General features: G+C 56.4%; 55 protein-coding genes and 2 tRNA genes (2 of these 57 running past the window's edge). 30 read left to right on the top strand and 27 right to left on the bottom strand.

Annotated features, from left to right (window positions below; genetic code table 11):
* The 5 genes from gpmI to QF010_RS15615 all read left to right on the top strand — a co-directional run.
* Positions 1-814, top strand: partial view of a 2,3-bisphosphoglycerate-independent phosphoglycerate mutase gene (gpmI, locus tag QF010_RS15635; RefSeq protein WP_429533464.1) — the 3' portion only. It extends 716 nt beyond the left edge of the window; 814 of the gene's 1530 nt are visible here — the last part of the coding sequence; its start codon lies off the left edge, out of view; its stop codon occupies positions 812-814.
* A gap of 229 nt (positions 815-1043) precedes the next feature.
* Positions 1044-2342 carry a murein hydrolase activator EnvC family protein gene (locus tag QF010_RS15630; RefSeq protein WP_033058278.1) on the top strand — a complete coding sequence of 433 codons (1299 nt, stop codon included), beginning with the start codon at positions 1044-1046 and terminating at the stop codon, positions 2340-2342.
* Positions 2343-2373: 31 nt separating this feature from the next.
* Entirely contained in the window at positions 2374-3693 is a 1320-nt protein-coding gene (locus QF010_RS15625; RefSeq protein ID WP_033058280.1) for a S41 family peptidase, read from the top strand.
* Position 3694: 1 nt separating this feature from the next.
* Entirely contained in the window at positions 3695-4486 is a 792-nt protein-coding gene (locus QF010_RS15620; RefSeq protein ID WP_429511350.1) for a divergent polysaccharide deacetylase family protein, read from the top strand.
* Positions 4487-4590: 104 nt separating this feature from the next.
* Positions 4591-5820: a trypsin-like serine peptidase gene (locus QF010_RS15615; protein ID WP_429533463.1), complete on the top strand. Its 1230-nt coding sequence runs from the start codon at positions 4591-4593 to the stop codon at positions 5818-5820.
* Positions 5821-5823: 3 nt separating this feature from the next.
* Here the strand turns inward: QF010_RS15615 and QF010_RS15610 are convergent, their stop codons facing one another.
* The 7 genes from QF010_RS15610 to QF010_RS15580 all read right to left on the bottom strand — a co-directional run bounded on the left by QF010_RS15610 (position 5824) and on the right by QF010_RS15580 (position 11634).
* Positions 5824-6579: a substrate-binding periplasmic protein gene (locus QF010_RS15610; protein WP_429511352.1), complete on the bottom strand. Its 756-nt coding sequence runs from the start codon at positions 6577-6579 to the stop codon at positions 5824-5826.
* Positions 6580-6657: 78 nt separating this feature from the next.
* Complete coding sequence (gene hisF / locus QF010_RS15605; protein ID WP_007972752.1) at positions 6658-7428, bottom strand: imidazole glycerol phosphate synthase subunit HisF; 771 nt, start codon at positions 7426-7428, stop codon at positions 6658-6660.
* A 9-nt stretch (positions 7429-7437) separates the two neighbouring features.
* On the bottom strand, positions 7438-8175 hold the full coding sequence (gene hisA / locus QF010_RS15600; RefSeq protein WP_033058290.1) for a 1-(5-phosphoribosyl)-5-[(5-phosphoribosylamino)methylideneamino]imidazole-4-carboxamide isomerase: 738 nt from the start codon (positions 8173-8175) through the stop codon (positions 7438-7440).
* Between the two features lie 42 nt (positions 8176-8217).
* Positions 8218-8475, bottom strand: coding sequence for a DUF2164 domain-containing protein (locus QF010_RS15595; protein ID WP_008024930.1), 258 nt, complete (start codon positions 8473-8475; stop codon positions 8218-8220).
* Positions 8476-9114 carry an imidazole glycerol phosphate synthase subunit HisH gene (gene hisH, locus QF010_RS15590; RefSeq protein ID WP_033058292.1) on the bottom strand — a complete coding sequence of 213 codons (639 nt, stop codon included), beginning with the start codon at positions 9112-9114 and terminating at the stop codon, positions 8476-8478. It lies immediately after the preceding gene.
* Positions 9114-9707 carry an imidazoleglycerol-phosphate dehydratase HisB gene (gene hisB, locus QF010_RS15585; RefSeq protein ID WP_003218037.1) on the bottom strand — a complete coding sequence of 198 codons (594 nt, stop codon included), beginning with the start codon at positions 9705-9707 and terminating at the stop codon, positions 9114-9116. The genes hisH and hisB overlap by 1 nt, the downstream gene beginning before the upstream one ends.
* 262 nt (positions 9708-9969) lie before the next feature.
* Complete coding sequence (locus QF010_RS15580) at positions 9970-11634, bottom strand: OFA family MFS transporter (RefSeq protein WP_033058296.1); 1665 nt, start codon at positions 11632-11634, stop codon at positions 9970-9972.
* 221 nt (positions 11635-11855) lie between these two features.
* Between QF010_RS15580 and QF010_RS15575 the strand changes: the two genes are divergently transcribed.
* The 5 genes from QF010_RS15575 to QF010_RS15555 all read left to right on the top strand — a co-directional run bounded on the left by QF010_RS15575 (position 11856) and on the right by QF010_RS15555 (position 16076).
* The gene (locus tag QF010_RS15575) at positions 11856-12260 is read left to right on the top strand and encodes an acetyl-CoA sensor PanZ family protein (RefSeq protein ID WP_429533462.1); all 405 of its coding nucleotides are present in this window, start codon (positions 11856-11858) and stop codon (positions 12258-12260) included.
* A gap of 78 nt (positions 12261-12338) precedes the next feature.
* Positions 12339-14564, top strand: a complete 2226-nt coding sequence (locus tag QF010_RS15570) for an AsmA family protein (protein ID WP_429533461.1) — start codon at positions 12339-12341, stop codon at positions 14562-14564.
* Entirely contained in the window at positions 14561-15628 is a 1068-nt protein-coding gene (mutY, locus tag QF010_RS15565) for an A/G-specific adenine glycosylase (RefSeq protein WP_033058302.1), read from the top strand. Before QF010_RS15570 ends, mutY begins: the two co-directional genes overlap by 4 nt.
* Positions 15625-15897: an oxidative damage protection protein gene (locus QF010_RS15560; protein ID WP_008149405.1), complete on the top strand. Its 273-nt coding sequence runs from the start codon at positions 15625-15627 to the stop codon at positions 15895-15897. Before mutY ends, QF010_RS15560 begins: the two co-directional genes overlap by 4 nt.
* A 103-nt stretch (positions 15898-16000) precedes the next feature.
* A tRNA-Phe gene (locus QF010_RS15555) sits at positions 16001-16076 on the top strand.
* Positions 16077-16156: 80 nt separating this feature from the next.
* On the opposite strand, the gene QF010_RS15550 is transcribed toward QF010_RS15555, so the two are convergent.
* Positions 16157-16606, bottom strand: coding sequence for a hypothetical protein (locus QF010_RS15550; protein WP_033058304.1), 450 nt, complete (start codon positions 16604-16606; stop codon positions 16157-16159).
* Between the two features lie 261 nt (positions 16607-16867).
* Between QF010_RS15550 and QF010_RS15545 the strand changes: the two genes are divergently transcribed.
* The 4 genes from QF010_RS15545 (at position 16868) to QF010_RS15530 (ending at position 19883) form a co-directional block, all read left to right on the top strand.
* Positions 16868-17926, top strand: a complete 1059-nt coding sequence (locus QF010_RS15545) for a PDDEXK nuclease domain-containing protein (RefSeq protein WP_429533460.1) — start codon at positions 16868-16870, stop codon at positions 17924-17926.
* A 69-nt stretch (positions 17927-17995) separates the two neighbouring features.
* Positions 17996-18970 (top strand): alpha/beta hydrolase family protein, encoded by a 975-nt coding sequence (locus QF010_RS15540; RefSeq protein ID WP_033058306.1) that lies wholly within the window; start codon positions 17996-17998, stop codon positions 18968-18970.
* Between the two features lie 37 nt (positions 18971-19007).
* On the top strand, positions 19008-19424 hold the full coding sequence (locus QF010_RS15535; protein ID WP_033058308.1) for a hypothetical protein: 417 nt from the start codon (positions 19008-19010) through the stop codon (positions 19422-19424).
* Between the two features lie 6 nt (positions 19425-19430).
* Positions 19431-19883: a hypothetical protein gene (locus QF010_RS15530; protein WP_046045548.1), complete on the top strand. Its 453-nt coding sequence runs from the start codon at positions 19431-19433 to the stop codon at positions 19881-19883.
* Between the two features lie 72 nt (positions 19884-19955).
* On the opposite strand, the gene gabP is transcribed toward QF010_RS15530, so the two are convergent.
* Positions 19956-21347, bottom strand: a complete 1392-nt coding sequence (gene gabP, locus QF010_RS15525; protein WP_056745505.1) for a GABA permease — start codon at positions 21345-21347, stop codon at positions 19956-19958.
* A 562-nt stretch (positions 21348-21909) separates the two neighbouring features.
* On the opposite strand from gabP, the gene QF010_RS15520 reads away from it, so the two are divergent.
* The 11 genes from QF010_RS15520 (at position 21910) to QF010_RS15470 (ending at position 33371) form a co-directional block, all read left to right on the top strand.
* Entirely contained in the window at positions 21910-22683 is a 774-nt protein-coding gene (locus QF010_RS15520) for an ABC transporter ATP-binding protein (RefSeq protein ID WP_315866636.1), read from the top strand.
* A 13-nt stretch (positions 22684-22696) separates the two neighbouring features.
* Positions 22697-23443, top strand: coding sequence for an ABC transporter substrate-binding protein (locus QF010_RS15515; RefSeq protein WP_429511358.1), 747 nt, complete (start codon positions 22697-22699; stop codon positions 23441-23443).
* Between the two features lie 78 nt (positions 23444-23521).
* Positions 23522-24217, top strand: coding sequence for an ABC transporter permease (locus tag QF010_RS15510; RefSeq protein WP_033058321.1), 696 nt, complete (start codon positions 23522-23524; stop codon positions 24215-24217).
* Positions 24214-24903, top strand: a complete 690-nt coding sequence (locus QF010_RS15505) for an ABC transporter permease (RefSeq protein ID WP_033058324.1) — start codon at positions 24214-24216, stop codon at positions 24901-24903. The genes QF010_RS15510 and QF010_RS15505 overlap by 4 nt, the downstream gene beginning before the upstream one ends.
* Positions 24884-26113: a methyltransferase gene (locus tag QF010_RS15500; RefSeq protein ID WP_429533459.1), complete on the top strand. Its 1230-nt coding sequence runs from the start codon at positions 24884-24886 to the stop codon at positions 26111-26113. Before QF010_RS15505 ends, QF010_RS15500 begins: the two co-directional genes overlap by 20 nt.
* 297 nt (positions 26114-26410) lie before the next feature.
* Positions 26411-27652 (top strand): nucleoside deaminase, encoded by a 1242-nt coding sequence (locus QF010_RS15495; RefSeq protein WP_429533458.1) that lies wholly within the window; start codon positions 26411-26413, stop codon positions 27650-27652.
* A 129-nt stretch (positions 27653-27781) separates the two neighbouring features.
* A tRNA-Thr gene (locus QF010_RS15490) sits at positions 27782-27857 on the top strand.
* A gap of 164 nt (positions 27858-28021) precedes the next feature.
* Positions 28022-29350, top strand: coding sequence for a tyrosine-type recombinase/integrase (locus tag QF010_RS15485; RefSeq protein WP_429533457.1), 1329 nt, complete (start codon positions 28022-28024; stop codon positions 29348-29350).
* A gap of 902 nt (positions 29351-30252) precedes the next feature.
* Entirely contained in the window at positions 30253-31233 is a 981-nt protein-coding gene (locus tag QF010_RS15480) for an integrase domain-containing protein (protein WP_429533456.1), read from the top strand.
* Positions 31230-31505, top strand: coding sequence for a hypothetical protein (locus tag QF010_RS15475; RefSeq protein ID WP_429533455.1), 276 nt, complete (start codon positions 31230-31232; stop codon positions 31503-31505). Before QF010_RS15480 ends, QF010_RS15475 begins: the two co-directional genes overlap by 4 nt.
* 483 nt (positions 31506-31988) lie before the next feature.
* Positions 31989-33371, top strand: coding sequence for an FRG domain-containing protein (locus QF010_RS15470; RefSeq protein ID WP_429533454.1), 1383 nt, complete (start codon positions 31989-31991; stop codon positions 33369-33371).
* A gap of 129 nt (positions 33372-33500) precedes the next feature.
* Here the strand turns inward: QF010_RS15470 and QF010_RS15465 are convergent, their stop codons facing one another.
* The 8 genes from QF010_RS15465 to QF010_RS15430 form a co-directional block, all read right to left on the bottom strand.
* Positions 33501-34106 (bottom strand): hypothetical protein, encoded by a 606-nt coding sequence (locus QF010_RS15465; RefSeq protein ID WP_429533453.1) that lies wholly within the window; start codon positions 34104-34106, stop codon positions 33501-33503.
* Between the two features lie 72 nt (positions 34107-34178).
* Positions 34179-36164, bottom strand: a complete 1986-nt coding sequence (locus QF010_RS15460) for an ATP-binding protein (RefSeq protein ID WP_429533452.1) — start codon at positions 36162-36164, stop codon at positions 34179-34181.
* 104 nt (positions 36165-36268) lie between these two features.
* Positions 36269-38065, bottom strand: coding sequence for a hypothetical protein (locus QF010_RS15455; protein WP_429533451.1), 1797 nt, complete (start codon positions 38063-38065; stop codon positions 36269-36271).
* A gap of 425 nt (positions 38066-38490) precedes the next feature.
* A complete protein-coding gene (locus QF010_RS15450; protein WP_429511361.1) occupies positions 38491-38658 on the bottom strand; it encodes a hypothetical protein in 168 nt (55 codons plus the stop codon).
* Between the two features lie 121 nt (positions 38659-38779).
* Positions 38780-39178, bottom strand: a complete 399-nt coding sequence (locus tag QF010_RS15445) for a carboxymuconolactone decarboxylase family protein (protein WP_429533450.1) — start codon at positions 39176-39178, stop codon at positions 38780-38782.
* 186 nt (positions 39179-39364) lie between these two features.
* A complete protein-coding gene (locus QF010_RS15440; protein ID WP_429511363.1) occupies positions 39365-40075 on the bottom strand; it encodes an SDR family NAD(P)-dependent oxidoreductase in 711 nt (236 codons plus the stop codon).
* A 43-nt stretch (positions 40076-40118) separates the two neighbouring features.
* A complete protein-coding gene (locus tag QF010_RS15435; RefSeq protein WP_429533449.1) occupies positions 40119-40775 on the bottom strand; it encodes a DsbA family oxidoreductase in 657 nt (218 codons plus the stop codon).
* Positions 40772-40993, bottom strand: coding sequence for a tautomerase family protein (locus QF010_RS15430; RefSeq protein ID WP_033058337.1), 222 nt, complete (start codon positions 40991-40993; stop codon positions 40772-40774). The genes QF010_RS15435 and QF010_RS15430 overlap by 4 nt, the downstream gene beginning before the upstream one ends.
* A 353-nt stretch (positions 40994-41346) precedes the next feature.
* On the opposite strand from QF010_RS15430, the gene QF010_RS15425 reads away from it, so the two are divergent.
* Positions 41347-42504, top strand: a complete 1158-nt coding sequence (locus tag QF010_RS15425; RefSeq protein ID WP_033058339.1) for an AAA family ATPase — start codon at positions 41347-41349, stop codon at positions 42502-42504.
* Between the two features lie 86 nt (positions 42505-42590).
* On the opposite strand, the gene QF010_RS15420 is transcribed toward QF010_RS15425, so the two are convergent.
* Positions 42591-42779, bottom strand: a complete 189-nt coding sequence (locus QF010_RS15420) for a hypothetical protein (protein WP_033058341.1) — start codon at positions 42777-42779, stop codon at positions 42591-42593.
* 65 nt (positions 42780-42844) lie between these two features.
* Here QF010_RS15420 and QF010_RS15415 point away from each other — a divergent pair, with 65 nt between their 5' ends.
* Positions 42845-43021 carry a DUF3077 domain-containing protein gene (locus tag QF010_RS15415; RefSeq protein WP_429533473.1) on the top strand — a complete coding sequence of 59 codons (177 nt, stop codon included), beginning with the start codon at positions 42845-42847 and terminating at the stop codon, positions 43019-43021.
* A gap of 292 nt (positions 43022-43313) precedes the next feature.
* Here the strand turns inward: QF010_RS15415 and QF010_RS15410 are convergent, their stop codons facing one another.
* From QF010_RS15410 to QF010_RS15390, 5 genes are all read right to left on the bottom strand, one after another.
* Positions 43314-43991, bottom strand: a complete 678-nt coding sequence (locus QF010_RS15410; RefSeq protein WP_033058344.1) for an RES family NAD+ phosphorylase — start codon at positions 43989-43991, stop codon at positions 43314-43316.
* Positions 43991-44401, bottom strand: a complete 411-nt coding sequence (locus tag QF010_RS15405; protein ID WP_033058347.1) for an MbcA/ParS/Xre antitoxin family protein — start codon at positions 44399-44401, stop codon at positions 43991-43993. Before QF010_RS15405 ends, QF010_RS15410 begins: the two co-directional genes overlap by 1 nt.
* A 76-nt stretch (positions 44402-44477) precedes the next feature.
* Positions 44478-44765, bottom strand: coding sequence for a type II toxin-antitoxin system RelB/DinJ family antitoxin (locus tag QF010_RS15400; protein ID WP_429533448.1), 288 nt, complete (start codon positions 44763-44765; stop codon positions 44478-44480).
* Positions 44766-44986: 221 nt separating this feature from the next.
* Entirely contained in the window at positions 44987-46270 is a 1284-nt protein-coding gene (locus QF010_RS15395; RefSeq protein WP_033058353.1) for an OprD family porin, read from the bottom strand.
* 252 nt (positions 46271-46522) lie between these two features.
* On the bottom strand, positions 46523-47194 hold the full coding sequence (locus QF010_RS15390) for a DsbA family protein (RefSeq protein ID WP_429533447.1): 672 nt from the start codon (positions 47192-47194) through the stop codon (positions 46523-46525).
* A gap of 254 nt (positions 47195-47448) precedes the next feature.
* Here QF010_RS15390 and QF010_RS15385 point away from each other — a divergent pair, with 254 nt between their 5' ends.
* The gene (locus tag QF010_RS15385; protein WP_429533446.1) at positions 47449-49542 is read left to right on the top strand and encodes a TonB-dependent receptor; all 2094 of its coding nucleotides are present in this window, start codon (positions 47449-47451) and stop codon (positions 49540-49542) included.
* A gap of 228 nt (positions 49543-49770) precedes the next feature.
* On the opposite strand, the gene QF010_RS15380 is transcribed toward QF010_RS15385, so the two are convergent.
* From QF010_RS15380 to QF010_RS15365, 4 genes are all read right to left on the bottom strand, one after another.
* Positions 49771-49983, bottom strand: coding sequence for a hypothetical protein (locus tag QF010_RS15380; RefSeq protein WP_033058360.1), 213 nt, complete (start codon positions 49981-49983; stop codon positions 49771-49773).
* A gap of 245 nt (positions 49984-50228) precedes the next feature.
* Complete coding sequence (aguA, locus tag QF010_RS15375; protein ID WP_033058363.1) at positions 50229-51335, bottom strand: agmatine deiminase; 1107 nt, start codon at positions 51333-51335, stop codon at positions 50229-50231.
* Between the two features lie 5 nt (positions 51336-51340).
* The gene (gene aguB, locus QF010_RS15370; RefSeq protein ID WP_429533445.1) at positions 51341-52219 is read right to left on the bottom strand and encodes an N-carbamoylputrescine amidase; all 879 of its coding nucleotides are present in this window, start codon (positions 52217-52219) and stop codon (positions 51341-51343) included.
* Positions 52220-52522: 303 nt separating this feature from the next.
* Complete coding sequence (locus QF010_RS15365; protein WP_429533444.1) at positions 52523-55435, bottom strand: aminotransferase; 2913 nt, start codon at positions 55433-55435, stop codon at positions 52523-52525.
* A gap of 194 nt (positions 55436-55629) precedes the next feature.
* Here QF010_RS15365 and rfbC point away from each other — a divergent pair, with 194 nt between their 5' ends.
* Both rfbC and QF010_RS15355 read left to right on the top strand, forming a co-directional pair.
* Positions 55630-56175, top strand: a complete 546-nt coding sequence (gene rfbC / locus QF010_RS15360) for a dTDP-4-dehydrorhamnose 3,5-epimerase (RefSeq protein ID WP_429533443.1) — start codon at positions 55630-55632, stop codon at positions 56173-56175.
* Between the two features lie 106 nt (positions 56176-56281).
* A protein-coding gene (locus QF010_RS15355; RefSeq protein ID WP_033058374.1) for a sensor histidine kinase crosses the window boundary here: on the top strand, positions 56282-56945 show its start. Its footprint extends 1145 nt past the window's final position; 664 of the gene's 1809 nt are visible here — the first part of the coding sequence; the start codon lies at positions 56282-56284; its stop codon lies beyond the right edge, outside the window.

The raw sequence follows: 56945 nt of genomic DNA, 5'->3' as shown, positions 1-56945 counted from the left end.
CTCCATCGGCGAGCCGGTGAAAGTCGAAGACGGCGACGCCGTGGTGTTCATGAACTTCCGCGCCGACCGCGCCCGCGAACTGACCCGCGTGTTCGTCGAAGACGATTTCAAGGAGTTCGAACGTGCCCGCCAGCCAAAACTGGCCGGCTTCGTCATGCTGACCCAATACGCCGCCAGCATTCCTGCGCCATCGGCCTTCGCCGCAGGCAGCCTGGACAACGTGCTGGGCGACTACCTGGCGAAAAACGGCAAAACCCAGCTGCGCATCGCTGAAACCGAGAAGTATGCCCACGTCACCTTCTTCTTCTCCGGCGGCCGCGAAGAACCGTTCCCGGGCGAAGAACGCATCCTGATCCCGTCGCCAAAAGTCGCCACTTATGACTTGCAGCCCGAGATGAGCGCCCCGGAAGTCACCGACCGCATCGTCGACGCCATTGAAAACCAGCGTTACGACGTGATCGTGGTCAACTACGCCAACGGCGACATGGTCGGCCACAGCGGCGTGTTCGACGCGGCCGTCAAAGCCGTTGAGTGCCTCGACCTGTGTGTCGGCCGCATCGTCGATGCGTTGGAAAAAGTCGGCGGCGAAGCGCTGATCACTGCCGACCACGGCAACGTCGAGCAGATGTCCGACGCATCCACCGGCCAGGCGCATACCGCCCACACCACCGAACCGGTACCGTTCATCTATGTCGGCAAGCGTGACTTCAAGGTTCGCGACGGCGGCGTGCTGGCGGATGTGGCACCGACCATGCTGATGTTGATGGGCCTGGAAAAACCGGCGGAGATGACCGGAACTTCGATACTGGTGTAATCCGACCTTTCAAACACCGCAAACCCCTGTAGGAGCGAGCCTGCTCGCGATAGCAATCTAACGCTCAATATCGATGTGAATGTTAGGACGCCATCGCGAGCAGGCTCGCTCCTACAGTGGGTTTGTGTGGTTTTTGGGGCCGGTTATCACACAGCCCCAATTGGGCGTTTTTTTTGCAGCGCTTGGCGGGCATACTAGGATGTCTTTTTCCCTGGTGTCGCCCGCCTCTATGCTTCGCGTCCTGATAGCCCTTGCTCTGACATGCCTGCTCCAACCGGCCTTTGCTGACGAGCGCGCGCAAACCCAACAACAGTTGGACGCCACGCGTCAGGACATTGCCGAGCTGAAAAAACTGCTGGGCAAGCTCCAGGAAGAAAAAACCGGGGTGCAGAAAGACCTCAAAGGCACCGAGACCGAGATGGGCAAGCTCGAGAAGCAGGTCGAAGCCCTGCAAAAAGAGCTGAAGAAAAGCGAATCCGAGCTGCAGCGACTCGATACCGAGAAAAAAAAACTCCAGAGCGCGCGCATTGAACAGCAGCGACTGATCGCCATTCAGGCCCGCGCGGCCTATCAGAACGGCCGTCAGGAGTACTTGAAGCTGCTGCTCAACCAGCAGAACCCGGAAAAATTCGCCCGCACCCTCACCTATTACGACTACCTGAGCCAGGCCCGCCTGGAGCAGCTGAAGAATTTCAACGAAACCCTGCGCCAACTGGCCAATGTCGAAAAAGACATCGCCATGCAACAGGCGCAATTGCTGGTGCAGAAAAGCAGCCTCGACAGCCAGCGCGACGAACTCGACAAAGTCCGCAAGGAGCGTCAGCAAGTCCTGGCCAAGCTCAGCGACGACGTGAAAGCCCGCGATCAGAAGCTGGCAGCCCGCGAGCAGGATCAGGCAGACCTGTCTAAAGTCCTTAAAACCATTGAAGAAACCCTGGCCCGTCAGGCCCGTGAGGCAGAAGAAGCGCGGCAAAAAGCGCTGATCGCCCAGCAGGAAGCCGAAAAAAAGCGTTTACGTGAGGCTCAGGCTGCTGCAGATGCAGACACCACTGACGCCCCACGCAAACCCATTAAATCGACACCCGGCGCACTGGTTTCAAGTTCAGGCGAGACCTTTGGCGGCCCCTTTGCTTCAAGCCGGGGAAAACTTCCCTGGCCCGTTGATGGTCGACTGCTGGCACGCTTCGGCGAAACCCGTGGCGACGACGCCCGCACCAAGTGGGACGGCGTGATGATCAGCGCCTCCGCCGGCAGCCAGGTGCACGCCGTGCATGGCGGTCGCGTGGTGTTCGCCGACTGGTTGCGTGGCGCCGGGCTGCTGGTGATTCTCGACCACGGCAACGGTTTTTTGAGTCTTTATGGTCACAACCAGACGCTGCTCAAGTCTGCGGGTGACGTGGTAAAAGCCGGTGAGTCCATCTCCACTGTCGGCAACAGTGGCGGGCAGGACACGCCAGCGCTGTATTTCGCTATTCGTCAGCAGGGTCACCCGAGTGATCCAGCGCAATGGTGTCGCGCGCAAGGATAAGCACGCGACCTAATTCAGGAGTTCGTTCGACATGCTGCATCTGTCCCGCCTTACCTCGCTGGCCCTGACGATCGCCCTGGTGATCGGCGCGCCTCTGGCGTTCGCCGCTCAACCGGCCCCGGCCGTCGCGCCTGCGGGCACTGCTGCGACCACCAAGGCGCCATTGCCTCTGGAAGAGTTGCGCACCTTTGCCGAGGTCATGGATCGGATCAAGGCAGCCTATGTCGAACCGGTGGACGACAAGACCCTGCTGGAAAACGCCATCAAGGGCATGCTCAGCAACCTCGACCCGCACTCCGCCTACCTGGGCCCGGAAGACTTCGCTGAGTTGCAGGAAAGCACCAGCGGCGAATTCGGCGGCCTGGGCATCGAAGTGGGCGCCGAAGACGGTTTCATCAAGGTGGTTTCGCCAATCGATGACACCCCGGCCTCCAAGGCGGGCATTCAGGCCGGCGACTTCATCGTCAAGATCAACGGCCAGCCGACCCGCGGCCAGAGCATGACGGAAGCCGTGGACAAGATGCGCGGCAAGATCGGCCAGAAAATCACCCTGACCCTGGTGCGCGACGGCGGTACACCGTTTGACGTGACCCTGGCCCGCGCCATCATTCAAGTGAAGAGCGTGAAGAGCCAGTTGCTGGAATCCGGCTACGGCTACATCCGCATCACCCAGTTCCAGGTCAAGACCGGCGACGAAGTCTCCAAGGCCCTGGCCAAGCTGCGCAAGGACAACGGCAAGAAGCTCAAAGGCATCATCCTCGACCTGCGTAATAACCCGGGCGGTGTGCTGCAAGCGGCGGTGGAAGTGGTCGACCACTTCATCACCAAGGGCCTGATCGTTTACACCAAGGGCCGTATCGCCAACTCCGAACTGCGCTTCTCCGCCACCGGCAAGGACGAAAGCGAAGCCGTGCCAATGGTCGCGCTGATCAACGGCGGCAGCGCCTCGGCCTCGGAAATTGTCGCCGGCGCCTTGCAGGATCAGAAACGCGCGGTGGTCATGGGCACCACCAGTTTCGGCAAAGGCTCGGTACAAACCGTGCTGCCGCTGAACAACGACCGCGCACTGAAGATCACCACGGCGCTGTATTACACGCCGAACGGCCGCTCGATCCAGGCACAGGGCATCGTTCCGGACATCGAAGTGCGCAAGGCCAAGATCACCAACGAGCAGGACGGCGAGTACTTCAAGGAAGCCGATCTGCAAGGTCACCTGGGCAATGGCAACGGCGGCGCCGACAAACCGACCAGCTCCAGCGGCAAAGCCAAGGCGATGCCGCAGGATGATGATTACCAATTGGCCCAGGCCTTGAGCCTGCTCAAAGGGTTGAGCATCACCTCCGGCCGCTGAGATGCGCCTGCGGTTCATCCTCGGCTTGCTGTGCTGTCTGGCGGGTGTTGCTCACGCAGCGCCCGTCGCGACGGCACCTCAAAAGGCCTATCTAAGCCTGATCATCGATGACCTGGGGCAGAACCTGCCCCGGGATCGCCGCGTGCTGGCCCTGCCCGGCCCGGTCACCACGGCAATCATGCCCGATACCCCCCACGCCACCGAATTCGCCCGCGAAGCTCATCGCGCCGGCAAGATTGTCATCCTGCACATGCCCATGGACCCGGCCACCGGCCCGTTTGCCTGGCACCCCGACTTGCCCATCGAAGAGCTCGAGAAACGCCTGAACGCGGCACTCAAGGTCGTGCCCTACACCGCCGGCATCAACAACCACATGGGCAGCCGCATGACCGTTCAGCAACCGGCCATGGCCTGGCTGATGGCGGAGTTGCAGCGCCGACACAAGCTCTTCGTCGACAGCCGCACCAGTGCGCAAACCGTGGCGGCCGCCGAGGCGCAGAAGATTGGTTTGGCGAGCGTTTCGCGGGATGTGTTCCTGGATGACGAGCCCACTGAAGCCGCGATCTTTACTCAGCTACAGACGGCGATCAGCCTGGCGCGCAAACAGGGTTCTGCAGTGATGATCGGGCATCCGTATCCGCAGACATTGGCGGTACTTGAACGTGAACTACCCAAGCTCAAGGCTCAGGGCATTGACTGGATCGACATCAAACAGATGATCAGCGTGCGCGGCAATCGTGCAACGGCAGCGCACGGCAAGGATGGCCAGTACCGCCTCCCGACCGCCCGGTAATTGCTCGCAGCCCACTCCATTTCGCGATAACTATTTATACCTGCCGGTACACCGCCGCGTGCCACGATAGCGCTCACCCTGAATTTCATCACCAAGGAATGGACATGAAATACATGAGCTTCTTTTGCTTCGCAGGCCTGATTGGCCTGCTGGCTATTTCCGCAGCGCAGGCTCGCGATCTGGGCGAAGGCGCCGTCAACGACTCACCCTCAAGGGCACTGCAAAACAGCGAACATTCTTATGAAATCTGGAGCGGCGTGGGACTACTCAGTCTCCAATCAGGCTTGACCTGCAGCGCCGTTCTACTGGATACGCGAAACAGGCAAGGCCGAGCCACTGGCCCTGCCTACCTGCTCACCAGCGGTCATTGCGTGTTGTTTCAGTACGGTTCGGCGCGGACCAATCTGCCTTTTAAAGCCAGCGTCACCTTCCACTACTTTCATGACATGCCACAGCGTAAGCGCCGATACGCCATCCGGACTGCCCGATGGAGCAGTCTGGTCGGGACCGATCTTGCAGTACTGGAGGTCGACGCAACATTGGCGTCGCTGATACAGGCCGGGGTCAACCCGCTCAAGCTGGCGTCCCATCAAACCAACGAGAGTCAAGACGCGCTTAACATTGGCGCGCCGAGCGGCTTTACCGAACAAGGGCTTCGACTGAGTGCCTGCGCTGAACAAACCGCCGGAACATTCATCGATCACCCCGGAGTGTTCCCTTTGGCCATGAAAAACAGCTGCGACCTTCACGGTGGCAACTCTGGTAGCCCAATGCTGAACCGTCGCACCAATGAAATCACCGGCATCGTCAGTAAAGTCGTGACCTCGCGCAATACCCCAGCGCCGCCTGGTTGTGAGCACTCGACGTCTTGCAAGGCTGCCCGTTTCAACTACAGCTACCCGGCCAACTTCCTGCACACGTGCTTTATTGACGGTGTCTTCACCAGCGACGGGGCGGACTGTTCGTTGAAGCCAGTCGAGCTGACTATCACGGAGCCCTGGAAGCTCAAGTCATACATTCATAGAACGCAAAACGCGGATGAGCAGGTCGTATTGCCTACGTGGGATTTCAGGTTCTCCCTCGAGGCACCCTTCTATCGCTACAAAACGGTCCATAACGCCAGGGACTGCAAAGCTTCCGACAATTACAGCGCCGCCATCAGCACTGAAGATGCTTACATCAATACTGAAGTCGGGCCACAAAGCGGCGCACATGCACTGTGCATTATCGGCGTCGCCTCAGGGGGAGCGCAGCTGACAAGGGCGATGCTGAATAACGTGTTTACCAGTGCCGTGTACTTGAGCGCGGCTCCGGCTCAGGTTGTATCGAAGTGATGGTTACAGATACTTCGACATGATGTCGTCCACCACGCCTTCCTTGCGCAGTTGATCCAGCGCTGCCTGAAGCTTCGCGACGACGTCATCCGGCACGTCCTTGTTCAATGCCAGATACAACTCGGCGCTGTTGAAGCGCAGCACGGTCTTGAGCCCGGTCACCCCGTCCTGGCGAGCCAGGTAACGTCCGGCCGGATCACCCGTGGCCCACAGGTCGATCTGGCCGTTGACCAGCTTCTTCGCGTTGTCCTGATCCCGCAGCACGACTATCGGCTTCAATCCCTGCTTGGCCAACGTCTCGGCAATCGCATCGCCTTTATAGGCACCAATCTTGTATTTGCGCGCCTGCTCCAGCGACTCAAGGCTGATCTTGCTATCGGCCTTGGCCAGCATGATCCAGTCATCCGGCCCGATCGGGCCAACCCACTTGAACAGGTTCTCGCGGTCCGGCAACCGTGCCATCACAAATACGCCGTAACCGGGCTTTTCCAGGGCGAGTTTGTAGATTCGCTCCCAAGGAAAACGCAATGTCAGGCTGTAGGTGATTTCGGCGCGTTTAAACATCTCGCGGACGATGTCCACCGCGATGCCATTGATGTTCTCGTCCTGAGCGAAGTTCTTGCCGTTCTTCGCCATGTTGTACGGAGGGAAATTTTCAGTCAGCAACACCAGGCCGGTGTCGGGAATTTGTGCGGCATGTGCTCCGTTGACGAGCAATAGAGAAGCACCGGCGAGGGCAAGAAGAAGGCGTCTAAGCATGTCTGGCTACCGAAATCCATGGCGTACCCAAGAGTGCCTTGAGCCCGCCATGATGTCCACTGGCCTGTATCGGTTTGTTTAGCGCATCACGATGCCGCGATGGGCCATGTAGGCCTTGGCTTCCTGCACGGTGTATTCGCCGAAGTGGAAAATACTCGCCGCCAATACGGCGCTGGCGTGGCCTTCGATAATGCCGTCAGCCAAATGCTGCAGGTTGCCGACGCCGCCGGAGGCGATCACCGGGATACCCAGTGCGTCGCTGATGGCGCGGGTAACGCCCAGGTCGAAGCCGTTTTTCATGCCGTCCTGGTCCATGCTGGTCAACAGGATTTCGCCCGCACCGAGACCTTCCATCTTCTTCGCCCATTCAACGGCGTCGAGACCAGTAGGCTTGCGACCGCCATGGGTGAAGATTTCCCAGCGCGGGGTTTCGCCCGGACCGGAAACCTTCTTGGCGTCGATGGCAACCACGATGCACTGCGAACCGAAATGCTGAGCCGCTTCGCCGACGAATTCCGGGTTGAACACCGCAGCGGTGTTGATCGAAACCTTGTCCGCGCCGGCATTCAGCAGGTTGCGAATGTCCTGCACGGTACGCACGCCGCCGCCCACGGTCAGCGGGATGAACACCTGGCTGGCCATGCGCTCGACGGTATGCAACGTGGTGTCGCGGCCGTCAACGCTGGCGGTGATGTCGAGAAAAGTAATCTCGTCGGCACCCTGCTCGTCGTAACGACGGGCGATTTCCACCGGGTCGCCGGCATCACGGATGTTCTCGAACTTGACGCCCTTGACCACCCGGCCGTTATCCACGTCCAGGCAAGGGATGATGCGTTTGGCCAGCGCCATGGTCAGTCCTCAGCCTTTGTACGAATCGCAGAAAGCTTGCGCTTCAGCGACATCGAGAGTGCCTTCGTAGATCGCCCGACCGGTGATCGCGCCGATGATGCCTGGCGCTTTCGCGTCGAGCAGCGACTTGATGTCACCGAGGTTGTGGATGCCACCGGAGGCGATCACCGGGATCTTCGTCGCGGCGGCCAGCGCAGCGGTGAACGGTACGTTGCAGCCCTGCATCATGCCGTCTTTGGCGATGTCGGTATAAACGATCGCGGACACGCCATCGGCTTCAAACTGCTTGGCCAGGTCGATCACCTGAATGGTGCTGATTTCAGCCCAGCCGTCAGTGGCGACAAAACCGTCCTTGGCATCCAGACCGACGATCACTTTGCCCGGGAACGCGCGGCAGGCTTCGGCGACGAAGGCCGGATCTTTCACGGCTTTGGTGCCGATGATCACGTAGCTCACGCCGGCCTTCACGTAGTGTTCGATGGTTTCCAGGGAACGGATACCGCCGCCGATCTGGATCGGCAGGTTCGGGTAGCGCTTGGCGATGGCGGTGACCACTTCGCCGTTGACCGGCTGGCCTTCGAAGGCGCCGTTCAGGTCGACCAGATGCAGACGACGGCAACCGCCCTCCACCCACTTGGCAGCCATGCTCACCGGGTCATCGGAGAACACCGTGGAATCTTCCATGCGGCCCTGGCGCAGACGAACACAGGCACCGTCTTTAAGATCGATAGCGGGAATAATCAGCATCTGGCAAACCTTCAAATTCGATTGTTCAGCTTCGCTCGAAAATCAGTTTTTCTCGAGCGCCCACAGGTCGCTTTCGATGCTTTCGAACCTCTCTTTGAGGTGCGTCTGCACATCGAAAATCGCCCTGTTGTAATAGTGCGGCGCAATTTCACGGGTAAACAGCTCAAGGATTTCAGCCGCTTCGAACGAACCCAGGTCCAGTTCGAAGCGGTCTTCCATAAAGCGCTTGATCTTGTGATTGGCCTCGTTTTCCTGTTCGGGAGTGAGGGTCAGGATCGGCGGCTTCTTCTTGACGGCCATTTACCAGCGACCATCCCACGCGGCGAAGTTCTGCAGCAATTGCAGGCCATGGGTATGGCTTTTCTCCGGGTGGAACTGCACGGCGAAACGCGAGCCATCGGCCAGCGCCGCAGCGAAATCGACACCGTAGTGACCGCCGCCCACCACTTGCCGCGGGTTGCCGGCAGCGATGTAGTAGCTGTGCACGAAGTAAAAACGCGCCAGGTCCGGAATGTTGTGCCACAGCGGATGACTCACCGTCTGCTTCACTTCGTTCCAGCCCATGTGCGGGACTTTCAGGTGTTCGCCATCTTCATGCAGGTCTTTGCCGAAGAACTTCACCGCGCCCGGAAACAGGCCGATGCAGTCCACGCCATCGTTCTCTTCACTGCTGTCGAGCAAGGCTTGCATGCCGACGCAGATGCCGAGAAACGGACGGTCCTGGCTGACTTCACGCACCAACGAATCGAAGCCCAGACGACGGATCTCCGCCATGCAATCGCGAATCGCGCCGACGCCGGGGAATACCACCCGGTCGGCTTCGCGAATCACATCGGCATCGCTGGTGATCAAGACCTTGCCGGCACCCACGTGCTCGAGGGCCTTGGCCACCGAGTGCAGGTTGCCCATGCCGTAATCGATAACCGCGACCGTCTGCATTACAGAACGCCTTTGGTCGACGGCATCTGACCGGCCATGCGGTCATCCAGCTCTACCGCCATGCGCAGTGCGCGGCCGAAAGCCTTGAACACGGTTTCGATCTGGTGGTGGGTGTTGGTGCCACGCAGGTTGTCGATGTGCAGGCTGACGAGGGCGTGGTTGACGAAGCCCTGGAAGAATTCCTGGAACAGGTCAACGTCGAAGCCGCCGACGGTGGCGCGGGTATAGGGAACATGCATCTGCAGGCCAGGACGACCGGAGAAGTCGATCACCACGCGCGACAGCGCTTCATCGAGCGGCACGTAGGCATGGCCGTAGCGACGGATGCCTTTCTTGTCGCCGATGGCTTTGGCGAAGGCCTGACCCAGGGTGATACCGACGTCTTCCACCGTGTGGTGGTCGTCGATATGCAGGTCGCCCTTGCTGACAATATCCAGGTCGATCAGCCCGTGACGGGCGATCTGGTCCAGCATGTGCTCAAGAAAAGGAACACCGATATCAAATCGGGCCTTTCCGGTGCCATCCAGGTTGATCGAGGCTTTGATCTGGGTTTCCAGAGTGTCGCGCTCGACTGACGCCTTACGTTCGGCCATCACCAGCTCCGCAAAATCATTGGGCGAAAAAGGCAACCATTATAGGGGCGCGGGCGCCAAACAGAAACACGGGAGGTGATATGACTGACGGATAGAACCCCCGGCTGTCGCGGGTAGACATGTCCATACAAGCTTTTTCAGACACCCCAAAACAACTGTAGGAGTGAGCCTGCTCGCGATGAGGGCTCCACAGTCAACATTTCTGTCGACTGTCAGACCCTCATCGCGAGCAGGCTCACTCCTACAGAGGTACTGCGTTTACTTAGTGAAAGAGGACTGCAGTCTTCTGCAAGGTCACCCAAACACCCCACGCCAACGGAATACCCACCACCAGCCACGCAGCCACTGCCAAAGGCTTGGTGCCCGCATCCGCTTTCCACTCCAATACGGTGCTGCTGTCAGCGCCCTTGTCATGGCCCAGCGCCTGTTCGGCGGCCAGTTCAGCGTCGGTCATGAAATATTTGTCAGCCACCGGACGCACCAGCAGGTTGCAGATGAAACCCAACACCAGCAGGCCCGCGAGGATGTACAAGGTGATGTCGTAAGCCGCGGCGCGTTCAACGCCGATGCTCAGCTGATACTCACGCAGGTAGTTCACCAACACCGGACCCAACACGCCCGCCGCTGCCCAAGCGGTCAGCAGACGACCGTGGATCGCGCCGACCATTTGCGTACCGAACAGGTCCGCGAGATAGGCAGGAACAGTCGCAAAACCGCCGCCGTACATCGACAGGATGATGCAGAAGGCCGCCACGAACAGCGCAACGTTGCCCAGGTGACCGAGGTTCGGGATCAACGCGTACAGCGCAAAACCAAGCGCGAAGAACACGAAATAAGTGTTTTTACGGCCCAGGTAATCCGAGAACGAGGCCCAGAAGAAACGACCACCGATGTTGAACAGACTAAGCAAACCGGTGAAACCGGCAGCAATCGCCGCGATCGAGGCCAGTTGCCCAGCGTCCAGTTGACCAAACGTCTGGTCAGTGCCCAGCAATTTACCGGCAAATACTTCCTGCAACAGCGGTGAAGCCATGCCGAGGATGCCGATACCCGCCGAAACGTTCAGGCACAGCACCAGCCACACCAGACGGAATTGCGGGGTTTTCCACGCCACGTTCACGTGGACGTGACGGTGGGTGATCATCGCGTTGGACGCTTTCTTCGCCGGTGCGGTCCAGCCTTCAGGCTTCCAGCCGGTTGGCGGAACGCGGTAGGACAGTGCGCCACCAATCATGAACACGAAGTAGATCGCGGCCATCACCAGGAAGCTCTGCCAAACGCCAACGCTGGTTGGCGAAGCGAAGTGGCCCATCAAGGCTGCGGCCAGCGGAGCACCGACCATCGCGCCACCGCCGAAACCCATGATCGCCATGCCGGTCGCCATGCCGCGCTTGTCCGGGAACCACTTGATCAGGGTCGAGACCGGCGAGATGTAACCCAGACCCAGGCCGATACCGCCAATGACCCCGGAGCCGATCCACATCAGCCATATCTGGTGGGTATAAACCCCCAACGCTGAAATCAGCAGACCACCACACCAGCACAGTGCCGATACAACGCCAGCCTTGCGTGGCCCGGCGTGTTCCAGCCAGCCACCCCAGATGGCGGCCGAGCAACCGAGGAAAATGAAGAACAGGGTGTAGATCCAGCCGAGCATCGAAATCGGCCAGTCACATTGGGACGAGAAGACTTGCGAGATGAAGCTCATGTCCGGCGCGCAGGCCACTGCCTTGGTCACGCCCAAGGCTTTGGACAGTGGCAACCAGAACACCGAAAAGCCGTAGGCCATGCCGATACAGAGGTGGATGGCCAAGGCGGCCGGTGGTACCAGCCAACGGTTGAAACCGGGCTTGGCGATGATGCGCTCCTTGGACAGGAACGCGGGCTGGTCGGCTTTGAGGCCGTCCGCCGTGATGCTCGTGGTCATTGTGTATCCCCCAATTATAAGAATGGTTCGTCAGCGCTCCTCACCCCCAGCCTTTTATGCGCACGCATGACTGTTTTCGAGGTGAAGCTCCATGTTGGTGCGACATCACGTCGCAGAAGGACGGACGAACCGGCAGAGGTTACCATCTGTACGTGACAGAAAAATCAAAGTGCTATCACCTTTTGTATGTCATCAGTTCTCGTACCACTGAAGGAGCCCTCATGCCGATCATTGTCGAGCCGCTAAACGAAGCCACTTATCAGGATCAGCTAGATCTGCAGAAGATCTACCGCGATGCGCCGGACTGGCTGTTTGCCCCGTTTGCCGCAGATTTTCAGCTGATCGAAGCCTGCCTGCTGGACGGCTCGCTGATCGCTGGCCGCTTCAACGATCGGCTTTTGGGCGCGGCACGTCTGCAACGGCACTCGGATGTCTGGCATCTGTCCCAACTATGTGTACGAAAAATTACCCGGCGCCGTGGCGTGGCCGAGCGCCTGGTGAATGAAGCGCAGAAAATGGCGTCGCAATCGGGCGCGACATTGCGCTTGCTGGCGCCTGCCGGGCATCTGGAGGTACAAGCGCTGGCGGCCAAACTGAAAATGCCGCTGGATGAGTTGCCGACGTGATCGCTGACCGGTCGTCCGCTGCGGAGCGCTATACTCCCCGGCTAAATTTCGAATTCGACTAACTACAAGGACTCGCCCATGAAAGCGTTCGGCAAAATCCTGGGTCTGGTACTTCTCGGGCTGTTGCTGATCATTGTGGCGCTGGGCTTTGCCCTGACCCACCTCTTTGATCCCAACGACTATAAAGACGAGATTCGCCAGATAGCCCGCGACAAGGCCCACATCGAGCTGACGCTCAATGGCGATATCGGCTGGAGCCTGTTCCCGTGGCTGGGCCTGGAATTGCACGAAGCCACCGTCGCGACCCTGGCCAAGCCCACCGAGCCGTTCGCTGATTTGCAGATGCTCGGCCTGTCGGTCCGTGTGTTGCCGCTGCTGCGCCGTGAAGTGCAGATGAGCGATGTGCGCGTCGAAGGCCTGAACCTGCGCCTGACTCGCGACAAGGACGGCCACGGCAACTGGCAAGACATCGGCAAGGTACCGGCGCCGGCCACCCCGACTACGCCGCCCGCGACCACTGGCGAACCAGCGACCGAGACCACCGCCCAAGCGGAAAAACCGGCCCAGCCGATTCGCCTGGACATCGACAGCCTGACCGTCAACAACGCCCGCGTTGAATACAGCGACGAGAAAACCGGCAAGCAATTCAGCGCCGAAAGCATCCAGCTGAGTACCGGCCCGGTGCATGACTCCACGAACATCCCGGTCAAACTCACCGCGTTCCTGGGCACCAACCAGCCGGTCTTGCGTGTCCGTACCGAGCTCAACGGCGAGCTGCGTTTCGAGCGCGCACTGCAGCGCTACAAACTCGAAGACATGAAGCTCTCGGGCGAAGTCGCTGGCGATCCGCTGCAAGGCAAAACCATGACCTTCGCCGCCCAAGGCCAATTGCTGCTCGATAAAGCGGCGAACGTCGCCGAATGGACTGGCATCAAGATCTCCGCCAACCAACTGCGCGCATTGGGTGAACTGAAGGTCAACGACCTCGACAAAACCCCGCAAATCAGCGGCGGCCTGTCGATCGCCCAGTTCGATCTGGCGAAATTCGTCGACAGCATCGGCCAGAAGCTTCCGGCAATGGCGGAAGGCAGCCTGAGCAAAGTCGAGTTGGTCAGCCGCCTGGCTGGCACGCCGACCAGCGTGGTGCTCGACAACATCAACCTGAAAGTCGATGACAGCACCTTCAGTGGCCGCATCGCCGTCGAGGACTTCGCCAAACAATCGCTGCGGGCGACCCTCAAGGCCGACACCTTCAACGTCGACCGTTACCTGCCGCCAAAATCTGCCGAAGCCAACAGCGCGACGCAGGTGCGTAAGGCGGAAGTGGCCAGCACCGAAGCCGATGCCCTGGCCGGTCCGGGCAGCACGCCGCTGCCGCAAGCACCGACCAAAGACGCGTGGAGCAACGAGCGCCTGCTGCCGGTGGAACGCCTGAGCAAACTCGACGTGGACGCTGACCTGACCTTCGGCCAACTGACCCTCGATAAATTGCCGATCCAGAACGCTGCGCTCAAAGCCACAGGCCAGGGCGGTCTGCTGACACTCGAAAGCCTTCGCGGCGACCTGTACGACGGCAACTTCGACGCCAAAGGTACGCTCGACGTGCGCCAGGAGGTGCCAGCGCTGAGCATGCAGACGAGCATCATCAAAGTACCGGTGGAAAAAATCCTCGAGAGCCAAGGTAAAAATCCACCGGTCAAAGGCCTGGTGACGGTCAACAGCAACCTGACCAGTAGCGGCAACAGCCAGAAAGCGCTGATCGAAACCCTCAACGGCAACGCCAGTTTCGTCATCAACAACGGCGTGCTGCTCAATGCCAACCTCGAACAACAGCTGTGCAAAGGCATCGCCACCCTGAACCGTAAATCCCTCAGCGGCGAGCCACGGGGCAAGGACACACCGTTCCAGGAGCTCAAGGGCAACCTGACCTTCCGTAACGGCGTGGCCAGCAACCCGGACATGAAAGTGCGCATCCCGGGCATGACCGTCAACGGCGACGGCGATGTCGATCTTCGGGTGCTGGGCATGGACTACCGCGTGGGCGTTATCGTCGAAGGCGACAAGAGCGACATGCCGGACCCGGCCTGCCAGGTCGGCGAAAAGTACGTCGGCATCGAGTGGCCACTGCGCTGCCGTGGCCCGCTGGAACTGGGCGCCAAGGCTTGCCGCCTCGATAACGAACGCATGGGCCAGGTCGCGAGCAAACTGGCCGGCGAACGGATCGGCGAAAAAATCGACGAGAAGCTTGGCGACAAGGTCAGCCCTGAACTGAAAAACGCTTTGAAGGGGCTGTTCAAACGATGAGAGCCGAGCAGTTTTCATCGGCGGTACTGGACTGGTACGACCGCCACGGCCGCCACGACTTGCCCTGGCAACAGGGCATCACCCCGTATCGGGTGTGGGTCTCGGAAATCATGTTGCAGCAGACCCAGGTCAGCACGGTGCTGAACTACTTCGACCGCTTCATGGCCTCGTTGCCGACGGTCGAAGCCCTGGCCGCCGCGCCGGAAGACGAAGTCCTGCACCTGTGGACCGGCCTGGGTTACTACACCCGTGCGCGCAATTTGCAGAAGACCGCGAAGATTGTTGTCGAGCAGTACGGTGGCGAGTTTCCCCGCGATGTGGAAAAGCTGGTTGAACTGCCGGGCATCGGCCTGTCCACAGCCGGCGCCATCGCCAGCCTGAGCATGGGCCTGCGGGCGCCGATCCTCGACGGCAACGTCAAACGGGTGCTGGCGCGCTTTACCGCGCAAGAGGGTTATCCGGGCGAGCCAAAGGTCGCCAAACAGCTCTGGGCGAACGCTGAGCGCTTTACGCCGCATGATCGGGTCAACGCCTACACCCAGGCGATGATGGATCTGGGCGCGACGCTTTGCACCCGTAGCAAGCCGAGCTGCCTGCTCTGCCCGCTCGAAAAGGGCTGCGAAGCGCACATGCTCGGCCTGGAGACACGCTACCCGATCCCAAAACCGCGCAAAGCCGTGCCACAGAAGCGCACGCTGATGCCGATGCTCGCCAACGGTGACGGCGCGATTCTGCTTTACCGTCGCCCTTCCACGGGCTTGTGGGGCGGTTTATGGAGCCTGCCGGAACTCGATGACCTCGACGACCTGCAACATCTGGCTTCGCAGCATTCGCTGGAGCTTGGCAGCCAACAGGCGCTGCCGAGCCTGGTACACACCTTCAGTCATTTTCAGTTGTCCATCGAACCCTGGCTGGTTCAGGTCCAGGAGGCCGGCCATCACGTGGCCGAGGCCGACTGGCTCTGGTATAACCTCGCCACCCCGCCGCGCCTGGGCCTTGCCGCCCCGGTCAAAACCTTGCTCGAGCGCGCGGCCGCCGTATTGAACGCAGGAGAGTCGTCATGACCCGCACCATCATGTGCCGCAAGTACAAAGAAGAATTGCCCGCCCTGGAGCGCGCTCCATTTCCAGGCGCAAAAGGTCAGGACATTTTTGACCATGTCTCGGCCAAAGCCTGGGCAGACTGGCAAAAGCACCAGACTCTGCTGATCAACGAAAAACGCCTGAACATGATGAACGCCGAAGACCGCAAATATCTTCAGGGCGAGATGGACAAGTTCTTTTCCGGCGAGGAATACGCCAAGGCTGACGGCTACGTTCCGCCGGCTGAATAATCCCGCTTTTTCGAGGGTCGGAACGTAAGCGACGGTAATAATTAAAATTTTTTTGAAAACTTTCTTGACGACCCCCTGAAAAACCAGTTTAATGCGCCCCGTTGCCCAGATAGCTCAGTCGGTAGAGCAGGGGATTGAAAATCCCCGTGTCGGCGGTTCGATTCCGTCTCTGGGCACCAAATACCGAAAACCCTGAATCGCAAGATTCAGGGTTTTTTTATGCCTGCGATTTGATTGATGACGTTTTTCGCAGTCGTCGCTAGTTCTCAGTCCCCCAGTGGAAGACCAGGTTACGAGCGGCGCCGCTGCCTACCTCCGCCATATCACGCCGCACTTCACCTCTATGCGTGGCGACAACGGTGTACTTGCCGGGAGGCAGCTGAACGTAGACCAGCGGACCAGCCTCACTCAGCGTCAGCACGGGCTGCCCTTGGGCTTTCTGAATGATTACATCCACGTCGGGAATGTATTCGCTCGCAGGCCCGGTGGAGAAGGTCATGTGCAGGTTGTACCCAGTGGTTTGCTGGATGGCCTTTGACTCATCCTCGCCAACACCGCCGGACAAGTAAGCGATCCCGTTTTGCTCTTGCCTCTGGACTTGCACACCTGAGCTGTCGATGGGCTCCAGGCTGGCGGCCGGTGAAATGGCTGGAAACATCAACACGCCGACTGCGGCGATGGGCAACATGAGTGAATGGACGTACTTCATGATGGCGACTCCCGGGCTCAACAGAGCCCTACCGTTACTCCTTTTAGATTTCTCGCTGAATGCTCAAGTTTTAGATTGATTAGTACTTGGATTCACTGCGAATAGGACTACACGTTGTATTCCTCAAGCGCGGATTGCCGTCGGCGTGATCCTGCAAAACCAGTTGGATTTTCCTTCCGGCTTACCAGCCGCGCCCGGCATCGCTGACCAACCTCCCCCTGCAATCCTCTTCTGCCTGTTCATCCAACCGCGGAAGACTTCATGAGCGCACTCAAACCCGATAACACTCAAGACCCACAACTCGCCTCGCTACTGGGCAATCTTGGCGAATTGATCCGCGAAGCGCGTCAGAAGGTATTACGAGCGGTCGATACTGTTCAGGTGCAAACCTGCTGGCAGATCGGACGGCATATTGTGGAGTTCGAGCAGGAAGGCGCTCGGCGGGCGGGATATGGGAAGCAGTTGCTGGCGACGCTGGCGACGAGTCTGACAACTGAGTTTGGCAAAGGCTTTGACATCTCCAACCTTCGCTACATGCGCCTGTTCTATCAAGCATTTCCAATTCGTGACGCACTGCGTCACGAATTGAGCTGGACGCACTACCGCAGGTTACTGCGCGTTGAAAACGACCACGCTCGCCACTGGTACATGAACGAATCAGCCCTACAGAACTGGTCAAGTCGCGCCCTCGAGCGCCAGATCAATACCCTCTATTACGAACGCTTGCTGGCGAGCCGCGACCGGACTGCCGTCAAACAGGAAGCCGCCACCAACATCCAGCAAATGAACGCCAGCCCCCGGGATTTCATCCGGGACCCAGTGCTACTGGAGTTTCTCGGCTTGCCCAATGCGGGCTTGATCCAGGAAAGTGAACTTGAACAAGCATTGATCAATCAACTCCAGGGCTTCCTGCTCGAACTGGGCAAAGGCTTCGCCTTCATCGCTTGCCAGCAACGCATCAGTACCGAGAGCAAAGACTTTTACATCGATTTGGTGTTCTACAACTACCTGCTCAAGTGCTTCGTCATCTTCGACCTCAAGCGCGGCGTACTGACCCACCAGGATGTCGGCCAGATGGACATGTACGTGCGCATGTACGACGACCTCAAGCGCGGACCGGAGGATGGCCCCACCGTCGGCCTCATTCTCTGCGCGCAAAAAGATGAATCAGTGGTGCGCTATTCAGTACTGCAAGGCAACGAACAACTGTTCGCCAGCACATACAGACTGGTACTGCCGAGCGAGGAGGAACTTCGCACAGAACTGGATCGGGAGTGGGCGGTGCTTGAGGAGCGGTTACTCAAGCAAAGGCCCCGATAGGCACGGGTGGATTGTTCATAAACGGCGCGAAGACTATGGTGACTGGCTAACCGCAAAGGTTGAAAGCCGATGAATTTGCAGAACATGCCCTCACTGGCCCCGACGCAACTTGAATTGCCGTTACCCACCGGCACACCTGGTGATTCTTTCAAGGAACCCGCCGCCGACGGTTTCATCCTTGGCGGCTTCACCTGGCGGCATGCGCATCAAGACTCGACCCGTCCTGTGGTGATCATCAACGCCGCCACCTCAGTCCGCTGTCGCCACTACTCGCGCTTCGCCGATTACCTGTACGCCAATGGCTTCGACGTGATCACTTACGACTACCGTGGCATCGGCGAATCGCGACCCGCGTCGCTGAAAGGGCTTCGGGCTTCATGGTCAGATTGGGGCGCGCTGGACTTTGAGGCGATGCTCAAGCGCGCTCAGCGTGAATTTCCCGGACAACCCATCGATGTTGTCGGCCACAGCTTTGGAGGCTGTGCAGCGGGCCTGGGAGCTTCCGGGCATATGATTCGACGTCTGGTGACCGTCGGTGCGCAATTCGCTTACTGGCGCGATTACGCGCCCGCCCATCGCTGGCGGATGTTCGGCAAGTGGCATCTGCTGATGCCGTTGATGACATTGCTTTGCGGCTACTTCCCCGGCAAACGTCTCGGCTGGCTAGAGGACACCCCCGCCGGTGTGGTTCGCGACTGGAGCATGCCCACCGCGCACTACGAGAAACGCCCCAGCGGTCGCGTCCTTCACGCAAAAACCGGGCGACTGCCCTTCTCATCCGTCACCGCACAAAACCTGGCCATCAGCATCAGCGACGATCCTTACGGCACAATTCCGGCCATCGAACGGCTGCTGGGTTACTTCACCAACAGCACGAACGCCCACTTGCGAATCGCCCCCGAAGACATCGGCGAACAAGAAGTCGGACATTTCGCCTTTTTTCGTAGCCCATACCAAGCCACACTATGGCCCATTGCATTGTCCTGGTTGCAGACCGGCAAACTGGCCCCCGACACACCCGGGCGGCTAGTGCCACGTAACTGACTGATGCGCCCACTCAACGGAATACGGAACGACGCCCATGGCATCCGCCAACAAGCAGAACAAACGCGCCACACGCGCCAAAGCCAAGGCCAAGCAGAACCGCACCCAACGGGCTGCCGCGCCGGTCGAGCTGGACCCGAACGACGATCGCATCGACTTCGAATCGGTAGACCTGACTGAACTGTTCAAAGAAATGATCGACGCGCAAAAGATCAGCCAACAAGCGATGTGCGCAGCGTTTCTTGAACACCCGCTGCTCGCGCTGGTGCTGGAGCAGGAAGGTGAAGAAACAGCGACGGACTTCATCCTTGCGGCACTGATCGAGTATCGCCAGTGGTCCGCCGAAGTGGACGAAGCGGCCGCCCTGGCGTGGATCGAATCCCCAGCCTTCCAGGCTGACTACGTGGCGGCGTCCGACGCCATCGCGACCCAAACACAACCGAAAGCAAACTGAGTCCCCATGGCATCCCTGAACAAGCAACAGAAACGCGCCAAACGCGCCAAGATCAAAGCCAAGCAAATCAACATCCACGGCCGAAAACCCGCCGCGCTGGACGATGACCTGGGCGAAATCGGCGAGCCGATCCCGGAATACACCCTGGCGATGTTCAGCAAAATGCGCGACGCAGAAGCCACCAGCCGTAACGATATGCTGCTGACCCTGCTGTCGAACCTCGCCGGCATCATCAGCGACCATCCAGAACTGCTGGACATGGAAAACGCCGACAACGAAGCCATGGCCGCCACTCACCTGGCCGCCGATATGCTGATCGATTACCGCATGTGGGCCGACGGCATGGACCGCGACACCGCCCAGGCCTGGCTGACGGATCCGCAGTTCATCACCGACTTCGGCACGGCGCTCGACAGCTATCGCGAGTCGCTGGACGCACAGGAAGAAAAGGCTGAGTAAACACTCGCCTCAGAAACAAAAACGGCCGCTTGTCATCACTGACAGCGGCCGTTTTGCGTTATACGGTGCGAATCAGTTCAGCACCACCGCACCCATCTTCTGCAGCTTGCGACGACGAGCCACAAACAAACCGGCAGCCACCACCAGCAAACTCAGCAGGCCGGTCGCGAGGATCTCCACGCGATGCGCTTCCTGGAACAGCATGATGGTCAGGGCCGCAACGATGAATATGATCACCGCATAGGTCAGGGCCGGGAACAGCCACATGCTGAAAGCGATTTTCTCGCCACGCGCCATGCGCTGCTTGCGCATACGCAGTTGCGAAATCGCGATCACCAGGTACACCAGCAGCGCGATAGCGCCGGAGCTGGCCAGCAGGAATTCGAACACGGCGGCCGGGGCCACGTAGTTGGCGAAAACCGCGATGAACGCAGCACCGGTGGACAACATGACGGCCCAGTACGGCGTGCCGCTCTTGTTGGTGCGCTGGGAAACGGCCGGTGCATCACCGCGTTTGCCCAGGGAGAACATCATGCGCGATGCAGTGTAGAGCGCCGAGTTCAGGCAGCTGGTCACAGCAACCAATACAACGATGTCGACGATCAGCTTGGCATTCGGGATGCCCATGCGTTCAAGCACAGTCTGGTAAGAACCAACGCTGGCGAGGATCGGGTCGTTCCAAGGCACCAAGGCCACAACGATGAAGATCGATACGAGGTAGAACAAGCCAATCCGCCAGATCACCGAGTTGGTGGCCTTGGAGATTTGCTGGCCAGGGTTCTTCGATTCCGCGGCCGCGATGGTCACGATCTCGGTGCCCATGAAGGAAAACATGGTGGTCAGGATCGCGCCCAACACTGCGCCCATGCCGTTTGGCAGGAAGCCCTGGGTGTCGAACAAGTGCGAAACGCCGCTGACCTGACTGTTCGGCAGGAAGCCGAAGATCGCCAGAATGCCGAGGCCAATGAAACCGATGATCGCCACGACTTTGACCAGAGCGAACCAGAATTCGAATTCACCGTAGTTCTTCACGCTGAACAGGTTCGTCACCGTCAGCAGCAAGGTGATGATCAAGGTGAAGGCCCAGATCGCCACATTCGGGAACCAGGCGTGCAGGATGGTCGCGGCGGCGTTGGCTTCCAGCGGAATCACCAACACCCAGAACCACCAGTAGAGCCAGCCGATGGTGAAACCGGCCCAGTGACCGATCGCGCGATCGGCATACGTCGAAAAGGAGCCGGTGTCCGGCGAAGCCACGGCCATTTCGCCGAGCATGCGCATCACCAGCACCACCAGCATACCGGCGGCAGCGTAGGCCAACAGCACGGCCGGGCCTGCAGCGGCGATAGCGTGGCCAGAGCCGACGAACAGGCCGGCACCGATAACCCCGGCGATCGACAACATGGTCACATGACGCGGTTTGAGCCCCTGTTCGAGGCCATTGGAGCTTGGGGTACTGCTCATTGAAACTACCTTTGTAAGGAAAAGCGATTACGTCCACCCGGCGTGGTGTTCCTTCTCGTAAAAAGAAACCAACGGGGCGTTCCGTATTCTGCACGCAATAATTGCGCCAAAATGTTACAGAACGCCCAAGCATGGGGCTCTCCGCCGGACCGGACAGTCATCGCAAGTCATTGAGATTAATGGCAATTCGCCAGAGCGTTACCCTGCGACCCACTTTGAGAACAAAACAGCGCACCAGAAACACACCCGAAAATAGTCAGACGCACAATAAAAGTGCGGCTCAGGAACGTTTGGCCGGTTAGCGCTTCCAACCCCCCGCCAAAGCTGGCAACATCGCGCCCTTTTTTGGGACCGCCCCGCCCTTTTTATCAACAGGCAGGGTTCAAACGCCCGTTCGGTTGATAGCAGCGCGACAGTCTGCTGTATCGATGCGACAACCTGCCACAGGCCACCCGTTTACCGCCCGTAGCGCTGTTGGCTGCCATTCAGACGCTATGCTAGCTTGGCCGCCTCGCCAGGAAGGCCGCCAACAGCAGGAGCGAAATACTTATGAGGAACGCACATGGCTGAGGCCACGCCCGCGCTTGAAATCCGCAACTTGCACAAACGCTACGGACAGCTTGAGGTGCTCAAAGGCATCTCGCTGACCGCCCGCGACGGCGACGTGATCTCGATCCTGGGTTCTTCCGGTTCCGGCAAGTCCACCTTCCTTCGTTGCATCAACCTGTTGGAAAACCCGCATCAGGGCCAGATCCTGGTGGCCGGCGAAGAACTCAAGCTCAAAGCCGCCAAGAACGGCGAACTGGTCGCAGCCGACGGCAAGCAGATCAATCGCCTGCGCAGCGAGATTGGTTTTGTATTTCAAAACTTTAATCTGTGGCCGCACATGAGCGTGCTCGACAACATCATCGAAGCCCCGCGCCGCGTGCTCGGTCAGAGCAAAGCGGAAGCCATCGACGTCGCCGAAGCCTTGCTGGCCAAGGTCGGTATTGCTGACAAGCGCCACGCCTACCCGGCGCAACTGTCCGGCGGTCAACAACAACGCGCGGCCATTGCTCGCACGCTGGCCATGCAGCCCAAGGTGATCCTGTTCGACGAACCCACCTCCGCCCTTGACCCGGAAATGGTCCAGGAAGTACTTAATGTCATCCGCGCATTGGCCGAAGAAGGCCGCACCATGCTGCTGGTCACCCATGAAATGGGTTTCGCCCGTCAGGTGTCCAGCGAGGTGGTGTTCCTCCACCAGGGCCTGGTAGAAGAGCAAGGATCGCCACAGCAGGTGTTCGAAAACCCGCTTTCGGCGCGCTGCAAACAATTCATGTCCAGCAACCGCTAACGGAGCTACCCGCATGCAGAACTACAAAAAAATCTTCCTGGCTGCTGCCGTCACCCTGGCCTTCAGCGCCGGTGCTGCCGCCGAGACCTTGAAGATGGGCATCGAAGCGGCCTACCCGCCGTTCAACAACAAAGATGCCAGTGGCAATGTCGTCGGCTTCGACAAAGAAATCGGCGACGCCCTGTGCGCCAAGATGAAAGTCGAATGCACCGTGGTCACGTCTGACTGGGACGGCATCATTCCGGCCCTGAACGCCAAGAAATTCGATTTCCTGATCTCCTCGATGTCGATCACCGACGAGCGCAAGCAAGCGGTGGACTTCACCGACCCGTACTACTCCAACAAGCTGCAATTCATCGCGCCGAAAAACGTCGACTTCAAAACCGACAAGGACTCCCTGCAAGGCAAAGTGATCGGTGCACAACGTGCGACCCTCGCTGGCACCTGGCTGGAAGACAACATGGAAGGCGTTGAAGTCAAACTCTACGACACCCAGGAAAACGCTTACCTGGACCTGACCTCCGGTCGTCTGGACGGCATCCTGGCGGACAAGTACGTCAACTATGAGTGGCTGAAAAGCGACGCTGGCCGTTCCTATGAGTTCAAAGGCGACCCGGTGGAAGAAAGCGACAAGATCGGTATCGCTGTACGTAAAGGCGATGAGATTCGTGTGAAGCTGAACACCGCGCTGAAAGAAATCGTCGCTGATGGCACCTACAAAAAGATCAACGACAAGTACTTCCCGTTCAGCATCTATTGATTCTGACCTGCCGGGCCGGCGCCGTTATCTGACGGCGCCAGTCCCTGGCATTGCCTGCCGCGATTTGAAAAGAAATCCATGACTATCGATCTCTACGGATTCGGCCCGGCGCTCGCCGCTGGCGCGCTGATGACTGTGAAACTGGCACTCTCGGCCTTGTGCCTGGGCCTGGTGCTCGGTCTGCTCGGCGCCTTGGCCAAGACTTCCCCGTACAAGCCGCTGCAATGGCTTGGCGGCACTTATTCGACACTGGTTCGCGGCATCCCGGAATTGCTCTGGGTACTGTTGATCTACTTCGGCACGGTCAACTTGATGCGTGCCCTGGGCGAGTTCTTCGGCAACCCCGACCTCGAACTCAATGCGTTCGCCGCCGGCGTGATTGCGCTGGGGTTGTGCTTCGGTGCCTACGCCACTGAAGTATTTCGCGGCGCGATTCTGGCGATTCCCAAAGGACACCGCGAAGCGGGTGTGGCGTTGGGCCTGTCGAAATTCCGTATCTTCACCAAACTGATCATGCCGCAGATGTGGCGCATAGCCCTGCCCGGCCTGGGTAACTTGTTCATGATCCTGATGAAAGACACCGCGCTGGTATCAGTCATCGGCCTGGAAGAAATCATGCGTCACGCGCAAATCGGCGTAACCGTATCCAAGCAGCCGTTCACCTTTTATATGGTGGCCGCGTTCATGTACCTGGGCCTGACCGTTCTCGCCATGAGCGGCATGCACTTGATGGAAAAACGCGCCGCTCGCGGCTTCGCGAGGAGCACCCAATGAACTGGGAAGTCATCATCAAATGGCTGCCGAAACTGGCCCAAGGTGCAACGCTGACCCTGGAACTGGTGGCCATCGCCGTGATCGCCGGTTTGCTGCTGGCGATTCCGCTGGGCATCGCGCGTTCGTCGCGCCTGTGGTGGGTGCGGGCATTTCCCTACGGCTATATCTTCTTTTTCCGTGGCACACCGCTGCTGGTTCAGCTGTTCCTGGTCTACTACGGCCTGGCGCAGTTCGATGCGATCCGTAACAGCTCGATGTGGCCGTACCTGCGCGATCCGTTCTGGTGCGCCACAGCGACCATGACGTTGCACACCGCGGCCTACATCGCCGAGATCCTGCGCGGCGCGATCCAGGCGATTCCTCCGGGCGAGATCGAAGCGGCGCGCGCCCTGGGCATGTCCCGGGCCAAAGCGCTGGTCTACATCATCCTGCCCCGTGCCGCCCGCATCGGTCTGCCGGCCTACAGCAACGAAGTCATCCTGATGCTCAAGGCCAGCGCCCTGGCCAGCACCGTGACCCTGCTGGAACTGACCGGCATGGCCCGCACCATCATTGCCCGGACCTACCTGCCGGTGGAGATCTTCTTCGCGGCGGGCATGTTCTATCTGCTAATGGCTTACGTGCTGGTTCGCGGCTTCAAGCTGCTGGAGCGCTGGCTGCGCGTCGATGCCTGCCAGGGACGTTGATTCCTGCGTGCTGACGGGCGAGGCCTTACTCGCCCGTTTCACAGCGCTGGATGCTTTTCTGACAAAGCACCAGACGCTGTGGAAGCCTCGGCCGTTTACTCATCTGCAGCTTCCTTGGGAAGCGTCCTACCCCGAGTTGGCGACCTGGCTACGCGGGCGATCGCTGGAGGACGCGGAACACGCTCATAACAACCCAGCTCTTTTGGATGCGCCGGAGCCGTTTGCCTCATTAGCGGCCATGTCCCTTGAGTTGAGCGCGGTGGATGAGTTGCCAGCGCATACGCTTGAAACGGCCGGTCATCGACTGAATGTCGATGTGCCGGGGCGCAAGTGGCAACAGATCGAAGCCTTCGCCAGTCGCTTGCAGTTTGCTGATGCGCCGAGCCATTGGCTGGACTGGTGCTCGGGCAAAGGACACTTGGGACGACGTCTGCTGCAAACCGGGCAACAACTGACCTGCCTGGAATACGACCCGGCGCTGGTCGCCAGCGGTCAGGCACTCAGCCAGCGTCATCAATTGCACGCACTGCATGTCGAGCAAGATGTACTCGCTGCGGATACTGCCTTTTTCCTGAAGGCTGACCACACGCCGGTAGCGCTGCATGCCTGCGGTGATCTGCATGTGCGACTGATCCAGCTCGCCAGTGCGTCTGGCTGCAAACAACTGGCCATCGCGCCTTGCTGCTATAACCGGATCAGTCTGAGCGTGTATCAGTCGCTTTCCTCGTCGGCCAGGCGCTCCGACCTACAGCTGTCCCTCGATGATCTTTCGCTACCGATGAGCGAAACCGTCACCGCTGGCGCTCGCGTCCGACGTCAGCGTGACACCTCCATGGCCCGACGCCTGGCCTTCGACCTGCTGCAGCGGCAACTGCGCGGCATTGACGAATACCTGCCCACCCCTTCCCTCCCCAGTGCCTGGCTGGATAAATCCTTCGCTGATTACTGCCATCATTTGGCCGCGCTTAAAGAGTTATCCACAATCAGCCCGCAGGATTGGCCAGCACTTGAAGCCGCTGGTTGGCAGCGATTGGCCGAAGTGCGCAATCTCGAGCTACTGCGCGGACTTTTCCGACGCCCGCTGGAGCTGTGGCTGGTACTCGATCGAGCCCTTTTCCTATTCGAGCAAGGGTTTGCGGTTCGCCTCGGCACCTTCTGCGAAACCCCACTGACACCGCGTAATTTCCTGATCCTGGCTGAGCGCCCTTAAAGCACCTCAGCCTGTGGATAACTCTGGGGATGAAATTATCGTGGATCCAATATATACGGCTGTTTCGGGACTGAAACACAACTGTTCAATTTTCGTACACCTGTAAAAAAATCGGAAAAACAGGCATTTGCGATCAAATGAGAACGGCTCCACAAATTTGCCTCTAAGCAGGTGCGGTAGAGATCCCGTTGTGCATAAGCGTTCAGCGAAAACAACATAAACGACCTGCGAAACCTCGACTATCTTTGCCAAACGCCAGAATTGCCTGGCGTTCAAACAGCAAGGAGCTGGGAAAACATGAGCACATTGAACAGTGCACAGGAAGCCGTCGATACCGTCGCCAACCAGGCCATTGATGCTGCGCTGCAGCAAACATTCGCGGTGGGTGGCGCCATCATCAACAACGCAACGGGCGAGGTCATCGCTGCGCTGCACAACAATGTGCTGATGCCTTTCCCCGGCAGTGGCACCACGTACTTTCTACCGCATGATCCGACCGCCCACGGCGAGCGGCAATTGGTGGACTGGTACTACGAAAACGTCGCGCCATTGAACTTGCCACCGCCCAATCAGTTGACCGTCGTCACCACCCTGGACCCCTGCGCCATGTGCGCCGGTTCGCTGCTGACGGCAGGATTTAACGTCGCCGTCAGTGCGATCGATGACTATGCAGGCATCAACTACAACAGTCAGTTCACCTTTCCGTCGCTGCCACCGCAGATCCGCCAACAGGCGCAGAACACCTGGGGTTATTACGCGATTGCTGCGCCGGTCAGCCGGGCCTATCAGGGGTCGACCAGCCCGGTGTTCGGCGGCCAGACCATCGACTCGGCGGCTTACTTCCTCACCAGCTCGATCTTCTCCGCCAGCGTCAACACCGTGCGCGAGGCCAGCAACAACAGCGGTCTGCCGCCGGATCAACTGCAAAACCCTGCAAACCTCCCGGCCAACAGCAAAGTCCGCCAGGCACTGACTGCGCTCAGCCCGTTTGCGCTGACCGTGCAATCGGCCAACCCACGCGACCCCGGCGCAGAACTCGCCCCACCACTGTTACAAACCGCACAGCACAGCCCGGTGTTCAACTCGGTGGCCCTCATCGATCCGTTCGGCAACCTGCTGGTGTGCCTGGGAGGCGTCGAGAACCAGTCGCCGATTCGTACAGCGTTCATGGAAACCACCCGCAACTACGCGGTCATGCGCTGGACCCTGATGAACGACCCCGACCCGGCGGTCCGCGCCCAAGCCGAGCAATACCTGACACATCCGAAGTACGGCACCTTCGTCTTCCTCTACGCCCCCGACCCCACCACCCCGCAGGCCGTGATGACTTTCGGCGCGTACGGTTCGACCATGGAAGGCCCCGTGCCCCAGAGCTATCCGTCCAACCTTCAATACGTGCTGCTGCCGGGCAACACCACCGCCCAAGCGTTGTCGACACTGGCCCAAAACCTGCCGCCGTTCTACACGCAAAGCGTGCAAGTGGCGCCCGCGCAGGTGTTGAGTCAGGACCTGATCAACGCAGTTAAAAACGGCGTGTAATGCTTTAAAGCAATCGCTCAGGCCAGCCCCGCAGAAGCGTCCGCGGGGCCGGCCTGACGCTTGCGCAAAAATAGTCTGAATTCAGGGGTTTACAGAACCAACCCAATCGCTATAATCGTCGCCCAACACGCCGGTATAGCTCAGTTGGTAGAGCAACTGACTTGTAATCAGTAGGTCCCGGGTTCGACTCCTGGTGCCGGCACCACATTAGGCTCCATTGCATTCCACCGAATGCTCTGGAAGCCCCGAAAACCCGCCATTTGGCGGGTTTTTTCGTTCCAGGACCCTCCGTCGGGATCCAACAAAATCCCCCTTCCCGGAGGGTATGTTAGGGGTACTGCGATTTCCCGGTCAGGAGCGCGTACCCCTATGCCACGTCTAGCGATCCCCCTCAGCGACCTGCAATGCCGCACGGCAAAAACCCGCGAACGCGCCTACAAACTGTTCGACGGTGGCGGCATGTACCTTTTCGTCAAACCCAATGGCGTGAAGACCTGGCGCTTGAAGTACACCAAGCCCAGCGGCAAGGAAGGTACGCTCATCATCGGCAATTACCCCATCGTTACCCTTTCCGTCGCACGACGTAAGCGAGACGAAGCCAAGGCGTTGCTGCTCGACAACCTCGACCCAATGGAAGAAAAGAAGAAGGCCAAGATCGTAGCCCAGCGAGCGGCACTGCTTTTCGAGACCGTTGCTCTGGAGTGGCACGCCGACATGTCCCGTCGCTGGACCGAAGGACACGCTAAAACCGTGATGAGCCGACTGCGTACCCACGTCTTCCCGCTGATCGGCCAACGACCCATCGCTGAACTCGATACCCATGACCTGCTAGAGATCACCCAGCGCATCAAGGAACGCGGCACCATGGATGTGGCGTTAAGGGTACAGAACTACTTATCCACCATCATGCGCGGGGCCAAAAGGGCTCGGCAGATCACCATGAATCCCGCACTGGATCTGGCAGGCTCGATTCACGCGCCGCGCACAATCCATCGCCCGGCCCTCTCCCTCAACCGACTACCCGAACTGCTAAACCGTATCGACAACTACAACGGCCGTGAACTGACCCGCCTCGCCGTCCTGCTGACGTTGCATGTATTCGTCCGCTCCAGCGAACTGCGCTTCGCTCGATGGAGTGAGTTCGACCTCCAACGCGCCATGTGGGAAATCCCCGATACACGCGCACCGATTGAAGGGGTACGCAACTCCACGCGCGGGACCAAGATGAACGGCGACATTCAAATGGTGCCGCTATCGCCGCAGGTTATCGAAATACTGGAGCGCCTGCGCAGCCTCAGCCGCTTTTCAGAGTTGGTGCTACCGGGCGACCACAAGTACTGGAAGCCCATGTCCGAGAACACGGTGAACACCATGCTCCGCAACGTCGGCTATGACACCAGCAAGGAAGTGTGCGGCCACGGCTTCAGGACCATGGCCTGTAGCGCCCTACTAGAGTCCGGGTTATGGACCGACGCAGCCATCGAACGGCAAATGAGCCACAAGGAACGCAACCGCGTGCGTGCCGCGTATATCCACAAGGCCGAATTCCTCGAACAGCGCCGGCTGATCATGGCGTGGTGGAGCAACTACATTGATGCCAACCGCAGCGGGCATGTAACGCCTCACGAATTCGCTCACCCGGTCGGCGACAACATTACCGCCCTACAAAATAAACGCGGCGCATCCAAACGTGGGTAAGCAATGAGATCACCGCAGTCCGCCCTTCCACGCGGGTCCATCCAAGCGGGGCTGCAAAGCAGCCCTGCTTGGATGGACCTCACTTAAAAAATCTAAAGCCCACGCAAACTGTCTGTGGAAAACCACGGATTTCCACCGGTGGATAATTTCATCCACAGCCGCAGAATTCCCGAAAATCCGAGCCTTGACCCAAATTATCCACAGGCGTAGAAAAGATCGGGCACGCGCTGTCGTTGACAGCAACCCAGGTAGCCAGAACCTTTAAGGCTACGCCACACCGTGGTGGTTCACCCAAAGTGCGATTAGCGTCCGGCGGCTCGCACGGTCACTCACCGAGTGATGGATGCCAACTTCAGATCATTGCCATTGCGGCAAATACACACCCTACCCAGCTGCCCTGCAGCAACCTATCCGCTTGGCCATTTCACTGCGCCAACCTGCGCCCGTCTCTTTCTCCCGGAAAGAGACGGGCGCTCCTACCGCTGCTGCAGCCCAACTCGTACAAGGCATTGCGGCATTTCCCCTCGTGACAATCGGCGTGACAAACACCGACGTCACCAACAACAGCGATGCAGATGATGGTGCCGCAGCCCACGGAATGGACCGCACCTGACTGACAGTCAGGTATGCCCCGGTCATCGCCTCACTGCCTTCCCCCGACTCAGGATCTCGCGGCATTGGTCTCGTCAGCCAGTGCAGCCTCCACCCGCCCACTTCTTCGGAAGTGTTCAGGAGGTCAGATCATGAGATGCCCAAGCTCTCGGACGTAAGGAGCCGCCAGTCCCGCGTTAGTGGACAACCCTCACAGGTCGCAGGGGCCTTGATCCCTGATAACACTAAACATTCTTGGCGGGATGACGTGGGGAAAGTTTCAAAGGTTTGGCTTCGGGAGGAGTTTGATCATGGCACTGGTGGGCAGGCGAGATGGACGCAATTTTGGCTACGGTCGGCAACTGAGCTATGCCGGGCCGCAGGCATTGCGGGACCTGTTTGGCGGCGGGCATTACGGCACGGTCAAAGCGCACAGTGATCGATGGCAGGCATTTGTAAGGTGGTGTCGCTCGGAAAATGGGCCGGGGCTTAACGATGCGCGGCAGATTAATCGGCAGACGCTACTGAACTATGCCGGACATCTGCGTCATCAGGTTGTACAAGGCGCTATTGGCATCGCCACCGCGCAAAACCGATTGTCCAGCGTGAACCGAACCATGGCGGCGCTTCGCGGTGATCAGTATGTGAAAGTGCCGAGCCCGAGCAAGGCGCTGGGAATGCGGCGCACCAGTGTTCGTCGCTCGCTGCCACAAGGCCAAGACCCCGAACACGTGAAGCGTATCGTAGAGGTACTTTGCGAACACCAGCAGGCGCGCGCCGCGGCCATCGCTCAGTTAGCGCGAGCCATCGGCATGCGCTTGCGCGAGGCGATTTTGGCCGACCTTCCGCGCCTGAAGTGCGAGTCTGAACAATACGGGAAGATCAACATCCAGGACGGCACCAAAGGTGGCCGTTCAGGCGCGTCAGCACCTCGTTGGATTACGGTAGATGATCATATTCGTGACGCACTGAGGTTTGCCGAAAAGGTCTCGCCCGACGATAGCCGCAACCTACTTGCACCGAACGAACGCTACCTCGATTTCTTGCAGGGAATCGTCCGCCCCGCACGGGACATCCTCCATAAGCACAACCTCAAAGGCTTCCACGAATTGCGGGCAGCCTATGCGTGCGAACGCTATGAGCAAATCACCCACCATCCCGCCCCCATCAACGGTGGCCGTAGCTACCAACTCGACCGACGCCTCGATCAAGAGGCCCGAGCGCAAATCAGCTATGAACTCGGACACGGCCGTATGGACGTGGTATCGGCTTACATTGGGGGTCAAGCATGAGCAAGCCATTCGATATGGAGCTGTTCCTGGGGGGCGTTTTGACCGGGTCGCACTCCACGCGCCAGCGTCACCTCCGCCAAGCGAAGGCCATTCAAGCAGCGATCTCTGATCGCTGGCACAAAGATAATCCATGGGCATGGCAGCAAAAGCATCTCGCATGGTTTCTAAACCACCACGTGAACCCGCACGCTGAATCGACGCGCTATTACTATCTGCTGACCATGCATTTGCTCACTCTTCGCTTAGGGAAATCCTGGCAGTTCAAACGTTAGGCGAATGACAGCAATCGGCCGACTTTTTTGAAAAAGTCCGAGTGGGAAAACTCAATCCGCGCCGAGTTTGAGAAACTTCCATTTTGCACGTTGCTACGCAATCTGATCCGGTTAGCCGCCTGCTCCACGTCCGGATTTCAATCTCAGAGGGACATTTTTTGGCCGCCAGAACCATAGGCGACTTTTTCAAAAGAATCGGCCAAAAGCGGTTTTTTACTTCTACCCCAAGCAGCTGGGATACGACTACCTATCCCGATTGTGTTTCTTCTGTGCTTCGCGCTACCCTCGGTATCTGTCGAATCCGACGCTCAAAGGGATTGCAGTCATGGCGTATAACAAATTGCTATTAACGACTCTCTCGCAAGTACCGCAATTCCAATAAGTGTTAGCCTTTTTCATTAAGTGTCACTCATCACTCCAGCACAGAGAGTGTGCACAACATTCGACGCTGATTTAGAGTTAAAATTTTATAAGGATTTAGAAATGTACAACTTATTGGTAACTTCAATGGAAGGCGCTTGGGAGAACGGCTTCTATGAATACGATCGGAGCCGATTTTTAGAATACACAAATGAGAAGATCGCATCCTCCTTTAACAGCTTGCCCCCCGAGCACTTAGCAACAATAACTAAATATCCATGTCTTTTTGCATATGAAGGTCATGAACTAGATGTTCGAATAGGTCAAATAACCTCCATAAAAGAGAGAGGAAGAAAACTATTAATTGAGTTTGCTCTCGATGCTAATATACCACCCATACCATTTTCATCCATAAAACCAATTGCCACCCTATTAGACATCCGTGACTGGGAGATGAATAGAACACACTGGGCAATAAAAGATGAAAATCTACTAGAGCGATTGTCTGCAGCCTCCCTAATAAACCTTACAAATCAAGAGATCACGATTGAGCAAGAGAATCTACCATTAAACCACGAGAATGAGCTCCAAATTTCAACACTGCAAGAGTTCGTGGGAAAAATATTATCTGTTGAAAAAGAGAACGATTTAGAGGTTTTTTATCGTGGCCACTCAGATAAAACTCGATACAAATTAGAGCCTTCACTTTTCCGCAAAGACAAAGATGGAAACTATTTATACTTGGATAACGAGCACCTGCTATATAGAGAGTTAATAGTTTCAAATTCCGCTGACTTCTCCTCTGACAACTATACACTCGATCGCTTGGTCAGGATGCAGCACTACTCCCTGCCCACTAGACTTTTGGATATTACGTCCAATCCTTTAATAGCCTTATATTTTGCATGTAAAGCCAACTCTGACACAGAAGGTGAAATAATTACATTTTCATTGCAAAGAGAATCTATTAAATATTTTGACTCTGATGTCGCTAGTTGCATTGCTAATTTAGCCAGGCTACCGAAGAACGAAAAACAACGGATAGATTTCTTTGATGAGCCTAGTGAAATTAAAGTTACAGAGGAGAAAAAGACAAAGGCTCAAAGGGATGAAGAAATAGCAGCATTCAACCAGCAAGAGCCAGTGCGAAGATTGACCCATTTTATCCGAGAGGAAAAATCTTTTTTCGAACCAAAGATTATAAAAAGTGATCTCAGACGAGTAGTTTGCGTAAAAAGTAAAAAGAGTAACGATAGAATTTCGTCTCAATCAGGAGCTTTTTTATTATTTGGGTTAGATGCTGTTCTTGATGAGCTCGGAACGACAGATATTAAGGTTGAGAGAATATCGATCACTAACAAGAGTAAAATACTAAAAGAATTGGATTTGTTAAACATCAATGAAAGCACGGTTTTTCCCTATATCGAAAACTCTGCAAAATATGTTGCCAACAAGTATGTATTTAACAAGCCAATTCAATCTGTAGCTAATCATGAGGTTGATTAGCAATTAAGACGTCATTGACAAAATGCGAAAATTATCACTCTTCGTAAAGCTCATACTAGCCGCGACTAACTCTGCACTGGGTGGTCGCAGCGCCTACGAGATAAGAGATAATTCATAATGGTTAGTTTATCAGCGTGCGACAATGGTTACTTCGCTGATGCTTTCAGGATAAACCGTACTTTTCTTAATACCTTTAATTTCAATAGTAGTGTTATAGACCCGACCGTTTTGCGTATCGACCCGCTCGTGGAACCCATACTGATGAAGAGTATTTGAACACGCAACAAGGTAACGACCCTGACTTTCGTCCCGCCCTACGATGACTACCCAATGGTCGCCCATTCCGCCTAATTCAAATACAGAGGTTTCTTTCACACAAAGAACCACTACCGAGTGAGAAAAATCCACTGTGTTTAATGATTTGATGTCTATAGAAGCTACCATAGCATCGACACGTGTGTCCTCGGTTATGACATCTAGGCATGTCTTAAGAAATGAACGTTTCAGCTTTTCGTCAGTAACGTTTTTTGAAACACCAAAATCGCTACCCTTACCAGACGCAAAATTCTGTAGCGATGGCGTAACGCTGATAACTTTCGCCCACTGCTTGCTATGGCCCCAAACGAAGTCATTAGCTTTAACATCTGGTTTTCTAAGTGACTTATACGCATTGAAAATTGAATAAATTAAACAAAAACCATCAAAATGGCCCTGAGTGATTATTTTTTGAATCATCTTACAGCTCTCCGTGCTAGCTTGTGATTGGATCGATTCCGGCGTTCCAGAAATAACTAGAATCCAAGACGCCTATGCGACCATTTCCTTCGGTGCATCTGAAGTTCTTTCACCCAACACAATGTCGTCTGCAGAGTCGTGCTGACCGTCAGTAAGGCGCTCTAACTCCAACTGAAGGTTTTTATTTAAAAAATCATGTTTTAACTCAAACTCAATAAATATCTCACTCCATCTAATCGCGTAAACTTTGTACTCCCCTAAAAATATGAGCCCAGGTTCCCCGTGACTTTTGTGGCTCTTAATTTGACTTTCAATATAACCTGTTGAGTCAAAATCGTTACCTATCAAGTAAAACTTCCAATCCATATTTGAGCCATTAAACTGCGGCACGGATTTTATTACTTGGTAATAATCATAAACCTGATCGAATTCTTTTTTTCCAATCCTTACATTAGTAGGATGTTTAAGCTCAATTACAATATTTTCGACTATTCTTTGTTTTTTTCCTTGCCTAACAAGAAACAAATCCATTTCCCTATTCTTGCTTTCATGATCAACTACTTCCTTTTGATCTAAGCCATGGAGCAAATAGGTGTGCCTGCGGAGGGCCTCTTCAAATTTTGGCTCGGCGGCAGTAAGAAGTCGATATTCCTCACCTATAAGCCAATAGTTTTTCTCCATCATTTTTTGAAGATGAGGAACTTCTCCTGCGTACATACCAGGATCAAAAACAAGTCTCTTAAATTCCGCTACGGACTTATAACGATCACTTATCAACTCGATAGTATTTACTATCGATGACATCTTCGTTGTCTGTAACTGCCTTGCAAACCGTTCTCGCTCCCCTGAAGATAAATCTACGACGCCATCAAGTATCCTAAACAAGTCTTCCACTTCACCGCTATCGACGATCAGAGAAATAAATCTTATAAATGTTATTTTTTGAGTAGAATTTAAATTTGCGAATATTTTCGGTTCGACCTGATAGAGCTGAGTAATTGTCTCTTTCAGATCCTCATGGCGAACTAATTCCCAGCGATTTTTTGAGTTGAATTCAGGAAAATACCCTTTCGCCTCAAATTCTTCGACTAATTTTTTTGCATGATCAACTACGAATGGTTTTCGCTTATCCCTCAAGAATGAATTGATAGTTTTTATCAACTCTCTAAACTCATCAGATTGATCAGTATGGGCCGACAACATATCTAACTGACCTCCGCTTCGGCCAACCAAAAACCCTTTAAAATAATCACTGACTATAAAGACACTATGATAAAACTCATCACCTTTATTATTCAGCGTTGTAGGCCGAGAATACTTAAATTCACCTGAAACATCCGAGCAATAAAACCTAGAAAAATGACGATTTAGTCTTTGCGACCACCTAACAAAGCTCACATCGAAAGACCAGTTTCCTATATTAACAGAAAACAGTTCAACGTCTTTAAGCAATGAATCATATGGAAGATCAGCCCCATTTATACGAATCGCAAAGCCCTGATTTTTTCTCAATTCAAGAAACCAAGAAAATTCTTTTCTCAAATAGCTAATTAGCTCGACTTGAATATAAGACTCAGACAACCCTATAATATTTTTAAAGCTAACACACGTACCTGTCGACTCATTTACAATTTTCTCCTCTGGGGAGTAAACATAGTTATCAATGTTGTCGTCGCATACGCTTATCTCATATGCACACACATCATCGCCTTTGATGTATCGAGTACGCCACACTGCTGCCTGGGCAAAATGAAAGAAAGTCAAACGTCCTAGTCCGTTTTTACCATGTACGAGCGAATGCTGTACCTCTAGGTCTCTCTTCTCTGAAGAGAGAATTGGCTTAAACTTATTTTCGACTTGAAGATATGGAATCCCTAAACCATTATCATGCACAGATAGATGCTTAATGCCGCCGAGCTCATCAACTTCATATCTAATATCAATTGCGCTCGCACCAGCGTCAAAACCATTCCATATGTATTCTGATATAGCTTTGTAGGGTTTAACAGCCTTCAGCCTGTTCTTAATCCCTTTAGCTTTCACTTCCACTTTGGCCATTTTATTCGCCTTACGATTGCATTATTTTCGACAACACAGATACGGTCCAAGACAGCTTTGCAGCCGCCTTTGATGAGCAAAAATTCACCACCACGCTATCCGCCTCATGGATTACATAGAACATGAGGCTGTACGCCATATTCTTTGCACGCACCAATGAAAGTATTAATCAGCCAAATTAACTGAATGTAGTGCGGCCTGCACTTCCCTGTGCGCTGCAGCTCATCGAACTGCGTTTTCAGCACACTCTTTTTTAAGAAAGGGGTCGCCAATACTATTTTTCGCACTGAGTTTTGATTGGCAGTGATGGTGTTCAATGCGTTTTCAATATCTGCCCATTTTTTTCCATCTCTGATCCTGGTTATTTTGGTGCTTTCGTAAAAGCCTGCCCAATCACGATCATGTTTTTCTTTAAACTCCGCGACATCGGCAAAGGTACGACCTATATTTTTTAGACCCTGTGCGACAACCTCATGAAAACTACTCGCACCATAACTTTCACCTTTAACAAATTTAGAGTGTATGAATGATATTGCCGGAGGACTAGAGTCAGGCTCAAAAAAAATGTGATCAGCCCACTCATCGTTCATATCGTCACATACGGTGACCCCATCAGGTAAGCATACTAAATCTTCAACCTTTCTGAACAATGATAGATCAGGAAACTTATCAATATTAGGCGAGTGTTTCTTATCTTTATTCTTTTCCTTCTCGCTTCGCACTCCCGAAAAATCATATCCGTCATTGAATATCGACAAAATTGCCGGCAAATTGTTTAACAGTTTTTTGTCTTCGAAGCATTCCCTTCCAAAATAAGCGTATTGCGGAGTATTGAACATGATCGAAAATGGCTTGTAGGAGTTAATGTACTTTGTTAATGAAATTTTCGGTTCATTTTCAATATACAATACGATGCTATCTGTTATTTTTGACTTGAAAGAGGCGACCCGCTTTTGCAAGGTGATAGTACCAGAGACTTCTTGACCTTTAAAAAACATCGATCCTCCGGCCAAAATCTTAGCCGGAGTTTTGAAACAGTCGAACAGACGGTTCATCTGAAGCGGAGTCATCGCCTCCTCAACACCACCACGTAATATCTTTATTTCCGATGCAGAGGCACCGGACCTTATCAGTTCGTCTAACTCGTCAAGATTAATAAACAACGCTATAGGAACGAAACCTTTCTGGATGATTTCCTCAAGAGTTATAGGTGATGCGAAGCTATTTATGAACTCGCTCTTATTCGCCAAGTTTCTAATTTCCGTAATTGTTGCTATCGCCCACTTTATGATTTCATTTATATCTGATCGCTTATCTCGCAGGGTCACTCGGGATGCGTTAGGAGTCAAAGTAATTGTATCGCCTTGAACCTTAATCCTAAAACTTTGCGGAATCGCACGGCTTGAGGCATTTGAAGACAGTATCCCATTCAACCTTCGGGCTTCGTATGCTCTGCTTCTTATGACAGCATCAGAAATTGCCATATTGCTCATTGTAACTTTTTCATACTCTGGATCATTTCGGCCTTGAAAATTTGTAAATTTCTCATACTCGAATTCATCTAAGAAATCTGAAAATTTCTTCTCTAGCGAAGAAATATGCTTCTTTATTATCGCCACAGCCGAATCGTACTCAACAATTAATGCAAATGCGTACTTTTCCTCACGAATAGCTGTCCGATCAAGAAATGAGGGTTCACTAATAATTTTATAAGCGATCGCCGAGCATAAAACGAGCTCATCATTGACAACTACTTCTTCCTTGATAGTTCTTATTAAGAATCCGCCAATTTTCTCCGCGGCCACCCCTGCAAAAACTTCAGAAATTTTCTTTTTAGTTATTCTTTTCTTAACTTTATAAAACTGTGCGCTTTTTCCAAGATAAACATTCGTCAAATCCATCTGCGTACTTCCTTGCAGGCTGCGGTAGAGGCATGATATCAAATGGCCTTGTATCAGCCTAGAACTCGCGAATAAAATCAGAGGACGCAAAGCTATTCTGAAAGCCGCCCAGTACAACGCTTAACAAGCGTTACTTGACGTTAATGAGTATTGATCCGCCCGTGACTAACCATCCCAATTCGATTCCACTGAAAGCCATAACTAGCTGATTTATTTATAGTTACTGGTTGGGGTACGTAAAATTTTCCACCGAACTCCAGACCCGCAGAAAACCTAGCCCCGCCGACCATTACCGTTCGTCTGGTGCCGCACCATACAAAACAAAGCCCTCGTAGAAATACGAGGGCTTTGTTGTTTCCGGGGTTGGAGAATCTGCTTCTACCCGACCTTGATAGCCCCCCATTGCTCCCAGATGCCGCTCCTGCCTAGGGCCCTTTGCCGAGCAAGGGGGCGGTTTCCACTTCCAGCATCAGCAACACCATTTCCGTCAACTCGGCGTCGGACTTCTGCCCCGCATAGAGGTCATGGAGTGCTTTGGCGAAGGGAATGCGCAGGTCTTGGCTTTCTTCGCGGGCGGTATCGCTGCATTGCATTAGTTCGCCGATGGCTCGCAGCACAGCCGCTTGCCACCGAGCGGTGGTCCTAGGACCATCGCTGGTGATTGCAATCAACTTATCCTTCGTCAGTTGGCGAAGGACTGGTTCCCGCAACGGCTTAAGCGGCTTTGGGTTGCGAGTGATCTTTGACATATCGGACGATACTCAGCGTCTCCTGCCGGAACTGCTCGTAGTCGATCTGCTGGGCGTTAATAAAGGTGCTGCCCATCATGGTCAGCGCGCCCATAAAGCTGGCTTCGGAAATTTCCTCGTCGCTCGCGCCAAACAAGCGCGCGGCTTCGGTATGGAACAGGGCGCAATACTTACAACGAGTCGCCCCAGACACCGCCAGACCTATCAACTCCTTGTACTTATTAGGAATCTTGGTGTCCGCCAGCCAGAAATCCCGGGCTACGCCCCAGAATCCGATCGCTCCGCCTTCCGGCATCTGCTTAATCCACTCCGGTACCTGACCCAGGGCCTGTTCAATTTCCCGATAGGTATCATGAATAGCCATTTGACACCTCCTTACCTCTATAGAGACATCTGCTATGCAGATACAACTAGTTTAGTTCGCTGGCGGCCATGCCCGGAGTAAAAAGGGGACGGATCTATTATTCCGTCTGGTGTCGGCACCATACAAAACAAAGCCCTCGTAGAAATACGAGGGCTTTGTTGTTTCCGGGGTTTGGAAAAGCAGGTCTTAGTGACCCGCGCTCTGACCACCATCGACGTGCAGGATTTCGCCGGTGACAAAGTTGGCGTTGTCCAGATACACAACCGCCTGAGCGATATCGCTGATTTCGCCCATGTGGCCGACCGGGTGCAGATTACCCAGCGCTTCATGGGTTTCTTCGCCGTGCATCGGCGTCTTGATGATGCCTGGGGAAACGGCGTTCACCCGAATCCCGCGCTTGGCGTATTCAATCGCCAGGGACTTGGTCGCAGCGTTCAAACCACCTTTGGTCAGCGAAGCCAGTACCGACGGCACACCGTCAATCGCGTGGTCTGTCAGGCTGGTGGTGATGTTGACGACGTGGCCTTTGCCTTGTTTTTCCATCTCGTTGATCGCGAGTTGGGTGATGTAGAAGAAGCCGTTCAGGTTCACCGACAGCACGTTGGCGTAGTCTTCCTGGGTGTAAGCGGTGAATGGTTTGGCAATGAAGATCCCGGCGTTGTTGACCAGGGTGTCGATGCGACCAAAACGTTCGATGGCTTCACGGATGACTTGCTGGGCGACTTCCGGGTTGCCGATGTCGCCCGCCACGGTGAGGATGTCCGGGTCGGTGGACGGTTTGATCGAACGCGAAGTGGCGACAACTTTGTAATCCAGATCACGGAAGGCCTTGACCATGCCTGCGCCGAGACCTTGGGAAGCGCCAGTAATAACGATGACTTTTTTCGAATTGCTCATGATGAACCTCAACTAATAAATGATGGTTTGAAAAAGTAAGTAATCAGGCTTCGGCGGGGGCCTTCGCCATTTGTCTCAACATCTGTTCGTAGTACTCGACCGACTGCGAACCGGACACCAAGTGGCGACCGTTCAGCACCATGGCCGGAACCGAATTGATGCCGCGCTGGCGGTAAAACTCTTCAAGCTCACGCACTTCTTTGGCAAACGCTCCGGACGCCAACACTTCTTGAGCAGCCTCCGCATCCAGTCCCGCTTCAGCAGCCAGACTCACCAGCGTCTCGCGATCGCTCGGGTTCCGGCCGTCGGTGAAGTAAGCGCGCAGCAGGATTTTCTTCAGTGCGACCTGCCGCCCTTCCTGCAACGCCCACATCAGCAACCGGTGAGCATCAAACGTGTTGTAGAAGTGGCTGCGCTTCTCCAGATCAAACTTGAAGCCGATGGCCGCGCCACGTTCGATCTGCATCGCTTTGCCGGCGGCGACGTCTTCAGCGGTTCGTCCATACTTGCGCATCAAATGCTCGACCGCTCTTTCGCCGACTGCCGGCATGTCCGGGTTCAACTCGAAGGGCTTGTAGGTCAGCTCCACCGAGACCTCACCGGCCACGTTCTCGATCGCCTGCTCCAGCGCCGTCGCGCCCAAGGCGCACCACGGGCACACCACGTCGGAGATGAAATCGATGGAGACGGACGCGGTCACGACTTGTCCTCCGCCTCTGCCAGTTGCCTGCGGTACTGGGTGGTGGTGATCCCGGCGTAGCCCCAGTTATCGGTGTCGACTTCTTCGATAACGATGTGGGTCAGGTGCGGATCCTTCTTCAGGACGCGTTCCAGGGTTTCAGTGATTTCGGCGATCACCTGAGCTTTCTGCTCAGAGGTAACGCCATCGCGGGTGATGCGTACGCTTACGAAAGGCATGAGGAATCTCCAAGTGACCTTCCCTTCGGAATGAATGGGTCGGCGTTGGAGTTCAATGTAGGGAGTTAGCTGGAGGGGATAAAGGTGGGGGCGGGAACATCATTAGTTACGTGGTGTAATGAGCCAGACGTGAAATTTCTGTACCTGACAACTATCGCTTTGGTTCGAACGTGTCGCTATTTTTCAATTTCTGCGACACGTCTTGATGTTATGTCGCTGCCAACGACATGTCGGAAAAACTTCCTTTTCGCTCTGGAAATGGCGATTGGAGCACCCTCAGGCCAGTTCTCAACCTTTATGCTAAATTATGGCTGGCCAATAATTATGGCGTATCCATAAAAAGAGGTAATTGCATGAGCAGCATTTTTCAGCGCCCTGAACTGGCTGAAGAGATGGCGAACCAGCTTCTCAATCCGGGTGTTCTCGATGAAGGTTTACGCTCAGGTCTGTTTTTATCGGGCCTGCGCAGGACCGGTAAAACGACATTCCTGAGGAGCGACCTCATCCCTGCGCTAGAAGAAGCGGGAGCTCTGGTTATTTACGTCGACCTATGGAGTGACACGCTGGCCAATCCGGCAGCACTGGTGCATGACGCCATCCGTAAAACCCTGCAGCAGCTCCAAACACCTGGCTCCGGTTTGCTCGAGATGCTCAAGCGTGTCAGCGGTGTTGATGTAGGCGCAGCAGGATTCAAATTTGGTTTCAAACTCGACAGCATCGGGAACTCAGGCGGGCCAACGCTGGCGCAGGCGCTGACAGAGGTTGTTGATCAAGCGAAAACCGACTTGGTGCTGATCATCGACGAAGTGCAGCATGCCATTTCATCCGACGATGGTAATCAGCTGCTTCTGGCACTCAAAGCTGCTCGTGATGCGATCAATCCTCGACCAGATACACCGGGTTACTTTCTATTTATTGGAACGGGATCGCACAGGGCGCAAGTCAGCGAACTGACGGCGAAGAGGAACCAGGCGTTTTCTGGCGCGACATCGACAGCGTATCCGGTGCTGAAAGGGGATTACGTTGAATACTTGCTTAACCGGCTCGCTGCAACGGTGAAGAAAGAAAAACTACCTTCACTAGGAGTCGCCATCGAAGCATTCAATACCTTGGGGAATCGGCCTGAGGAAATGCTCAAAGCCTTGCGACAGCTCATGCAGCAAGAAGGTGATCCCGATCTTTTCCTGCCTGTTATTGCCAGCACTTTGCGTTCGGCGGCGGCCAGCATCGAACTAGAAAAAGTGGAGCTGTTAGGTAGTTTAGCTCAGGCCATATTCAACAAAATCGCGTCTACGGAAGGCGATGCTCGGGGTATTTTCTCCATCGATGCTGCGGCTGAGTACTCTAAAACTGTGGGCCGTGAGGTGCGTGTTGAAGAGATTCAACCGGTGGTAATTGCGTTGGTCGCCGAGAACATCATCATGCGGCGCGGGCATGGAATTTATGCAATTACGGACCAGTTTGTTCAGGAGATTTGGTTGGAAGAACGAGCGCTGATTGAAGCTAGCTAGCGATCTCTACGCTGCTGCCGTTGATGACCCCTCTCGGGCGATGAACAATCTGTAGGAATCAACCACTCCTCCCGTAATCCACTTTTTTACGTGTCGCTATTTTCCAGTTTCAGCGACACGTTCTTGTGATGTGTCGCTGAAGACGACACGTAAGTGTCGATGCAATCCTGTAATTGCAGCGGCCTGGTCTCAGAGACTCGAACCGCGCGGCTCGCATTCATTTCGCGTACAGACTCCAGTAAATCCTTCTGAAACTGGCTCAGTTCAACATCCATTCCTGATATCTCCTTTGCGTTTTTCAGATAATAAAAATTACGACTGCCATAATTATTGCCCAGCAATAAAACCCATTAAAACCTTCATCCCACGCCCCAAACTCCTTGCATCAGACGCCGCCATGGTTCGTGACACCGACCGACATGCCTGGGCGTCGCATTTTTTGCAGGATATGAGTAAGGCGATCATCGATGACGTAGCGAAGGTGCTCGATGCACCAGGTAACAATCGTAACCAGTGATGTGGTCACGTAGACCCGAGCCGCACGCGTAAAAAGCCCCGAATCAATCGTAAAGCTGTTCACTTAAGGGAGTCTTGAATCAGAGAAATCTGTGGCGAGGGAGCTTGTCGGAACGCCGCACCGTCCCACTTGAGTGCGTAGCACTCACAAAAATCGGCAATGATTGTCAGATTTTTGGGGCCGCTACGCAGCCCAGCGCGAGCAAGCTCGCTCGCCACAAAGATGCGCACGATCTAAGAGCGCGCTTGAGTGAACAGTGTTACGAATCAATCGGGGCTTTTTAGTTTCCGGCTCACACCTCGCTGACTTCAAACACAAACGAGATCTTCCGGCTGCTCGCACTCCACACATATCGAATGTGCTTGCCTTGCTTCGGAATGGACACGGCCGGTGGACGAAACGCAGCGACACATTCATGGCCAGGCAACCGAACGCTGTTGTAAAGCAGCCCCCACGACAAGGTTTCACGCAGTTGCCGGGCGAAGGCTTGTGACGGCCCGTAAGCGTCAGGATCCGGGTTGTGCAGGTCCGGATAGTTTTGGCGGATGTCGTGCATCGGTTTGACGACTTTGTTGACGTAGGTGCGCAGGGTCAACTCGATGTCGGGCTCGTTGGTCGCGGCGAGGAAGCGTTCCTGGTGATAGCTCGTTTCGGCGATGGCGGCGGCCTGGCTGCTGGCGGCGTAGTAAACGCCGTAGGTGCCGTCGGTGAAGCGGCTGGTTTTGCCGATGTGGGTGAAGGCGGCCATGACCGGTGATGAGCCGGGCCCGGAGATTCGGTCTTCGGGTAGCACGCGGGAGAGCACGCCGGCTTCTTGTACCAACCGGTCGTTGGTCAGGGCTTCCAGTGCGTAGGCGGTTTGCAGGTCCTCGGGGTCGAGCACGTCTTCAAACAGGGTGATCGGGGGGAACGCGCTGTTGATCATCCGGTAAGCACGGTTCCACTCGGGGAGCACGACTTCCGGGGCCATCAGCCGCGGACGCCATCGAGGTAGCGACGCACGTCAGCGATGTCCACCACCCGGCCGGCCAGCATATAGCTCAACGCGGATTGACCATTGAACGGGGCGGCGGTGTTCGGACTGCTGACCCATTTGTAGGCGCGGTCGCGGTTGTTGCTGAAGATGATGCTCAGGGCTTTGTGGATGCCCATCAGGTAGGAAATGCGCTCCAGAGTGTCGTGGGGGAGACGCACATTGGGCGGCAGGTGTTTGTATTTATAAAAAGTGGTGTTGCCGACTTTGCCCAACAGCGTGCGCTGTTCTTCGGCGGTGCAGCCCCAGCGCTCCATCAGGTTGAAGAAGAACTTGAGCGCCACACGGCCGGCTTCCGGTGTGTCGAGCTCTTGGGGAGCGGTGCGGACGGGGGATGAAGTGGCCATTGGAAGGACTCCTTCGGGCAAAGGGATATGCCTTCAGAGTAGTACAGATCTGAACATGCTTTTAGTTTTTGTTCGCTTACGGATTTTCTAAGACTTTTCCGGTTTCACCATCAGCGTCCCTCAGCATGTCGTCTATCGAGTCGAACCGCTGGCGAATATCTCGTGCATCCATCATGGCGCGGGCCGTCTTCTCCGAGGGGACGCGTACCTCAAGCGGGAGGCCCTGAGTCTCTACAACCTGACGAAGAAAAAGACGCATGGCATCACTAATGCTCAGGCCGCAAGCATTCAAGACCTCAGTAGCCTGCGTCTTCAAATCCTCATCAATGCGGCAACGCACTGTAGTTTTCAGCAATATGCCCATGGTAGTAACCAAAATCAGCTGGATGTCCCGCCCAGTATTTCAACCGTTTAAGCACGCGATGAATATCAGCCTGCTCCCTTTCCTACTCGAGAACCGTCCCGGTTCAATGCAGGAAATAGCTGAGAGCGTTGAGCTCTAAATCGAGCCCACAAAAAAGCCCCGAACCAGTCGGGGCTTTTCTTTCTCAGCCTTGCATCAGGCCTCGATGGTGCAACCGATCATCAGAAAATGTTGATCGGGTAATCCACAAACACGCGCACTTCGTTACCGCTGGAGTTGTACTCACTCGATTTCTGCGACACACGCAGGATCGAGCTGCGCAGTTTCACGCTCAGGTCTTTGGCCGGGCCGCTTTGCACGACGTACTTGAACTGGTTGAAGATTTCGCGCTCGGTACCGCCTTCGCTAGTGGAGGTGGTGATGTTGTCGCCGCGTACGTAGGCGAAGTTGTAGCTCAGGCCTGGAATACCGAAAGTGCTGAAGTCGAGGCCGTAGCCCAGCTGCCAGCTGCGTTCGTCTTCGGCGTTGAAGTCGGACCAGTAGGAGTTCGCCAGGTAGATGGTGTTGCCGCCGTCGCCGATGCGACCTTGGTCCTTCTGGTAGCCGCCGTAGGCATAGCCCAGGTTGCTGTCGCCGGTGCTGCGCTGGTGGGCGAGCGTGAAGGAGTGCGCGCCGGTGGCGAATGTGGCGGCCAGGCTCCAGATTTTGTTGTCGTCGCCGGTGGCACCGCTGTCGCGGACGTAGGAATCTTCCAGCTTGGTGCGGTAGCCGTTGAAGTCCAGGGTCAGGGACTGATCCTTGTCGATCGGGAACACGTAGTTGGCGTTCACGTATTGCTTCTTCAACACGTCTTCGACGTCGGAGGCGTACAGCGCAGCCTTGAACTGTTCGGTGAACTGGTAACTACCGCCCAACACGTTGATCGACTTCAGGCCGCCACTGTCATGGCCTTCAGCGCTTTTGCGCGATTCGGCGGTGAAGCGACCGGCATTCAGCTCCAGGCCTTTGATCTCCTTGGAGGTGATCAGGGTGCCGGTGTAGCTTTCCGGCAGCAGACGCCCGTTGTCGTAGCTCAACACCGGCAGGACTGGCATCTGGTCGCCGTAAGTCAGGACGGTGCTGGATACGCGGAATTTTACCGCGCCACCGGCTTTGGCCAGATCGCCGGCCGGGTTACCGCTGTCGCCTACCTTGAAGAAGTCGATGCCTTGGCCGCCGCTATGGCTACCACGGTCCAGACGCAAGCCGTACAGGCCAAAGGCATCAACGCCTACGCCGACGGTACCTTGGGTGAAGCCCGAGGTGTAAGTGCCGATAGCTGCCTGACCCCATTCACGCTGGTCATCGTTGCCGTCTTTTTTGTCGCGATTGATGTAGGCATTGCGCAGCAGCACTTTGAGGCTGCTGTCTTCAACAAAACCCTTGGATTCGGCCTGGTCGTTAGCCATGACCTGTGTAGCACTCAACATCCCCAGAGCGATCAGGCTGATTCGCTTGTTCAACATGTTGTTCTTTTCCTTATGATCGGTTGATACGCGCTGTGTCGAACGGCTGAAACGGCGCTATCGCACTCTTTTTTCACCCCAAACAAAAAGGCCCGCGCACGAAAAAATCGTGGCGGGCCTTTTTGTTATTTTATGAGTCATGGCGGTTAGCCACAGGCGTGGGGCGAATCCTAGCCGCGCCCTTAACCATGTGTCAATTTCATGGATCGTCTGTAAATAGGCGAAAAACGTCTAAGAAATCACTTGTCGACATCAATGGGCGCAGCCGTTCAGGCCACAGGTTTGAAGCTCCGATGACGACGCTTGTGCGGGAAGCGACTGACTCAGCCATGCCGCGAAAGCTTGCGGCTTGCCGAGCCACGGGCCGATATCGATCAGAGTAAATTGGCCGTTGTGTTCCAGGGCGAAGGTCGGGAAACCCTGACCGCCGACCTCGGCCAAGCGTGCTCGACTGTCCTTTATGTGGCGATCGGTTTCAGCTTCGTGGAAAGCGGCCTGAAACGCTTGCGGTTCAAGACCGATGTCTTTCGCGAGTTCTAACAACACCGCTTCATCGGCAATACGTCGACCTTCCTCGTAGTGAGCACTCTGCAAACGCCCCAGCAACTCCAGTCCGCGGCCGGCGATCTGCTCGGCTGCCAGCACTGCGGCAATCGGCGGTGCGGAATCGAACACCGCTGTCTCATCGCGCAGCAATCCTTCGAAATACGCCTCGCCGAACGGCTGGCCGGTGTACTCGGCAATGCGCCGGTCGTGGGGCATCACGTAGTTGCGCAGTTGTGGCGAGACGGTCTGGCGGTTGGCGCCGGTCATCATGCCGCCGCCGTGGGCCATCACTGGCAACACAGCCTGGGCGGCTTGCACCAGCGGTTTTGCGCCGTAGCACCAGCCGCATAAGGGGTCGTAAATGTAGTGAAGGATCATGGGAAGACTCCGGCAAAAGTGTAGGAAAACGAGATGCCGGCAGATTAGCCCTCCGCCTGTTTCTGAAAAACGCTGGAATGGCTTTCAGTCTGTTTCATGAATCGGTCGAATGGCCTTATGGCCCCACTGTTGCCATCTCGACACAATTCGAAATAATCAAACAGCGAATCGTTTCAAGAATAATTAACGGAAGTAAATAGCAAGCATTACCATTCGCACCCTCGATTTACTTTACCCTTTCGGATGCGCTTCAGATGCCTGCCCCCTTTCGCCTCACGCCCGTCACCCTTGGGCTTTCTGCATTTCTCTCTGCCGGTTTTGCCTGCGCCGCCCCCATCGTTTTACCCGAGACGTCGATCAGCGCCGAAGCTGAAGCCGATGACCCGCGCGTGAAAGAAACCAGCACCGCGACTCGCACCACCACGCCGGTGCGCTACGTTCCACAAGCCATCGACTCGATCAAAACCGCGAACGTCATGGATTACGGCACCAACGATCTGGGCACCGCGCTGAGCGGTATCCCCAACGTCAGCAGCGGCGCCGATACGCGCTTCGACAGCCTGCGCATCCGCGGTTTCGACGCCAGCAACGACTTCTACCTCGACGGCATCCGCGACGACAGCCAATACGTGCGCGATTTGCACAACATCGAACGCATCGAAGTCCTCAAAGGCCCGGCCGCTGTTTTGTATGGCCGTGGTAGTCAGGGCGGGATCGTCAATCGGGTCAGCAAACTGCCCGAATTCGGTCGTCGCTCGACCGTCGAGGCCCAGGGCGGCAGCGAAGATTTGCGCAGCCTCTACGCCGACCTCAGCACCGACCCGAGCGAGAACATCAGCCTGCGCCTGAACATGGGCAACATGGATCAAAACAGCTTCCGCGACGGCGTGAGCGGCAATCGCCAACTGTTCGCTCCGTCGATGAGCTGGCAACTGACGCCGGACCTGAACTGGCTGGTGCAGTACGAATACAGCCGCTACAACCGTACGCCGGATCGCGGTATCCCCGGTGTAAACGGGCGCCCGGCGGACGTAGGACGGGATACGACCTACGGCAGCGAACACGATTTCATCGACGACAAGTCGCAATCCCTGCGCTCGAAACTCAGTTATGAGCTGAGCGACAACTGGCAGCTGCGCCATACCCTGGGCGTGTTCAAGCTCAACAGCGATTTCGACAACACCTACCTGACGGGTTATACCCCGGCGACCAACAAGGTCACGCGCCAGCACTGGCAACAGGACCTGACCACCCGCAACGTCTACAACAACGTCGAACTGGAAGGCGGTTTCGACACGTTCGGCCTTGAGCATCGTTTGCTGACCGGCATCGAAATCGGCAGCCAGCGGCGCGACCCTACCCTGTACAACGCGGCGACTTCCGGACGGGGTAGTTCTCCCGTACCGGCGTTGGACCTGTACAACCCCGACCGCAATTTGCGCCATACCGGGCGGATGCAAGTGTCCAGCAGCACTCACACCGAAGTCGAAAGCCGTGCGGTGTACGTGCAGGATCAACTGCGTCTGAACGATCAATGGCAACTGCTGGCGGGTTTGCGTTACGACACCTTCGACATTGAGTCGACCAACAAGCTGCGGGACATTTCCGAAGACCGTGACAGTCACAGCACCAGCCCGCGTGTAGGACTGGTGTGGACGCCGCTGCAGAATCATTCCTTTTATGCGTCCTGGACCAAGACGTTCTCGCCAGTGGGCGGGGGTTTGATCGGCATCACCCCAGGCGCTGCCGGCAACAGCAACGACCTGAGTCCCGAGCTGACCAAGCAAAAGGAAATCGGCGTGAAGAGCGACTGGCTCGATGACCGCCTGAGTACCACGCTGGCGATCTACGAACTGGAACTCTACAACCGCCGCACCAGCGACCCCAACGATCCGACCGTCACCTTGATGACCGGCGTGCAACGTTCCCGCGGGATCGAGCTGACCGGGACCGGCAAGATCGCTGGCAACTGGTACGTGCGCGGTGGCGTGGGTGTGCAGGACGCGACGGTCGAAAAGGACAACAACGGCTTTGAAGGCAAACGGATCAGCAACGTGGCCAAGCATAACGGCAGCCTGTTCCTGACCTGGAAACCGGAAATGGGCTGGTACGCCGAAACCGGTCTGACCCTGGTGGGCCAGCGTTATGCCGACAACCTCAATACCACCGTCCTGCCGGGTTATGGCCGTTGGGATGCATTGGCCGGGTTCCGGCAGAAGGATTGGGATTTGCGCGCGGCGCTGAACAACATCAGCGACAAGACCTATTACTCGTCGGCCACCAGTGCGGCGCAGATTCAGCCGGGTGAACCGCGCAGCCTGGTCGTGACCGGGACCTACAGCTTCTAAACACCGTTTAACCGGTGTGGATCACAAATAAAGTGTTCACACCGAGCACCTGTGGGAGCGGGCTTGCTCGCGAATGCGGTGGATCAATCAACATCGATGTTGACTGTCCAGCCGCTATCGCGAGCAGGCTCACTCCCACAGGGGTTGTGTGTAGACCACAAAAAACCTTCGCCCATAAAAAAGCGCCGCCATCCCGGCAGCGCTTTTATCAATCCGTTGTTTTTCTTCTTATCCTTCCATCACATCCCACAACGCTTCCAGCTCCGCCTCGCTGAATAAACCAGCGGGATAGCGTTCGATCATCATCCGGCGCGGATCAGGTTCTCTGATCTGACGCGTTCCATTGGACTTCAACCAGTTCGCCAGGACCTGGAGCGATTCGCTGTTTACTGCCAGGGGATGCAACGCCCGTTCGCCCACAACATTCATTTCGGCGTTCATTTCCGCGCTCTCTCCTGGTTTGTGAGCGGCTAACATATCCAAGGTTTATGACAGAACATCGCAGTTCTCCCCCTCCCTGTTTTGCACCATGAGAGATACAAGAGCTGTGCCAAGGTTTCGTAACTGTCGACAAGTGGATACAAAAAAGCCCGAGGTCCTGAAGGACCGCGGGCTCTCTGCAAAACGGGAAGGCAAAACGCTTGCCGAATCGATTCTGCAATCAACTCAAGCTGTTACAACCTCACTCACTCCTTGTGCGGTGCTGGCTGTTGTTGGGTAAGGCAGTGGATGTTACCGCCTCCCAGTAACAGTTCGCGGCCGGGCACCATCACCACTTCGTGCTGCGGGAACAGTGCCTGCAAAATCTCTTTGGCCGGACCATCCAGCGGGTCGTCAAAGCTCGGCGCGATGATGCCGCCGTTAACGATCAGAAAGTTCACGTAGGAACCGGCCAGACGCACGGTCGGATTACGCTCCTGAGTCCCGTCCACCGGATCAACACCCGCGCACTCTTCTTCGGTCGCATACAGCGGCCCCGGAATCGGCATCTTGTGCACCGTGAATGGGCGACCCTTGGCGTCGGTGCTGTTTTCCAGCACTTTCATTGCCGCCTGGCAGCGCGGGTAGTTCGGGTCCTGCGGGTCATCGGTCCAGGCCAGCAACACTTCGCCCGGACGGACGTAGCAGCAGAAGTTATCCACATGGCCGTCGGTTTCGTCGTTGAACAAACCGTCCGGCAGCCATATGATTTTATCCACAGCCAGATTCGCGCTGAGCACCGCTTCGATTTCTGCACGGTTCATGTGCGGATTGCGATTGCGGTTCAGCAGGCATTCTTCGGTGGTGATCAGCGTGCCTTCGCCATCGACGTGGATCGAACCGCCTTCGAGCACAAAGCCCTCGGTGCGGTAGCGCTGGCTGCGCTCGATCTCGAGGATCTTGCCGCCAACCTGCGAGTCGCGATTCCACGGCGAATACAGACCACCGTCGAAACCGCCCCACGAGTTGAAGTCCCAATTCACACCACGGACTTCGCCACTGTTATTGATGACAAACGTCGGGCCAGTGTCGCGAACCCAGGCGTCGTCGCTGGACATTTCCACCACACGAATATTCGGCACGTCCAGACGGGCGCGGGCGTTTTCGTATTGGCCGGCGGAAACCGCCACGGTTACCGGTTCGAAGCGCGCAATGGCTTTGGCCACCGCGACGTGCGCGGCCTGCGCCGGTTTGCCACCCAGGCGCCAGTTGTCCGGGCGCTCGGGCCAGATCATCCAGGTCTGGGTTTGCGGCGCCCATTCGGCTGGCATGTAAAAGCCATCAGCGCGAGGGGTGCTGTTCAAAGTGGTCATAGCGATCAGGACTCCAGGGAACCGTCTAGGGTCTTTAGTGTGCCATACAGGTTCGGGCGACGATCACGGAACGAACCCCACGCACTGCGGATGTGCTCCAGCTCATCGAGGTCGAAGCTTTGAACCAGCACGCCTTCTTCGGTCTTGTCGAGCTCCTGAACTTTCTCGCCGAACTGGTTGGCGATGAACGATGAGCCGTAGAACGTGATGTCGTAACCGTCCTGCTCTTCGTTGCCGATGCGGTTGCTGGCGATCAGCGGCATCAGGTTGGCGCCGGCATGACCTTGTTGCACGCGCTGCCAGTGATCACGGGAGGAAATGGTCTTGTCGTGTGGCTCGCTGCCGATTGCGGTCGGATAGAACAGGATTTCCGCACCGAGCAACGCCATGCTGCGCGCGCATTCCGGGAACCACTGGTCCCAGCAGATGCCCACGCCGATTTTCGCGTAACGGGTGTTCCAGACTTTGAAGCCGGTATCGCCCGGATTGAAGTAATACTTTTCGTGATAGCCAGGGCCGTCCGGGATGTGGCTTTTACGATAAATCCCGAGGTTGCTGCCGTCGGCATCGATAATCGCGATGCTGTTGAAACGCGCGCGGCCCGCCAGTTCGTAGAAGCTGATCGGCAAAACGACTTGCAGTTCTTTGGCAACTTTCTGGAAGTGCTTGATGGCGACGTTGTCTTCAACGGTGGTGGCCAACTGCAGGTAATCCGGGTTCGGCTTCTGGCAGAAGTACGGAGCCTCGAACAGTTCTTGGATGAGAATGATCTGCGCGCCTTTCGCCGCGGCCTCACGGACCAGCTTCTCAGCGGTCTCGATGTTGGCTTCAAGGTCCCAGGAACAGGCCATCTGGGTGGCGGCGACGGTAACGATACGGCTCATGAATCATCTCCGGGGCAATTGCTTAAGGGTCGAGTGTGGCATCGACCAATGACAGAAATGGGAAGCACGGGCATGACGAGTCACGCCGTGAGCAATGGCGACTTTATAGCCGATAAAAATCGGCTTTAAAAGCTATTAATCTTCCACCTGTCTATTTTTACGCGATTAAACCCGATAACAATCGAATTTATATCTGCTCCCTGTGGGAGTGAGCCTGCTCGCGATGGCGGAGTGTCAGTCAACATCGTTGTTGAAGATTCGACCGCTATCGCGAGCAGGCTCGCTCCTACAAGGGATAGGTGTTTACAGGCCCTCGGCGAGCACCATAGAGAGCATATCCACGAAGAAATCCACGCTCTGACGCGAGGTCACCATCGGCGGTTTGATCTTGAGGATGTTCAGGTAATCGCCAGTCGGCTGCATGAAGATCCCCAGTTCGCGCAACCGATCACACAGCGCCGTGGTTTCTTCGGTTGCCGGCTCTAGGGTTTCGCGATTTCGGATCAACTCGACGCCCAGATAGAAGCCGGAACCATGCACCGCGCCCACCAGCGGATGAACATCGATCAACGCTTCAAGCCGTTCCTTGAAATACCCGCCCACGACCTGAGCGTTTTCCCAGAGCTTTTCTTCTTCCATCACATCCAGCACCGCCATGCCGATCTGGCAACTGACCGGGCTGCCGCCGGCCGACGAGAAGAAGTAACCCTCAGCCTCCAGCGCTTCGGCGATTTCCCGACGGGTGATCACTGCGCCCAACGGCTGGCCGTTGCCCATGCCTTTGGCCATGGTGATGATGTCCGGCACCACGCCCTGCTCTTCGAAGCCCCAGAAAAAGTTGCCCATGCGGCCGTAACCGACCTGCACTTCGTCGGCGATGCAGACGCCGCCCTGGGCACGAACCAGCGCATAAACCTGTTTCAAATACCCCGGTGGCAGCGAGATACCACCGGCATTGCCGTACACCGGTTCGCAGATAAAACCGGCCAGCTGACGTTTCTGCTCGGCAATTTTCGCCAGGTTATGTTCGACGCTGCGCACGTAGTCCGGCGCGCTATCCGGTCCACGGAACTCGCCGCGATAGGTGTTCGGCGCGGTGACCGGATGCACCCAGTCCGGACGGCTGCTCAAGGCCTTCGGGTTATCGGCAATCGAGGTCGAGACCGCGTCCGCGCCCACTGTCCAACCGTGATAGGCCTCCAGCACGCTGAGCATGTCGCGACCGCCGCTGTAGGCCCAAGCCAGACGGATCGCGAGGTCATTGGCCTCGCTGCCACTGTTGACCAGGAACACTCGGTCCATGGAATCCGGCGACAGTTTCAGCAAGCGTTCGGAAAACTCAGCAATCGCCGCGTAGTTAAAACGCGAGTTGGTATTGAGCAGCGACCACTGTCGACTGGCGACAGCAGCCATGCGCGGATGACCGTGGCCCAGCACCGCGACGTTGTTGAGCATGTCGAGGTAAGAACGGCCCTGCATGTCGATCAGGTGATTGCGCCAGCCACGCTCGATGCGCGGCGGGTCGACGTAATAGTGCTTCTGGGTACGGGCGAAACTGGCGTCACGGCGCGCCAGCAACGTCTGCGAATCGAGTTCCTCTTCAGCGTCACAGGCCAGTCCCAGCAGCACCGCCGGCGACGGGCACAACGCTTGCCAGGCAGCCGCGCGGGACGGCGTGCAAAACAACGGCGCCGTGAACGAAGCACCTCGGCACAACTGCACGATCAGTGGCCCGCTGACCGAACCCAACACCTGACCTTTGACCAGCGCAGCACCCGTGTGCAGCGACGGCGTCACGCCCCACAAACGCACGCTCAGTTGCGGGCCATCCAATTGCAGCACGCCTGCCGCCGGCTGATGCACCACCCCGGCAAACGGTGACTCGACCGCCGTGCCGTGGGGCACTCGCAACTCAACGTGCAATGGGCAAGTGTCCGGCTCAGTGGCGCTGTCAGGCCGGGTGCGGGACAAGCGGTATTGCCCATAACGACTGGCCGCCAGACCATGAGCCGCGGCGGCTTCGGTCAACAGACGTTGATCGATCCCCTCCTGTTCCCAGTTGCCGGCCTCGAAGTGCGGACTGAGCACGCCCAGATCGATCAACGCAAACTCACGTCCCACCAGACTCGGCAGCAGCGGCGCGAAGCCTTCGCTGCCGATGCTCGGCAGGTTCTGGCCGACCGAGGTCAGGATCGCCGCTTCCATCAACGCCAACGGCACTGAGGTAGCGACACGAAAAATCTCCCACTCGTGGGTGAGGTTATCGCGGCTGTATTCGTTGCCCGGATCGATGCTGACCTGCTGTTCACCGCTGAGCACCAACACCGCTGCACGGGCGACGATCAGCGGCCAGAGCGCCAGTAGCTCTTCATGCGTGAGCGGATTGACAGCGTGATAGGCCTGGACCGCCGGCAAAATGTAGAACGGATCGCCATCGGCGTGGTGCAGCAGCGCCGCACAGGTCACCGACAGATCAGTGATACGCCAGGTACGAACCAGGTCGCCGAAATCGATCACACCCTGCAATTGCCACTGGCGTTGCGAATCTCGCTGCCACACCACGTTGTCGTCGGTGATATCCATGTGAATGGCCTGCACCGGCAGCTTATCTACAAGCGGCTGTAAATGACGCTCGGCCCGTTCGGCTGCATCGGCGATCAGCCGGCGTTGCTGGTCGTCCTCGATGACCGGCAGCAAATGCGCGATCAGCGCGTTGGCGTGGCGGGCGTCCCATTGAAGGGTGCGCTCAAGGCCCGGATGGTCGAAACCGGCCAGCGCCAGGTCCATTTCACCGCAGAGCCGACCAAAACCGGCCACTACTGAACCGGGCAGATGATCCAGGTGTGTGAGCGACTGGCCTTCGATGTAATCGAGCAGGCGCACATGCACCGGTTGGCCGCCGACTTCCAGGGAGAGAAGGTCTGCGCCGTTTTTGGCGGGAATCACTCGTGGCACATGCACATCGGGGTGTTCACCCAAATGCTTGAGCCCGGCGTGCTGGGCGTGCAGCTCCTGCGCCGAGTAATCGCCACGGCATATTTTCAGGACAAAACGCCCCTGGTCGCTGTCGACCCGATAGTTAAGATCCTGCTGGCTGCCAAGGGCCTGCAACCTTCCACTCAGCCCGTAATGTCCCTCCAGCAGCTCAAGCGCTTGCTCCGCAGACACTTGCGGACTGGGCAAACTGGCGCGATGAATCAACGTGGCGAGTGGCATACAACGACCCCTGAAATTTCATTAGGCGCTTATATCGCCACTGCTTGGGGCGATACGCAACCCCTTCGCCTGCCTGAAACCCTCCTGAGGTTCGACAAATCAGTTAATGGATCAGGAAAAAAAACACTCCACTCGCACCGGCCGCCACTTTGCGCAAGAATGACGCCCATCAACGCCATTGCTGGAGAAAGACCATGAATGTAGTCACCACCGACCTTCCCGGTGTTCTGATCATCGAGCCCAAGGTATTTGGTGACGAGCGTGGTTTCTTCTATGAAAGCTTCAATGCCAAGGCTTTCAAAGAAGCGACTGGCTTGGAGAAGAACTTCGTTCAAGACAACCATTCCCGCTCGCAAAAAGGCGTATTGCGCGGCTTGCATTACCAGTTGGAAAACACTCAGGGCAAACTGGTTCGCGTCACAGCGGGTGAAGTACTCGACGTGGCGGTGGACATTCGCCGCAGCTCGCCACATTTCGGTAAATGGGTGGCTGTGCGTCTGTCCGCCGAGAACCATCGTCAAATGTGGGTCCCGGAGGGTTTCGCCCACGGTTTCGTGGTGCTGAGCGAGTTCGCCGAATTTCTCTACAAAACCACCGACTACTACACACCGTCCGCCGAGCGCAGCATTCGCTGGAACGATCCGGACCTGGCCATCGATTGGCAACTGGATGAAGCACCGCAACTGTCCGGCAAAGATCAGGCCGCCGTGTTTTTCAAGGACGCTGACGTCTTTTCCTGAAACACCGTCTGAATCTTCGCCGCGCAGGCGTGCCTGACCCACAGCGCGCAGACTGCGACCGCAAGCCTAGGCATAATGCGCCTGTACCCACAGGCGCTCGATGCTCATGACTCCGACCCTTCCCCGCAGACCCCGCTGGCGCAGCCTGGCCCTGCTCGCGCTGTGCCTGGCTCCGTTGCTGTGGCCGCTGGAGCATCTGGCCGAGCGTTACTACCGCAGCGAACTGGCCGGGCAAAACCGTCAGACCCTCGACCTTTACGTCGCCAACCTGCTGGGTACCCTGCACCGTTATGAAGTGTTGCCGCAGATCCTCGGTGATCTGCCGGCTCTGCGAGCCGTCCTCGGCGCGCCCGACGATGGCGTCACTCAGGGCAACGCCAACCGTTTGTTGAAAAACATCAGCGCCCAGACCGGCGCCGAAGTCATGTACTTGATGGACACCACGGGCAAGACCCTGGCCGCATCCAACTGGGACAAACACGACAGTTTCGTCGGGCGTAATTTTTCCTTTCGGCCGTATTTCAGCGAAGCCATGGCCGGGCGGCTCGGGCGCTTTTTCGGTTTGGGCACGACCTCGGCCAAGCGCGGCTACTTCTTCGCCGCCGCCGTGCGTAACGGCGAAAAGATCATCGGTGTGCTGGTGGTCAAGGTTGACCTGGACCATACCGAAAGCCTCTGGGGCAAAACCCCGGAACAACTGCTGCTGACCGACCATAACGGCGTGGTTATTCTCACGTCGCGGCCCGAGTGGCGATTCCGCTCGACCCGCC

It is taken from the genome of Pseudomonas silensiensis (assembly GCF_050434865.1).
GTDB lineage: Bacteria > Pseudomonadota > Gammaproteobacteria > Pseudomonadales > Pseudomonadaceae > Aquipseudomonas > Aquipseudomonas fluorescens_W.
The sequence above is the reverse complement of the archived record's forward strand: the minus strand, read 5'-3'. Positions and strand labels throughout refer to the sequence as shown.

What these genes read in the sequence shown, in the direction of transcription:
- QF010_RS15400 (WP_429533448.1), bottom strand. Translation starts at nt 44,765, where the DNA reads ATGGGCATATTGCTGAAAACTACAGTGCGTTGCCGCATTGATGAGGAT.
- QF010_RS15495 (WP_429533458.1), top strand. Translation starts at nt 26,411, where the DNA reads ATGAGCACATTGAACAGTGCACAGGAAGCCGTCGATACCGTCGCCAAC.
- QF010_RS15405 (WP_033058347.1), bottom strand. Translation starts at nt 44,401, where the DNA reads ATGGCCACTTCATCCCCCGTCCGCACCGCTCCCCAAGAGCTCGACACA.
- QF010_RS15615 (WP_429533463.1), top strand. Translation starts at nt 4,591, where the DNA reads ATGAAATACATGAGCTTCTTTTGCTTCGCAGGCCTGATTGGCCTGCTG.
- QF010_RS15410 (WP_033058344.1), bottom strand. Translation starts at nt 43,991, where the DNA reads ATGGCCCCGGAAGTCGTGCTCCCCGAGTGGAACCGTGCTTACCGGATG.
- QF010_RS15430 (WP_033058337.1), bottom strand. Translation starts at nt 40,993, where the DNA reads ATGCCTTTCGTAAGCGTACGCATCACCCGCGATGGCGTTACCTCTGAG.
- QF010_RS15465 (WP_429533453.1), bottom strand. Translation starts at nt 34,106, where the DNA reads ATGATTCAAAAAATAATCACTCAGGGCCATTTTGATGGTTTTTGTTTA.
- hisH (WP_033058292.1), bottom strand. Translation starts at nt 9,114, where the DNA reads ATGCAGACGGTCGCGGTTATCGATTACGGCATGGGCAACCTGCACTCG.
- QF010_RS15505 (WP_033058324.1), top strand. Translation starts at nt 24,214, where the DNA reads ATGAACTGGGAAGTCATCATCAAATGGCTGCCGAAACTGGCCCAAGGT.
- QF010_RS15610 (WP_429511352.1), bottom strand. Translation starts at nt 6,579, where the DNA reads ATGCTTAGACGCCTTCTTCTTGCCCTCGCCGGTGCTTCTCTATTGCTC.
- QF010_RS15475 (WP_429533455.1), top strand. Translation starts at nt 31,230, where the DNA reads ATGAGCAAGCCATTCGATATGGAGCTGTTCCTGGGGGGCGTTTTGACC.
- hisF (WP_007972752.1), bottom strand. Translation starts at nt 7,428, where the DNA reads ATGGCGCTGGCCAAACGCATCATCCCTTGCCTGGACGTGGATAACGGC.
- QF010_RS15560 (WP_008149405.1), top strand. Translation starts at nt 15,625, where the DNA reads ATGACCCGCACCATCATGTGCCGCAAGTACAAAGAAGAATTGCCCGCC.
- QF010_RS15630 (WP_033058278.1), top strand. Translation starts at nt 1,044, where the DNA reads ATGCTTCGCGTCCTGATAGCCCTTGCTCTGACATGCCTGCTCCAACCG.
- QF010_RS15550 (WP_033058304.1), bottom strand. Translation starts at nt 16,606, where the DNA reads ATGAAGTACGTCCATTCACTCATGTTGCCCATCGCCGCAGTCGGCGTG.
- QF010_RS15420 (WP_033058341.1), bottom strand. Translation starts at nt 42,779, where the DNA reads ATGGATGTTGAACTGAGCCAGTTTCAGAAGGATTTACTGGAGTCTGTA.
- QF010_RS15390 (WP_429533447.1), bottom strand. Translation starts at nt 47,194, where the DNA reads ATGATCCTTCACTACATTTACGACCCCTTATGCGGCTGGTGCTACGGC.
- QF010_RS15595 (WP_008024930.1), bottom strand. Translation starts at nt 8,475, where the DNA reads ATGGCCGTCAAGAAGAAGCCGCCGATCCTGACCCTCACTCCCGAACAG.
- QF010_RS15625 (WP_033058280.1), top strand. Translation starts at nt 2,374, where the DNA reads ATGCTGCATCTGTCCCGCCTTACCTCGCTGGCCCTGACGATCGCCCTG.
- aguB (WP_429533445.1), bottom strand. Translation starts at nt 52,219, where the DNA reads ATGAGCCGTATCGTTACCGTCGCCGCCACCCAGATGGCCTGTTCCTGG.
- QF010_RS15485 (WP_429533457.1), top strand. Translation starts at nt 28,022, where the DNA reads ATGCCACGTCTAGCGATCCCCCTCAGCGACCTGCAATGCCGCACGGCA.
- QF010_RS15455 (WP_429533451.1), bottom strand. Translation starts at nt 38,065, where the DNA reads ATGGATTTGACGAATGTTTATCTTGGAAAAAGCGCACAGTTTTATAAA.
- QF010_RS15440 (WP_429511363.1), bottom strand. Translation starts at nt 40,075, where the DNA reads ATGAGCAATTCGAAAAAAGTCATCGTTATTACTGGCGCTTCCCAAGGT.
- QF010_RS15520 (WP_315866636.1), top strand. Translation starts at nt 21,910, where the DNA reads ATGGCTGAGGCCACGCCCGCGCTTGAAATCCGCAACTTGCACAAACGC.
- QF010_RS15395 (WP_033058353.1), bottom strand. Translation starts at nt 46,270, where the DNA reads ATGTTGAACAAGCGAATCAGCCTGATCGCTCTGGGGATGTTGAGTGCT.
- QF010_RS15380 (WP_033058360.1), bottom strand. Translation starts at nt 49,983, where the DNA reads ATGAACGCCGAAATGAATGTTGTGGGCGAACGGGCGTTGCATCCCCTG.
- QF010_RS15535 (WP_033058308.1), top strand. Translation starts at nt 19,008, where the DNA reads ATGGCATCCGCCAACAAGCAGAACAAACGCGCCACACGCGCCAAAGCC.
- QF010_RS15480 (WP_429533456.1), top strand. Translation starts at nt 30,253, where the DNA reads ATGGCACTGGTGGGCAGGCGAGATGGACGCAATTTTGGCTACGGTCGG.
- QF010_RS15575 (WP_429533462.1), top strand. Translation starts at nt 11,856, where the DNA reads ATGCCGATCATTGTCGAGCCGCTAAACGAAGCCACTTATCAGGATCAG.
- mutY (WP_033058302.1), top strand. Translation starts at nt 14,561, where the DNA reads ATGAGAGCCGAGCAGTTTTCATCGGCGGTACTGGACTGGTACGACCGC.
- gabP (WP_056745505.1), bottom strand. Translation starts at nt 21,347, where the DNA reads ATGAGCAGTACCCCAAGCTCCAATGGCCTCGAACAGGGGCTCAAACCG.
- QF010_RS15540 (WP_033058306.1), top strand. Translation starts at nt 17,996, where the DNA reads ATGAATTTGCAGAACATGCCCTCACTGGCCCCGACGCAACTTGAATTG.
- QF010_RS15450 (WP_429511361.1), bottom strand. Translation starts at nt 38,658, where the DNA reads ATGCAATGCAGCGATACCGCCCGCGAAGAAAGCCAAGACCTGCGCATT.
- QF010_RS15445 (WP_429533450.1), bottom strand. Translation starts at nt 39,178, where the DNA reads ATGGCTATTCATGATACCTATCGGGAAATTGAACAGGCCCTGGGTCAG.
- QF010_RS15545 (WP_429533460.1), top strand. Translation starts at nt 16,868, where the DNA reads ATGAGCGCACTCAAACCCGATAACACTCAAGACCCACAACTCGCCTCG.
- QF010_RS15425 (WP_033058339.1), top strand. Translation starts at nt 41,347, where the DNA reads ATGAGCAGCATTTTTCAGCGCCCTGAACTGGCTGAAGAGATGGCGAAC.
- hisA (WP_033058290.1), bottom strand. Translation starts at nt 8,175, where the DNA reads ATGCTGATTATTCCCGCTATCGATCTTAAAGACGGTGCCTGTGTTCGT.
- QF010_RS15500 (WP_429533459.1), top strand. Translation starts at nt 24,884, where the DNA reads ATGCCTGCCAGGGACGTTGATTCCTGCGTGCTGACGGGCGAGGCCTTA.
- QF010_RS15460 (WP_429533452.1), bottom strand. Translation starts at nt 36,164, where the DNA reads ATGGCCAAAGTGGAAGTGAAAGCTAAAGGGATTAAGAACAGGCTGAAG.
- QF010_RS15470 (WP_429533454.1), top strand. Translation starts at nt 31,989, where the DNA reads ATGTACAACTTATTGGTAACTTCAATGGAAGGCGCTTGGGAGAACGGC.
- aguA (WP_033058363.1), bottom strand. Translation starts at nt 51,335, where the DNA reads ATGACCACTTTGAACAGCACCCCTCGCGCTGATGGCTTTTACATGCCA.
- QF010_RS15365 (WP_429533444.1), bottom strand. Translation starts at nt 55,435, where the DNA reads ATGCCACTCGCCACGTTGATTCATCGCGCCAGTTTGCCCAGTCCGCAA.
- QF010_RS15570 (WP_429533461.1), top strand. Translation starts at nt 12,339, where the DNA reads ATGAAAGCGTTCGGCAAAATCCTGGGTCTGGTACTTCTCGGGCTGTTG.
- QF010_RS15385 (WP_429533446.1), top strand. Translation starts at nt 47,449, where the DNA reads ATGCCTGCCCCCTTTCGCCTCACGCCCGTCACCCTTGGGCTTTCTGCA.
- QF010_RS15530 (WP_046045548.1), top strand. Translation starts at nt 19,431, where the DNA reads ATGGCATCCCTGAACAAGCAACAGAAACGCGCCAAACGCGCCAAGATC.
- QF010_RS15620 (WP_429511350.1), top strand. Translation starts at nt 3,695, where the DNA reads ATGCGCCTGCGGTTCATCCTCGGCTTGCTGTGCTGTCTGGCGGGTGTT.
- QF010_RS15510 (WP_033058321.1), top strand. Translation starts at nt 23,522, where the DNA reads ATGACTATCGATCTCTACGGATTCGGCCCGGCGCTCGCCGCTGGCGCG.
- QF010_RS15515 (WP_429511358.1), top strand. Translation starts at nt 22,697, where the DNA reads ATGCAGAACTACAAAAAAATCTTCCTGGCTGCTGCCGTCACCCTGGCC.
- QF010_RS15580 (WP_033058296.1), bottom strand. Translation starts at nt 11,634, where the DNA reads ATGACCACGAGCATCACGGCGGACGGCCTCAAAGCCGACCAGCCCGCG.
- rfbC (WP_429533443.1), top strand. Translation starts at nt 55,630, where the DNA reads ATGAATGTAGTCACCACCGACCTTCCCGGTGTTCTGATCATCGAGCCC.
- hisB (WP_003218037.1), bottom strand. Translation starts at nt 9,707, where the DNA reads ATGGCCGAACGTAAGGCGTCAGTCGAGCGCGACACTCTGGAAACCCAG.